Annotated in this window: 59 protein-coding genes, 1 tRNA gene and 1 other RNA gene (2 of these 61 running past the window's edge); 29 read left to right on the top strand and 32 right to left on the bottom strand. The window is 46.7% G+C overall.

Annotated features, from left to right (window positions below):
• The 6 genes from aspS to rnpB form a co-directional block, all read left to right on the top strand.
• Positions 1–626, top strand: partial view of an aspartate--tRNA ligase gene (aspS, locus tag QUE66_RS08285; protein ID WP_286223564.1) — the 3' end only. The gene continues 1,174 nt to the left of window position 1, outside the view; only the last 626 of its 1,800 coding nucleotides appear in the window; its start codon lies beyond the left edge, outside the window; the stop codon is at positions 624–626.
• A gap of 1 nt (position 627) precedes the next feature.
• Positions 628–1,086, top strand: coding sequence for a dihydroneopterin triphosphate diphosphatase (gene nudB, locus QUE66_RS08280; protein ID WP_286223563.1), 459 nt, complete (start codon positions 628–630; stop codon positions 1,084–1,086).
• Positions 1,083–2,933: an ABCB family ABC transporter ATP-binding protein/permease gene (locus QUE66_RS08275; protein WP_286223562.1), complete on the top strand. Its 1,851-nt coding sequence runs from the start codon at positions 1,083–1,085 to the stop codon at positions 2,931–2,933. The genes nudB and QUE66_RS08275 overlap by 4 nt, the downstream gene beginning before the upstream one ends.
• Positions 2,934–2,948: 15 nt before the next feature.
• Positions 2,949–4,298 (top strand): glycerate kinase type-2 family protein, encoded by a 1,350-nt coding sequence (locus QUE66_RS08270; RefSeq protein WP_286223561.1) that lies wholly within the window; start codon positions 2,949–2,951, stop codon positions 4,296–4,298.
• A 2-nt stretch (positions 4,299–4,300) separates the two neighbouring features.
• Positions 4,301–5,353 carry a dihydroorotase gene (gene pyrC / locus QUE66_RS08265; protein WP_286223560.1) on the top strand — a complete coding sequence of 351 codons (1,053 nt, stop codon included), beginning with the start codon at positions 4,301–4,303 and terminating at the stop codon, positions 5,351–5,353.
• A 42-nt stretch (positions 5,354–5,395) separates the two neighbouring features.
• Positions 5,396–5,702: RNase P RNA component class A (gene rnpB / locus QUE66_RS08260), an RNA gene on the top strand.
• Here the strand turns inward: rnpB and QUE66_RS08255 are convergent.
• Positions 5,691–6,113, bottom strand: coding sequence for an OsmC family protein (locus QUE66_RS08255; protein WP_286223559.1), 423 nt, complete (start codon positions 6,111–6,113; stop codon positions 5,691–5,693). The two genes, rnpB and QUE66_RS08255, sit on opposite strands and share 12 nt — an antisense overlap.
• Positions 6,114–6,532: 419 nt before the next feature.
• On the opposite strand from QUE66_RS08255, the gene rplM reads away from it, so the two are divergent.
• The 4 genes from rplM (at position 6,533) to erpA (ending at position 8,959) form a co-directional block, all read left to right on the top strand.
• Positions 6,533–6,961 (top strand): 50S ribosomal protein L13, encoded by a 429-nt coding sequence (gene rplM, locus QUE66_RS08250; RefSeq protein ID WP_286223558.1) that lies wholly within the window; start codon positions 6,533–6,535, stop codon positions 6,959–6,961.
• 9 nt (positions 6,962–6,970) lie between these two features.
• Positions 6,971–7,363: a 30S ribosomal protein S9 gene (gene rpsI / locus QUE66_RS08245; protein WP_108509102.1), complete on the top strand. Its 393-nt coding sequence runs from the start codon at positions 6,971–6,973 to the stop codon at positions 7,361–7,363.
• Between the two features lie 88 nt (positions 7,364–7,451).
• Positions 7,452–8,510, top strand: a complete 1,059-nt coding sequence (argC, locus tag QUE66_RS08240) for an N-acetyl-gamma-glutamyl-phosphate reductase (RefSeq protein ID WP_286223557.1) — start codon at positions 7,452–7,454, stop codon at positions 8,508–8,510.
• A 68-nt stretch (positions 8,511–8,578) separates the two neighbouring features.
• Positions 8,579–8,959 (top strand): iron-sulfur cluster insertion protein ErpA, encoded by a 381-nt coding sequence (gene erpA / locus QUE66_RS08235; RefSeq protein WP_286223556.1) that lies wholly within the window; start codon positions 8,579–8,581, stop codon positions 8,957–8,959.
• Between the two features lie 6 nt (positions 8,960–8,965).
• On the opposite strand, the gene QUE66_RS08230 is transcribed toward erpA, so the two are convergent.
• Positions 8,966–10,111: an anhydro-N-acetylmuramic acid kinase gene (locus QUE66_RS08230; RefSeq protein WP_286223555.1), complete on the bottom strand. Its 1,146-nt coding sequence runs from the start codon at positions 10,109–10,111 to the stop codon at positions 8,966–8,968.
• 80 nt (positions 10,112–10,191) lie between these two features.
• Between QUE66_RS08230 and tyrS the strand changes: the two genes are divergently transcribed.
• Positions 10,192–11,418 (top strand): tyrosine--tRNA ligase, encoded by a 1,227-nt coding sequence (tyrS, locus tag QUE66_RS08225; protein WP_286223554.1) that lies wholly within the window; start codon positions 10,192–10,194, stop codon positions 11,416–11,418.
• A 6-nt stretch (positions 11,419–11,424) separates the two neighbouring features.
• On the opposite strand, the gene ruvB is transcribed toward tyrS, so the two are convergent.
• The 10 genes from ruvB to QUE66_RS08175 all read right to left on the bottom strand — a co-directional run bounded on the left by ruvB (position 11,425) and on the right by QUE66_RS08175 (position 20,779).
• Entirely contained in the window at positions 11,425–12,486 is a 1,062-nt protein-coding gene (gene ruvB, locus QUE66_RS08220) for a Holliday junction branch migration DNA helicase RuvB (RefSeq protein WP_458574826.1), read from the bottom strand.
• A gap of 3 nt (positions 12,487–12,489) precedes the next feature.
• The gene (gene ruvA, locus QUE66_RS08215; RefSeq protein WP_286223553.1) at positions 12,490–13,071 is read right to left on the bottom strand and encodes a Holliday junction branch migration protein RuvA; all 582 of its coding nucleotides are present in this window, start codon (positions 13,069–13,071) and stop codon (positions 12,490–12,492) included.
• A gap of 9 nt (positions 13,072–13,080) precedes the next feature.
• Complete coding sequence (ruvC, locus tag QUE66_RS08210; RefSeq protein WP_286223552.1) at positions 13,081–13,575, bottom strand: crossover junction endodeoxyribonuclease RuvC; 495 nt, start codon at positions 13,573–13,575, stop codon at positions 13,081–13,083.
• Between the two features lie 2 nt (positions 13,576–13,577).
• The gene (gene purH, locus QUE66_RS08205; RefSeq protein WP_286223551.1) at positions 13,578–15,161 is read right to left on the bottom strand and encodes a bifunctional phosphoribosylaminoimidazolecarboxamide formyltransferase/IMP cyclohydrolase; all 1,584 of its coding nucleotides are present in this window, start codon (positions 15,159–15,161) and stop codon (positions 13,578–13,580) included.
• 2 nt (positions 15,162–15,163) lie between these two features.
• Entirely contained in the window at positions 15,164–15,403 is a 240-nt protein-coding gene (locus tag QUE66_RS08200; protein WP_108509095.1) for a helix-turn-helix domain-containing protein, read from the bottom strand.
• A gap of 10 nt (positions 15,404–15,413) precedes the next feature.
• The gene (gene dusB / locus QUE66_RS08195) at positions 15,414–16,430 is read right to left on the bottom strand and encodes a tRNA dihydrouridine synthase DusB (RefSeq protein ID WP_286223550.1); all 1,017 of its coding nucleotides are present in this window, start codon (positions 16,428–16,430) and stop codon (positions 15,414–15,416) included.
• A gap of 75 nt (positions 16,431–16,505) precedes the next feature.
• Entirely contained in the window at positions 16,506–17,654 is a 1,149-nt protein-coding gene (locus QUE66_RS08190) for an FAD-dependent monooxygenase (protein ID WP_286223549.1), read from the bottom strand.
• Between the two features lie 11 nt (positions 17,655–17,665).
• Positions 17,666–19,042 (bottom strand): aminopeptidase P N-terminal domain-containing protein, encoded by a 1,377-nt coding sequence (locus QUE66_RS08185; RefSeq protein WP_286223548.1) that lies wholly within the window; start codon positions 19,040–19,042, stop codon positions 17,666–17,668.
• Positions 19,043–19,052: 10 nt separating this feature from the next.
• Positions 19,053–19,763 carry an N-acetylmuramate alpha-1-phosphate uridylyltransferase MurU gene (murU, locus tag QUE66_RS08180; protein WP_286223547.1) on the bottom strand — a complete coding sequence of 237 codons (711 nt, stop codon included), beginning with the start codon at positions 19,761–19,763 and terminating at the stop codon, positions 19,053–19,055.
• A gap of 14 nt (positions 19,764–19,777) precedes the next feature.
• Positions 19,778–20,779: an aminoglycoside phosphotransferase family protein gene (locus tag QUE66_RS08175; protein WP_286223546.1), complete on the bottom strand. Its 1,002-nt coding sequence runs from the start codon at positions 20,777–20,779 to the stop codon at positions 19,778–19,780.
• A gap of 33 nt (positions 20,780–20,812) precedes the next feature.
• On the opposite strand from QUE66_RS08175, the gene QUE66_RS08170 reads away from it, so the two are divergent.
• From QUE66_RS08170 to rsmA, 4 genes are read left to right on the top strand one after another with little or no spacing between them, the layout of a single operon-like run.
• Positions 20,813–23,410, top strand: a complete 2,598-nt coding sequence (locus QUE66_RS08170) for an LPS-assembly protein LptD (RefSeq protein WP_286223545.1) — start codon at positions 20,813–20,815, stop codon at positions 23,408–23,410.
• A gap of 35 nt (positions 23,411–23,445) precedes the next feature.
• Positions 23,446–24,855 (top strand): peptidylprolyl isomerase, encoded by a 1,410-nt coding sequence (locus tag QUE66_RS08165; RefSeq protein ID WP_286223544.1) that lies wholly within the window; start codon positions 23,446–23,448, stop codon positions 24,853–24,855.
• Positions 24,839–25,834 (top strand): 4-hydroxythreonine-4-phosphate dehydrogenase PdxA, encoded by a 996-nt coding sequence (gene pdxA, locus QUE66_RS08160; protein WP_286223543.1) that lies wholly within the window; start codon positions 24,839–24,841, stop codon positions 25,832–25,834. The genes QUE66_RS08165 and pdxA overlap by 17 nt, the downstream gene beginning before the upstream one ends.
• Positions 25,818–26,609 carry a 16S rRNA (adenine(1518)-N(6)/adenine(1519)-N(6))-dimethyltransferase RsmA gene (rsmA, locus tag QUE66_RS08155; RefSeq protein WP_286223542.1) on the top strand — a complete coding sequence of 264 codons (792 nt, stop codon included), beginning with the start codon at positions 25,818–25,820 and terminating at the stop codon, positions 26,607–26,609. The genes pdxA and rsmA overlap by 17 nt, the downstream gene beginning before the upstream one ends.
• Here rsmA and QUE66_RS08150 read toward each other — a convergent pair whose 3' ends face one another.
• The 8 genes from QUE66_RS08150 to miaB form a co-directional block, all read right to left on the bottom strand.
• Positions 26,610–27,350, bottom strand: a complete 741-nt coding sequence (locus QUE66_RS08150; protein WP_286223541.1) for a lysophospholipid acyltransferase family protein — start codon at positions 27,348–27,350, stop codon at positions 26,610–26,612.
• A complete protein-coding gene (gmhB, locus tag QUE66_RS08145) occupies positions 27,347–27,919 on the bottom strand; it encodes a D-glycero-beta-D-manno-heptose 1,7-bisphosphate 7-phosphatase (RefSeq protein ID WP_286223540.1) in 573 nt (190 codons plus the stop codon). The genes QUE66_RS08150 and gmhB overlap by 4 nt, the downstream gene beginning before the upstream one ends.
• Positions 27,916–30,045, bottom strand: coding sequence for a glycine--tRNA ligase subunit beta (gene glyS / locus QUE66_RS08140; protein WP_286223539.1), 2,130 nt, complete (start codon positions 30,043–30,045; stop codon positions 27,916–27,918). The genes gmhB and glyS overlap by 4 nt, the downstream gene beginning before the upstream one ends.
• A gap of 15 nt (positions 30,046–30,060) precedes the next feature.
• Positions 30,061–30,942: a glycine--tRNA ligase subunit alpha gene (glyQ, locus tag QUE66_RS08135; RefSeq protein ID WP_286223538.1), complete on the bottom strand. Its 882-nt coding sequence runs from the start codon at positions 30,940–30,942 to the stop codon at positions 30,061–30,063.
• Positions 30,943–31,007: 65 nt separating this feature from the next.
• Complete coding sequence (gene lnt / locus QUE66_RS08130; protein ID WP_286223537.1) at positions 31,008–32,531, bottom strand: apolipoprotein N-acyltransferase; 1,524 nt, start codon at positions 32,529–32,531, stop codon at positions 31,008–31,010.
• Positions 32,532–33,377, bottom strand: coding sequence for an HlyC/CorC family transporter (locus tag QUE66_RS08125; RefSeq protein ID WP_286223536.1), 846 nt, complete (start codon positions 33,375–33,377; stop codon positions 32,532–32,534).
• Between the two features lie 53 nt (positions 33,378–33,430).
• Positions 33,431–33,880, bottom strand: a complete 450-nt coding sequence (gene ybeY / locus QUE66_RS08120) for an rRNA maturation RNase YbeY (protein WP_286223535.1) — start codon at positions 33,878–33,880, stop codon at positions 33,431–33,433.
• A 13-nt stretch (positions 33,881–33,893) separates the two neighbouring features.
• Complete coding sequence (miaB, locus tag QUE66_RS08115; RefSeq protein WP_286223534.1) at positions 33,894–35,246, bottom strand: tRNA (N6-isopentenyl adenosine(37)-C2)-methylthiotransferase MiaB; 1,353 nt, start codon at positions 35,244–35,246, stop codon at positions 33,894–33,896.
• A 136-nt stretch (positions 35,247–35,382) separates the two neighbouring features.
• Between miaB and htpG the strand changes: the two genes are divergently transcribed.
• Positions 35,383–37,281 (top strand): molecular chaperone HtpG, encoded by a 1,899-nt coding sequence (htpG, locus tag QUE66_RS08110; RefSeq protein ID WP_286223533.1) that lies wholly within the window; start codon positions 35,383–35,385, stop codon positions 37,279–37,281.
• A gap of 10 nt (positions 37,282–37,291) precedes the next feature.
• Positions 37,292–37,678: an OsmC family protein gene (locus QUE66_RS08105; protein WP_286223532.1), complete on the top strand. Its 387-nt coding sequence runs from the start codon at positions 37,292–37,294 to the stop codon at positions 37,676–37,678.
• Here QUE66_RS08105 and QUE66_RS08100 read toward each other — a convergent pair.
• Positions 37,670–37,975: a glycine zipper domain-containing protein gene (locus tag QUE66_RS08100; protein ID WP_286223531.1), complete on the bottom strand. Its 306-nt coding sequence runs from the start codon at positions 37,973–37,975 to the stop codon at positions 37,670–37,672. The genes QUE66_RS08105 and QUE66_RS08100 overlap by 9 nt on opposite strands.
• Positions 37,976–38,000: 25 nt before the next feature.
• The gene (locus tag QUE66_RS08095; protein WP_108509406.1) at positions 38,001–38,357 is read right to left on the bottom strand and encodes a Rap1a/Tai family immunity protein; all 357 of its coding nucleotides are present in this window, start codon (positions 38,355–38,357) and stop codon (positions 38,001–38,003) included.
• A gap of 111 nt (positions 38,358–38,468) precedes the next feature.
• Here QUE66_RS08095 and QUE66_RS08090 point away from each other — a divergent pair, with 111 nt between their 5' ends.
• From QUE66_RS08090 to QUE66_RS08080, 3 genes are read left to right on the top strand one after another with little or no spacing between them, the layout of a single operon-like run.
• Positions 38,469–39,671 carry an ammonium transporter gene (locus tag QUE66_RS08090; RefSeq protein ID WP_286223530.1) on the top strand — a complete coding sequence of 401 codons (1,203 nt, stop codon included), beginning with the start codon at positions 38,469–38,471 and terminating at the stop codon, positions 39,669–39,671.
• 23 nt (positions 39,672–39,694) lie between these two features.
• Positions 39,695–40,219, top strand: a complete 525-nt coding sequence (locus QUE66_RS08085; RefSeq protein WP_286223529.1) for a gamma carbonic anhydrase family protein — start codon at positions 39,695–39,697, stop codon at positions 40,217–40,219.
• Between the two features lie 7 nt (positions 40,220–40,226).
• Complete coding sequence (locus QUE66_RS08080) at positions 40,227–41,159, top strand: AEC family transporter (RefSeq protein ID WP_286223528.1); 933 nt, start codon at positions 40,227–40,229, stop codon at positions 41,157–41,159.
• Here QUE66_RS08080 and maiA read toward each other — a convergent pair.
• The gene (maiA, locus tag QUE66_RS08075; protein WP_286223527.1) at positions 41,152–41,823 is read right to left on the bottom strand and encodes a maleylacetoacetate isomerase; all 672 of its coding nucleotides are present in this window, start codon (positions 41,821–41,823) and stop codon (positions 41,152–41,154) included. The genes QUE66_RS08080 and maiA overlap by 8 nt on opposite strands.
• On the bottom strand, positions 41,823–43,421 hold the full coding sequence (locus QUE66_RS08070; RefSeq protein WP_286223526.1) for a gamma-glutamyltransferase family protein: 1,599 nt from the start codon (positions 43,419–43,421) through the stop codon (positions 41,823–41,825). Before QUE66_RS08070 ends, maiA begins: the two co-directional genes overlap by 1 nt.
• Before the next feature lie 212 nt (positions 43,422–43,633).
• Between QUE66_RS08070 and QUE66_RS08065 the strand changes: the two genes are divergently transcribed.
• From QUE66_RS08065 to QUE66_RS08050, 4 genes are read left to right on the top strand one after another with little or no spacing between them, the layout of a single operon-like run.
• Entirely contained in the window at positions 43,634–44,734 is a 1,101-nt protein-coding gene (locus tag QUE66_RS08065; protein WP_286223525.1) for a TRAP transporter substrate-binding protein, read from the top strand.
• A 20-nt stretch (positions 44,735–44,754) separates the two neighbouring features.
• Positions 44,755–45,279 carry a TRAP transporter small permease subunit gene (locus QUE66_RS08060; RefSeq protein WP_286223524.1) on the top strand — a complete coding sequence of 175 codons (525 nt, stop codon included), beginning with the start codon at positions 44,755–44,757 and terminating at the stop codon, positions 45,277–45,279.
• Positions 45,272–46,597 (top strand): TRAP transporter large permease, encoded by a 1,326-nt coding sequence (locus QUE66_RS08055; RefSeq protein ID WP_286223523.1) that lies wholly within the window; start codon positions 45,272–45,274, stop codon positions 46,595–46,597. Before QUE66_RS08060 ends, QUE66_RS08055 begins: the two co-directional genes overlap by 8 nt.
• Positions 46,587–47,840 (top strand): Coenzyme F420 hydrogenase/dehydrogenase, beta subunit C-terminal domain, encoded by a 1,254-nt coding sequence (locus QUE66_RS08050; protein WP_286223522.1) that lies wholly within the window; start codon positions 46,587–46,589, stop codon positions 47,838–47,840. The genes QUE66_RS08055 and QUE66_RS08050 overlap by 11 nt, the downstream gene beginning before the upstream one ends.
• Positions 47,841–47,957: 117 nt before the next feature.
• On the opposite strand, the gene QUE66_RS08045 is transcribed toward QUE66_RS08050, so the two are convergent.
• Positions 47,958–48,104: a hypothetical protein gene (locus QUE66_RS08045; protein ID WP_286223521.1), complete on the bottom strand. Its 147-nt coding sequence runs from the start codon at positions 48,102–48,104 to the stop codon at positions 47,958–47,960.
• Between the two features lie 62 nt (positions 48,105–48,166).
• Positions 48,167–48,243: transfer RNA gene (locus tag QUE66_RS08040), tRNA-Met, on the bottom strand.
• 294 nt (positions 48,244–48,537) lie between these two features.
• On the opposite strand from QUE66_RS08040, the gene QUE66_RS08035 reads away from it, so the two are divergent.
• Positions 48,538–48,870, top strand: a complete 333-nt coding sequence (locus QUE66_RS08035) for a hypothetical protein (RefSeq protein WP_286223520.1) — start codon at positions 48,538–48,540, stop codon at positions 48,868–48,870.
• Between the two features lie 148 nt (positions 48,871–49,018).
• Positions 49,019–49,864, top strand: coding sequence for a class I SAM-dependent methyltransferase (locus tag QUE66_RS08030; RefSeq protein WP_286223519.1), 846 nt, complete (start codon positions 49,019–49,021; stop codon positions 49,862–49,864).
• Positions 49,865–50,127: 263 nt separating this feature from the next.
• Here QUE66_RS08030 and QUE66_RS08025 read toward each other — a convergent pair whose 3' ends face one another.
• Positions 50,128–50,904, bottom strand: coding sequence for an AraC family transcriptional regulator (locus QUE66_RS08025; RefSeq protein ID WP_286223518.1), 777 nt, complete (start codon positions 50,902–50,904; stop codon positions 50,128–50,130).
• Positions 50,905–50,952: 48 nt separating this feature from the next.
• On the opposite strand from QUE66_RS08025, the gene QUE66_RS08020 reads away from it, so the two are divergent.
• Positions 50,953–52,113: an MFS transporter gene (locus QUE66_RS08020; protein WP_286223517.1), complete on the top strand. Its 1,161-nt coding sequence runs from the start codon at positions 50,953–50,955 to the stop codon at positions 52,111–52,113.
• 226 nt (positions 52,114–52,339) lie between these two features.
• Here QUE66_RS08020 and QUE66_RS08015 read toward each other — a convergent pair whose 3' ends face one another.
• Genes QUE66_RS08015 through QUE66_RS07995 form a run of 5 tightly spaced genes read right to left on the bottom strand, consistent with a single transcriptional unit; the run spans position 52,340 to position 55,300 of the window.
• Entirely contained in the window at positions 52,340–53,263 is a 924-nt protein-coding gene (locus QUE66_RS08015) for a DUF6268 family outer membrane beta-barrel protein (RefSeq protein ID WP_286223516.1), read from the bottom strand.
• Between the two features lie 11 nt (positions 53,264–53,274).
• Positions 53,275–53,871 (bottom strand): lipid IV(A) palmitoyltransferase PagP, encoded by a 597-nt coding sequence (pagP, locus tag QUE66_RS08010; protein ID WP_286223515.1) that lies wholly within the window; start codon positions 53,869–53,871, stop codon positions 53,275–53,277.
• 34 nt (positions 53,872–53,905) lie between these two features.
• Positions 53,906–54,655, bottom strand: coding sequence for a molybdate ABC transporter substrate-binding protein (gene modA / locus QUE66_RS08005; RefSeq protein ID WP_286223514.1), 750 nt, complete (start codon positions 54,653–54,655; stop codon positions 53,906–53,908).
• A complete protein-coding gene (locus tag QUE66_RS08000; protein ID WP_286223513.1) occupies positions 54,652–55,128 on the bottom strand; it encodes a hypothetical protein in 477 nt (158 codons plus the stop codon). Before QUE66_RS08000 ends, modA begins: the two co-directional genes overlap by 4 nt.
• Positions 55,100–55,300: a hypothetical protein gene (locus QUE66_RS07995; RefSeq protein ID WP_286223512.1), complete on the bottom strand. Its 201-nt coding sequence runs from the start codon at positions 55,298–55,300 to the stop codon at positions 55,100–55,102. The genes QUE66_RS08000 and QUE66_RS07995 overlap by 29 nt, the downstream gene beginning before the upstream one ends.
• Before the next feature lie 63 nt (positions 55,301–55,363).
• Here QUE66_RS07995 and QUE66_RS07990 point away from each other — a divergent pair, with 63 nt between their 5' ends.
• Together QUE66_RS07990 and QUE66_RS07985 are read left to right on the top strand one after the other, a co-directional pair.
• Positions 55,364–56,452: an alkene reductase gene (locus QUE66_RS07990; RefSeq protein ID WP_286223511.1), complete on the top strand. Its 1,089-nt coding sequence runs from the start codon at positions 55,364–55,366 to the stop codon at positions 56,450–56,452.
• 54 nt (positions 56,453–56,506) lie between these two features.
• Positions 56,507–56,783 carry the start of a ferredoxin--NADP reductase gene (locus QUE66_RS07985; protein ID WP_108509052.1) on the top strand. 500 nt of this gene lie beyond the right edge of the window, so only the first 277 of its 777 coding nucleotides appear in the window; the start codon lies at positions 56,507–56,509; the stop codon falls past the right edge of the window.

The following is a 56,783-nucleotide window of genomic DNA, read 5'->3' as shown; positions in this document are numbered from 1 at the left end:
ATGGCGACCTGATTTTCTTTGGTGCAGATAAAACCAAGATCGTTAATGATGCGATTGGAAATCTTCGTCTGCGAATTGGTCATTCGGATTGGGGTAAGAAACAGGGACTCTTTACAGAAGGTTGGAAGCCATTATGGGTGGTTGATTTCCCAATGTTTGATTACGATGAAGATGATGCCCGTTGGGTTGCCTGTCATCATCCTTTCACTAGCCCCAAAGATGAACACCTGAAGCTATTAGAAACTGATCCCGGTAAATGCCTGGCAAAAGCCTATGACATGGTATTGAATGGTAGCGAAATCGGTGGTGGATCGGTTCGTATTCATCAAGAGGTTGTCCAAAGTCAGGTATTTCGTGCACTGAAGATTGGGCCAGACGAAGCGAAAGCAAAATTCGGTTTCTTATTGGATGCCCTGCAATACGGCGCACCTCCCCACGGAGGAATTGCGTTTGGATTGGATCGCATTGTGACCATGATGACGGGTGCAGAGTCGATTCGCGATGTGATTGCCTTCCCCAAGACTCAGCGCGCACAATGTTTATTGACGCAAGCTCCAAGTCCTGTCGATGAGCGTCAATTGCGTGAACTACATATCCGGTTACGCAATACCAATCCGGTGGGTTGATTTGAAAATCCCGATTTCGGTTTTAGTCCTTATTCACAACAGAAATCGGGAAGTCCTTCTGCTCGAGCGGGCAGATCGGCCAGGATTTTGGCAATCGGTCACTGGTAGTCTTGATTTTATTGATGAGCCACTCGAGAGCGCGGCGATTCGAGAGGTGGCCGAAGAGACCGGTATCAACATCCAAGCCCTGCCTTTGGATGCTCTTCAAAATCTTCATCATGCCGTGCAGTATGAGATTTATCCAGGTTGGCGTCATCGCTACCCCCCGGGGGTCGAGCGCAATACGGAGCACTGGTTTGCTCTGGAGGTTCCCACAAATACTACGATTCGGTTAGCGCCTCGGGAGCATTTGCAGTATGTTTGGCTGCCTTATCAAGAGGCTGCACAAAAGTGTTTTTCTCATACCAATCGAGATGCCATTTTGCAGTTTTACAACGATTCCTCTCAGTTGACACGATGAGAGGCGCTCAGAACCAGCCATCGGGTGGCATGCTGCCCATCAAGCGAGCCGCTAATCGTTCGGATTGGCAAGTCATTAAAGATCTTTTGCCATATCTGTTTGAGCATCGCTTTCGGGTTCTCTTTGCTATGTTGTGCTTAGTGGCTGCCAAATTTGCTAACTTGGGTGTCCCGATTGTTTTAAAGGACCTGATTGATGCCATGAACATCAAGCCCGGTTCTTTGCAAAGTTATTTAATCGTTCCTGCGGGCCTGATTGTGGGTTACGGCGCATTGCGCTTACTTGCATCACTGTTTTCCGAGTTACGTGAATTACTTTTTGCAAAAGTGACCCAAAGTGCTGTGCGCAAGATTGCGTTACAAGTATTTGAGCATTTGCATGCCTTGAGCTTACAGTTTCATTTAGGTCGTCAGACCGGTGGAGTGAGTCGCGATATTGAACGAGGGACGCGTGGTATTCAAACTCTGGTCTCATTCTCGCTCTACAGTATTTTGCCAACCATGATTGAATTCGCTTTGGTGTTGGCATATTTCGCTTATAACTACGATATTTGGTTTGCAATTATTACCTTTGTTGCATTAGTCATCTATATTTTTTATACGATCAAAGTAACCGAATGGCGCACTCATTATCGGCGAACGATGAATGAAATGGATTCAAAAGCCAATCAACGCGCGATTGATTCCTTGATTAACTTTGAGACTGTTAAGTATTTTGGAAATGAGCATTTTGAAGCGCGTCGCTACGACGAAAATCTTAAGCATTATCAGTCTGCTGCAATCCTCTCACAACAATCTTTAGCGATTCTGAATCTAGGTCAGCAGGCAATTATTGCAGTCGGCTTGGTTTTAATTCTATGGCGAGCCACTCAGGGCGTGGTCGATGGATCGATGACCTTAGGTGATTTAGTGCTTGTGAATACGCTCATGATTCAGTTATACATCCCCTTAAATTTCTTGGGGGTGATTTATCGTGAAATGAAGCAGTCGATCACCGATATGGATCACATGTTCACGCTTTTGAATGAAGACCAAGAAATCAAAGATTCCAAAAATGCCAAGCCTTTGCTTATTCGGGATTTTGCTAAGGGCCCCGAGGTTCGGTTTGAGCATGTCTACTTTTCGTATAACGAGAAGCGTGAGATTTTGAAGGATTTGAGTTTTACGATTCCAGCCGGGACGATTACCGCGGTAGTTGGGCAAAGTGGGGCTGGCAAAAGTACCTTAGCGAGATTACTCTTTCGCTTTTACGATGTGCAATCTGGTGCGATCCTATTGGATGGCCAAAATATTCAAGATGTGGAGCAAGCTAGTCTACGCAAAGTGATTGGCATTGTTCCTCAAGACACCGTCTTGTTCAATGACACGATTGCCTACAACATTGCCTATGGAAGCCCGCAGGCAAGTCGTGAGGCGATTGTAGAGGCAGCGCGTGCCGCACAGATGAGCCAGTTTATTGAACATCTGCCAGAGGGGTACGACACCCCTGTGGGCGAACGCGGTCTCAAGCTTTCTGGTGGTGAGAAGCAACGGGTTGCGATTGCACGCACCCTCTTAAAGAAGCCTGCCCTATTAATTTTTGATGAAGCTACTTCGGCGCTTGATTCAAAGACCGAGCGCGCCTTTCAGGAAGAATTGTTCAATTTGGCAAAAAATCGGACCACCTTAATCATTGCCCATCGATTGTCAACGGTAGTACATGCCGACCAAATCTTAGTCATGGAGCACGGGCAAATCATCGAACGCGGTACGCATTATGAGCTTTTAGAGTCCAATGGCCGCTATGCTTCCATGTGGCAGTTACAAGAAAACGCACCGATTGACCCTGATCAAGCCATTGATAATTAGGCTTAAAATGGGCAAATGCAAACCTCACAGCCCTCCTCAAGTCGTCAGCTGCATTTAGAGGGCGCGTTTGCGGCGGCACTAGCCGTTGCCGATCCTAAAAAAATCGTTCCAGAGTATCTTGCCAAAATTTTTCCAAAGGGTAAGGCTCCGCAAGGTCGATGTCTCGTGGTTGGCGCAGGTAAAGCAAGCGCTGCGATGGCAAGTGCTCTAGAGAGCTATGCCAAAAGCCATTGGCCGGATACATCAATCGATGGTTTAGTAATTACTCGTTATGGTCATGCATCGCTAACGCAACAGATCAAGATCGTTGAAGCCGGCCATCCGGTACCCGATCAGGCTGGAATGGATGGTGCTGCGGAAGTATTGCGCTTGGTCAGTACCTTACAGCCTGGGGATACCCTTATTGCGCTTGTTTCTGGTGGTGGCTCGAGTTTATTAACCTTGCCGCAGCCAGGAATCACGATCGATGACATGCGTAAGACCACCGAAGCTTTACTCAATAGCGGTGCACCGATTGAAGAAATGAATATTGTCCGCAAACATTTGTCGGCCATCTTGGGCGGTAATTTGGCGCGCGCTGCTCTGTCGCGCGGTGCTCAAGTCGAGGCTTTACTCATTTCTGACGTGACTGGCGATCATCCGGCTGACATTGCGAGTGGACCATGTGCAGCAGATTACTCAAGTTATGGTGATGCATTACAAATTTTCGCGAAATACCATTTAGATGAACGAAGTATTCCGGGTTCTGTATTAACCCATTTGCAAAAAGGATTGGCGGGTGAGATCCCAGAAACCTTAAAGCAAGCGGACATTGATCAACATTGCTATCCCCTACGCAACCATGTGATTGCAACGGCACATCGCAGTCTTGAGGCTGCTGCGCAATATTGCAAAGGCCTTGGATACACTGCCATTATTCTGGGGGATACGATTACCGGTGAAGCTAAAGACGTTGGTCTTGTGCACGCGGGTATCGCACGTGAGTTAGCCCATCATGCCAGCTGGGGGAAGCTCCCCGTGGCGCTGATTTCTGGTGGGGAGTGCACAGTCACTTTGCCTCCTGGAACGCAAGGGCGCGGCGGTCGTTGCTCCGAGTTTCTCCTATCTTTATTTGCAGCGACTTCTGACCTAAAGACTTTATCTGCCATTGCTGCCGATACTGATGGCATCGATGGCAGTGAAAAAAATGCAGGTGCTTGGTTTACTCCCGAGCTACGCTTGCATGCCCAAGAGAAAGACTTGCGTGCCAGTCGCTATCAACAAGCGCATGATTGTTACGGCTTCTTTGCTGAACTCAATGCCCTAGTTCATACAGGCCCGACCCTAACCAATGTGAATGATTTTCGGATGATTTTGATCGACTGACCATGAACAGAACGCTTACCATCACGCGCCCAGACGATTGGCATTTGCATGTTCGAGATGGCGCTGTCTTAAATGATGTCTTAGCGCATACTGCTGCCCAATTTGGACGCGCAATCATCATGCCTAACTTGAAGCCACCAGTTACAACGGTTGATTTAGCCAAAGCCTATGAGGCTCGGATTCAGAAGGCATTAAAACAACTGGGAATCAGTCATTTCTCCCCGCTCATGACCTTGTATCTCACTGACAATACGTCAGCGAACGAGGTTAAAAAAGCCAGCGAGAATGGCATTATTGGATTTAAGTTGTATCCCGCGGGCGCAACAACGAATAGCGATGGTGGTGTCACAGATATTAAAAAGGCATACCCTGCCCTAGAGGCGATGCAGCGTTATTCGGTACCCCTATTAATTCATGGTGAAGTTACTGAGCAGGCGATTGATATCTTTGATCGTGAAGCGGTATTTATTGATCGGATCTTGGACCCTATTCGTAAGCATTTCCCAGAACTCCGTATCGTGTTTGAGCACATTACGACGAAGCAGGCGGCCCACTATGTGCGTGATGCAAATACCAATGGCAAGAACATCTTGGCTGCAACGATTACCGCTCACCATTTACTCATGAACCGAAATAGTTTGTTTACTGGCGGTATTCGTCCTCACCACTATTGCTTGCCCGTTCTAAAGCGTGAGGAGCATCGAGTTGCATTAGTGGACATGGCAACCAGCGGTAACCCTCGTTTCTTCTTAGGAACCGATAGTGCTCCTCATCCAAAAGGGGAAAAGGAGAGTAGCTGTGGGTGTGCGGGGTGCTATACCGCGCATAATGCACTGGGTCTCTACGCAGAGGCTTTTGATAGTGTTGGGAAACTTGATCGACTCGAGGGATTTGCCAGTCATTTTGGTGCTGACTATTACGGCTTACCACGACATACAGAAACAATTACTCTGATTAATCAACCGCAGACTGTACCATTTGAGTACCCTATGGGCGCTTCGATCCTGGTGCCTTTGCGCGCGGGTGAAACCATCGGCTGGTCCATCGCCCATTAATTTAGCAGTGCAAATTCGTTTCCTCGTTTAGACTGTCATCGCAGAGTTAACCAGGCAATCGCTGCTTTCGTAAGAGGGGAGAGGAAAGTCCGGACTCCATAGGGCAGGGTGTTGGCTAACAGCCATCCACGGTGACGTGCGGAATAGGGCCACAGAGACGAGCGTATTGAGTTACGGTGAAACGCGGCAACCTCCACTCGGAGCAATCCCAAGTAAGCAAATGTTGACATGGCCCGTCGAGTTTGCGGGTAGGGAGCTTGAGCCTGTAGGTAACTGCAGGCCTAGAGGAATGATTGCCCCCTAATGCAAATTAGGGCGACAGAATCCGGCTTATCGGTTAACTCTGCACTACCTCAAAGCTATATGTAATTTCAGCTGTTTTGCCAAGCATTGCAGTGGCTGAGCAATACTTGTCGTGAGACAGCCCAATCGCCCGTTCAACCTTACTGGGGTCTAAGTTCGAGCCCTTCACCAAAAAATGTAGATTTATTTTGGTGAATACCTTCGGATCGGATTCTGCGCGCTCAGCTTTTACAGACACCTCACAGCCGCTCACGGCTTGACGGGAGCGCTGTAGGATTAAAACCACATCAAAGGCTGTACAACCCCCGGCGCCTGCCAGTAAGAGCTCCATCGGGCGAGGCGCTAAGTTATTTCCACCAGCTTCAGGGGCACCATCCATATTGAGGATATGACCTGTACCCGTCTGTGCCATAAACGCCATCCCAGCATCAGGCAACCAGTTTATTTTGCATTCCATCATATAAAAATCCTCAAATAATAATATTTCTATTTAAATCAATACGTTATATCTAAAAGTCGCCCTGTAAGTCTTATATAAAAGATAGGGTAAACCCAAATTTTTTCTTGCAATGCACAAGATTTAGTCCTAAAATTTCTTCATTGATGTCAACCTTGATTTACTTAAAGTCGTTTTTTGAATATCAAGTTTGCATTCTACTGATGTCTCCTCCACCCAAACATTGGTGGATTTCAACCCGGGATTGATTCCCGGGTTTTTTTTGATATATAATTCAAGGCTTTACTGAATTACCGATTCGGTCAGCGGTAATTTGTTGGACCAATTGAGAAGTTTGATCTGCGAGCCTGCAAACATAAGCGGAGCCAAAGTGCGATTTTTGAGTTGGAGTGTGTTGACCAAACAATTTGAAAGTAATCATGAAAACCTTTTCCGCAAAACCGCATGAGGTAAAGCGCGAGTGGTTCGTGATTGACGCTACGGACAAAGTCCTCGGTCGTGTCGCCAGTGAAGTGGCACTCCGTCTACGCGGCAAGCACAAACCCGAATTTACCCCTCACGTCGATACTGGCGATTTCATTGTCGTTATTAACTCATCCAAACTTCGCGTCACTGGAAGTAAGGGACTCAATAAGATTTATTACCGTCATAGTGGCTATCCTGGTGGTATTAGCTCGACCAACTTTGACAAGATGCAGGCACGCTTTCCAGCGCGCGCTCTTGAGAAGGCCGTGAAAGGCATGTTGCCTAAAGGCCCCCTTGGCTACGCCATGATCAAGAAGCTCAAAGTCTATGGCGATGCTACGCATCCCCACGCGGCTCAACAGCCTAAACCTTTAGAGATTTAAGGAAGCGATATGTACGGAAATTGGAACTACGGAACAGGACGTCGCAAGAGCTCAGTGGCTCGCGTCTTCATTAAATCAGGTAAGGGCGAGATTACCGTGAATGGCAAGCCCATTGACGCTTATTTTGCTCGTGAAACCTCACGCATGATTGCACGTCAGCCTTTAGCGCTGACTAGCAATCTAACCACGTTTGATATTCAAGTGAACGTTAGTGGTGGCGGCGAGACCGGCCAAGCTGGCGCAGTGCGTCATGGCGTAACCCGTGCGCTGATTGATTATGATGCGGCTCTCAAGCCAACCCTGTCAAAAGCTGGATTGGTGACTCGTGATGCCCGTGAGGTTGAGCGTAAAAAAGTTGGTTTACATGGCGCTCGCCGTCGTAAGCAATTTAGTAAGCGTTAAGCGACACCGAAATGTCTGGAAGGGGCCGCTAATGCGGCCCTTTATTTTTATACAATTTGCTTATTGATGAGTGGCAACGGAGAAGAGCATGATTAAAGTCGGTATTGTGGGTGGCACGGGGTATACAGGCGTTGAATTGCTTCGTCTTTTGGCCCAGCATCCTCAGGTTCAACTGCATTCGATCACATCTCGATCTGAAGCCGGCATGGCCGTTGCCGAAATGTTTCCATCCTTACGCAATCGCGTGGATTTGAAATTTACGACACCAGAGAATGCCAAGCTTACTGAGTGTGACGCTGTATTTTTTGCGACTCCTCACGGTGTGGCAATGGCGCAAGCTAAAGAATTACTCGCAGCCAACGTGAAGATATTGGATCTTGCCGCAGACTTTCGTCTTCAAGACACCAAGGTCTTTGAGCAATGGTATGGAATGCCGCACGCATGCCCAGACATCTTGAAGGAGGCTGTTTATGGTTTGCCTGAAATCAATCGGGAGAAAATCAAAGAGGCTCGGGTTGTTGGCTTAGCGGGTTGCTATCCAACATCCGTACAGTTAGGGCTCGCTCCATTGTTATCGCCAAAGAACGGGTTCCCAAAGCCGCTCATTGATGCCCAACGAATCATTGCCGACTGTAAATCTGGAACTTCTGGTGCGGGCCGTAAAGCTGAAATTGCTACCTTGCTATCTGAAGCGAGCGATAACTTCAAAGCGTATGCCGTTAAGGGCCATCGCCATCTACCTGAGATTACGCAAGGCTTAAAGGCCATTGCAGGGCATGATCAGGTAGCGTTGACCTTTGTGCCTCATCTAACCCCGATGATTCGGGGGATCCACTCGACCCTATACGTTCAATTAACCGCAGAGGGTAGATCGGTTGACTTTCAGGCCCTATATGAAAGTTTTTATGCCAATGAGCCCTTCGTGGATGTCATGCCAGCGGGTAGCCATCCAGAAACCCGCTCAGTGCGGGGTAGTAATGGCATGAAGATTGCGGTTCATCGTCCTGGCGGTGGCGATATCCTCGTCATTTTGGTGGTTGAAGATAATTTGGTGAAGGGTGCCTCGGGCCAAGGAGTCCAGTGCCTAAACATCATGTTTGGCTTTCCTGAATCCATGGGCCTAGAGCAGATCGCCCTCATGCCATGATTCACCCTGTGCAAATAGGGGAATTAGAGCCTACAATCAATCGTATAGATGCTTAAAAAGGAGTAATCATGACCGCTACCAATACCGCTGTTGATCAAGCTTCAGCCATGGCTGAGCCACCAGTGCCATTGATATTTACCGATAGTGCAGCCGCTAAGGTTGCTGACTTAATTGCCGAAGAAGGAAATCCTGAGTTAAAGCTTCGTGTCTTTGTTCAGGGCGGTGGATGTTCAGGATTTCAGTATGGGTTTACTTTTGATGACGCTGTTAATGAAGATGACACCAGTTTTGAAAAAAACGGGGTGACCTTGTTGGTCGATTCGATGAGCTTTCAATATCTTGTTGGCGCAGAGATTGACTACAAAGAAGATATCAACGGTTCGCAGTTTGTGATCAAAAATCCAAATGCAACTACCACCTGTGGTTGCGGATCATCTTTTTCAGCCTAATTGATTTCAGACGGGGTAGAGCGTCCCAAGGATTCGTAAACCTTTTGCTCCAGTGACGGCCGGCACATTTGCTGGCCGTTTTTGCATGAAGGCCCAGGCTAGCCAGGCAAACGCGAGACCTTCGACCAACTGGGGATCAATCCCAAATTGGGCTGATGACGCAATCCTTAGGTTCGGTAGTTGATGACGTGCCTGAATTTTAAGAAGCTCAAGTAAGGCAATATTCTTAACACCGCCCCCGCACACGATTAGGGTCTGAGTATTGCTTGCAAACGATCGCAATGCACCAAGGGTGCTATCAATCGTGAGCTGCAAGAGGGTAGCTTGAACATCTTCAGGGGCAATCGAGAGCCCTGTCATCAAACTGTTTAGCCATTGCAAATTAAAGTGGTCACGTCCCGTACTCTTTGGAGGATGCTTTGCAAAGTAAGGATCTTGTAACATCCGTGCTAAGAGTTCTGAATTGGGTTTGCCCGTACTGGCCCACCGCCCGTCATCGTCAAACGCTCTTCCAAGATGATGATGCACCCAGGCATCGAGTAATAAATTACCTGGCCCACAATCAAAACCAGTTACTTCACCGGATGCTGGAAGAATCGTTAAATTAGCAATCCCACCAATGTTCAAAATGGCGCGATTTTCAAGGGGATCATAAAATTGCTCACGATGAAAGGCGGGTACTAGAGGCGCACCTTGGCCACCAGCGGCCATATCGCGCGCACGAAAATTAGCAATGACCTTGATTCCGGTGAGTTCAGCCAATAAGGCTGCATTTAGGCTCTGATGGGTATAGCTTTTAAGCGGATCAGAAGCGGGTTGATGACGCAGTGTTTGCCCATGGGCACCAATTGCACTGACTGCACTTGGCTGGATATTTTGAATCCGCAACAGCTCTTGACATACCTGTGCATAGGCATTGGCAAGCGCGTTGGCTGCAAGGTGTTCGCGGTGAAGCTCGTTGCTGCAAGCAAATTGCAATTCGGCAAGCTCCGATCTCAGGTCCGCATCAAAACCAACACTATGCGACTGAATCAGTCGGGCTTTGCCAGTAGCATCGATTTCGGCCAAGACTGCATCGATACCATCGAGGCTGGTTCCCGACATGAGCCCAATCCATAGAGAGCTCGAGGCGTTTGCTTGATTAGAATTCAAGGGTGTGGCGAACTTTCTTGAGAATGCGACAATATCACGTTAACGATATTAAACCCTTAATTTAACTGAAAAAATTAGGCATGAGCACAAAACCCTATCCGGTAACCCCACGCGTTCTTGAGGCTATGGAAGTTACCAAGCGTGGCTGTGAGGAGTTATTGGTCGAGGTAGATTGGTTGCAAAAATTAGCGCGCAGCGAAGCAACCCACAAACCCTTACGAATTAAATTGGGCTTGGATCCAACTGCACCGGATATTCATTTGGGGCATACGGTTGTTCTAAACAAGCTACGTCAGCTACAAGATCTAGGTCATACCGTCATTTTCTTGATTGGCGACTTTACCAGCATGATTGGCGATCCGTCTGGGCGCAATAGCACCCGTCCGCCATTAACCCCAGAAGAGATTGCAGTCAATGCAAAAACGTATTATCAGCAAGCTAGCATCATCTTAGATCCCAGTAAAACGGAAGTACGTTACAACAGCGAGTGGTGTGACGCGTTGGGCGCGCGCGGCATGATTACCTTAGCGGCTAAATACACGGTCGCCCGGATGTTGGAACGCGATGACTTTACCAAGCGCTATCGGGGTGGTGTGCCGATTTCGGTACACGAGTTTTTATATCCACTCATGCAGGGTTATGACTCAGTGGCCTTACAAAGTGATTTAGAGCTTGGGGGCACCGATCAAAAATTTAATCTTCTCGTCGGTCGTGAACTACAAAAAGAGTATGGCCAAGAGCCCCAATGCATCTTGACCATGCCTCTTTTGGTAGGTCTTGATGGGGTTGAGAAGATGAGTAAGTCCAAGGGCAATTACATCGGTATTAACGAGCCCGCCAATGAGATGTTTGGCAAGGTGATGAGTATTTCCGATGAGCTCATGTGGAGCTACTTCACATTATTGTCATTTAGACCGATGGCCGAAATCGATCTCATGAGGCAAGAGGTGGCGGCGGGACGAAATCCGCGGGATTGCAAAGTGTTATTGGGTCAAGAGATTGTGGCCCGTTTTCATTCGCAGGTAGCTGCAGAGAAGGCGCTGGAAGACTTTAATCATCGCGCCAAAGGCGGAATACCCGACGATATTCCTACGCTTGAGTTAACGGGGGCTCCGCTAGGTATTGCTGCTCTTTTGAAGGCTGCTAATTTGGTGCCATCGACCTCGGAGGCCAATCGCAATATTGAGCAACATGGTGTACGGATTGATGGATCAGTTGTGGGTGATAAGACCCTGAAATTGGAGCCCGGCACTTATGTGGTTCAAGTTGGTAAGCGCCGCTTTGTTAAAGTCACGCTCTTAAAATAACGTCACTCAATCGAGTAAATCGAGGTTTGCAGAGCTACTTGGCGCCTTGAGGCCAAAATGCTCATAACACTGACGAGTCGCAATGCGGCCACGCGAGGTGCGTTGTAAATATCCCTGTTGAATCAGAAAGGGTTCTAATACGTCTTCAATAGTGTCGCGTTCTTCGCCAATGGCTGCAGCCAAGTTATCAATACCGACTGGACCTCCATTGAATTTATGCAAGATCGCCTCAAGTAGTTTGCGATCCATCACATCAAAGCCCATTGGATCAACGTCTAACATAGCTAAGGCGGCGTCAGCCATTGATTTTGTGATTACTCCGCTACCCTTCACCTCAGCATAGTCCCGAACCCGACGAAGTAAGCGGTTCGCAATCCGAGGAGTGCCGCGGGCGCGACGCGCGATCTCGCTTGCACCCTGGGGATCAATCTGGGCATTCAGTAAGGTGGCCGAACGTTCAATAATTTTAGTAAGCTCAGCGGATGAATAAAACTCAAGTCTTGCCACAATCCCAAAGCGATCGCGCAAGGGATTGGTTAGCATACCAGCACGCGTCGTTGCTCCAATTAATGTGAAGGGCTTGAGGTCCAACTTCACACTGCGGGCTGCAGGACCCTCACCAATCATGATATCGAGCGAATAATCCTCAAGAGCTGGATAAAGAATCTCTTCAACGACTGGTGAGAGCCGATGAATCTCATCAATAAAAAGGACATCGTTTTCTTCGAGGTTGGTAAGAAGTGCGGCAAGATCACCGGGGCGATCCAATACTGGACCACTAGTTTGTCGAAGATTAACCCCAAGTTCTCGGGCAATGATGTGCGCTAGGGTCGTTTTGCCTAAACCGGGTGGGCCGAATAATAAAACATGATCTAAGGCTTCTTTGCGCTTACGGGTCGCATTGATAAAAATTTCAAGTTGTGAGCGTGCTTTGCTTTGACCAACATATTCATCGAGCTGCTTTGGTCGAAGGGCGCGCTCAAATACAGCTTCAGCTTGCCCAGCCCCGGGGCTAACAATCCGCTCATCACCATCATCAGCATCTAAGTTATCAGTATGAATTACCACGACTTAACCTTTTGAAAGAGATTTCAAGGCGATCTTAATCCCGTCGGAGACACTGGTATCGGCAGGGATTTGGCGAACTGCCAGATGCGCCTCTTTATCCGAGTATCCCAAGGAAACCAATGCTTGAATCACCTCGGAAGTGGTATCGGGCTTGCCAGATGGATTCTGGGAAATTCCTAAATCGGGGGCTAATTTACCTTTGAGTTCTAACAAAAGGCGTTCTGCCGTCTTTTTGCCAATACCAGGAACCCGAACTAAGGCGCCTGGGTCTTGGGTAGCAATTGCTTGAATCAACTCGCCTACGCTCAAACCTGATAGTACCGCTAGGGCAGTACGTGCCCCAACCCCGCTGATCTTGATAAGCGCTCGGAAGGCGTTACGTTCGGTTTCGGTGGCAAAACCAAACAATTGTTGTTGATCCTCGCGCACATGGAAATGCGTGAGGAGGGTAATCATTTGACCCACAGGTGGTAATTGATACAAGGTGCTCATCGGCACGTCGACTTCGTAGCCGACCCCATGGCAATCAATCAGCAATTTAGGAGCTGAAATCGTAATAAGCGTGCCATGGATACGTCCAATCATGCCTCTATCTTAACGCTTTGCTTTACTCATTTGAACCTGATGATGGTGAGCTGCACAAATGGCGACCCCAAGCGCATCGGCTGCATCGGGTGATGGACTTTTTTTGAGCTTGAGTAAGCGCTTTACCATTTCTTGCATTTGTGTTTTGTTGGCCCGGCCAGTACCGACGATCGCCTGCTTGACGCCACGGGCGCTGTATTCAGAGACCGAAAGACCAGTCGATACAAGGGCAGCAATCACGGCACCTCGCGCTTGACCCAGCATCAGGGTAGACCGTGGATTCACGTTTAAAAAGATTTCTTCAATGGCAGCGGCATCGGGCTGATAGCAAAGGAGTACCTCTTGGACCCCTTGATACAAGGTTCCAAGACGATGAGGTAAGCCTAAAGCAACCTCGCCACTCTCAATCGTGCCCGAACTAACGTAGCGTAATTGTTGGCCTTCAAGTTCAATGACTCCAAAGCCAGTAGTTCGTAAGCCAGGATCGATACCTAACCAGCGCATGATTAATGTCTAAAGTGTCGCGTACTTGTGAACACCATTGCAATGCCATGCTCATTAGCCGCCTCAATCACTTCAGGATCCCGCATGCTGCCCCCGGGCTGAATGACACTAGTCGCGCCTGCAGCCACCACCACATCCAGACCATCACGAAACGGGAAGAAGGCATCACTCGCAACCGCAGAACCCTTGAGACTTAGGCCAGCATGCTCAGCCTTAATGCTTGCAATTCGGGCAGAGTCAATCCGACTCATTTGACCAGCACCGATTCCTAAAGTCATGCCATTGGCGCAATACACAATTGCATTGGACTTCACAAATTTGGCGACTCGCCAAGCAAACATCAGGTCTGCTAATTCAGTGGGACTCGGCTGACGCTTGGTTACCACCTGTAATTCCTGGGGGAGAACATTTTTTGAATCGCTCGATTGCACTAACAAGCCGCCCCCAACGCGTTTGAAGTCAAATTGATTTAGAGGATTAGCCCCTTCCTTAGGAAGCGGAATTTCGAGAAGACGTACATTTTGTTTAGCAGCAAAGATTGCCTTGGCAGACTCGCTAAAAGAGGGCGCGATCATCACTTCAACAAATTGCTTTGCAATTGCTATAGCGCACGCCTCATCACAGGGACGATTGAGTGCAATGATTCCGCCAAAAGCAGAAGTTGGATCGGTTTGTAATGCTTTTAGGTAGGCTTTTTCTGCGGTATCCGCTATTGCTACACCACAAGGGTTGGCATGTTTAATAATGACACACGCCGCTTGATCCTGACCAATGGATTTAACGCATTCCCAAGCAGCATCCGAGTCAGCAATATTGTTAAATGACAACTCTTTGCCTTGAAGCTGTTGGTAATGAGCGAGACTGCCAACCGGTGGTACGAGGTCCTTATAAAACGCTGCCGATTGGTGAGGGTTCTCACCATAGCGCATTTCTTGAACGCGCTCAAATGCTAAATGCAGAGTCTGTGGATAGGGATGGCGCTTTTGATGATCTTGCGTATCGTCTAAAGAACTTAAGTAGTTCGCAATCGCTCCATCATATTGAGCGGTATGGGCAAACACTTTTTTTGCAAGTGCCAAGTTGGTTGCAAACGACACTGTATTCTGATTACGGCGCATCTCATCCAAAACCATTGTGTAATCCGCTGGGGAAATGAGTACGGTGACATCTTGATGATTTTTAGCAGCAGCACGTAACATGGCTGGTCCACCAATATCAATATTCTCAACCGCCTCTTCAAAGCTGCACTTGTCTTGACTCACTGTTTGTGTAAAGGGGTAAAGATTAATTACCAATAGATCAATTGGTTCAATCCCATGCTCGGCAATGGCGGCCATATGTTCTTTGGAGTCGCGCCGAGCCAATAAGCCGCCATGAACCTTTGGATGTAAGGTTTTGACCCGACCATCCAACATTTCGGGGAACTTGGTGAGGCTTGCCACTTCAGTAACCGGTAAGCCTTCTTGGGCCAATAGTTTGGCGGTGCCGCCAGTTGAGATCAGTTTTATACCTAGGCCATGCAGCGCTTGTGCAAACTGAACAATGCCACTTTTATCGGATACGGAGAGGAGGGCTGTACGAATCATGATTAGATTAAGCGATGCTCTAAAAGTTTTTTGCGTAAGGTATTGCGATTAATCCCTAAATAGGACGCTGCTAAAGATTGGTTTTGCTTGGCATGCGCCATGACCAGCTCTAACATCGGTTTTTCAACCACACTCAAGACCATTTGATAAATATCATTGGGCGGCGTGCCTTTGAGGTCATCGAGGTAGCGTTGCAAATTGATTTCAATGCATTCTGTGACAGGATGTTTATTGCTTTTCATGATGGTTCAATTAGGCTGCTTCTAAAAATAAAAGATGATCGGAGTGGAGCTTCATTTCGTCAAAATAATCATTGACGAGTTGCAATTGGGCTTTGCAATCCTCAGCACTATTCATTTGGTGACGAAACGCATGCGAGTTGCGTAAGCCTTTGCAGTACCAGGCAATATGCTTACGTGCAGTTCGCAGACCTGTGTACTCGCCATAGAATGCGTAGTGATCGAGCAAATGCTCATTAAGAATCGCTTGAATTTCATGAACCCGTGGGGGAGGCAGGAGTTCACCCGTTTTTAGATAGTGCTCAATTTCCCGAAAAATCCAGGGTCTACCTTGTGCAGCTCGTCCAATCATGAGCGCATCCGCCCTAGTAATGCGCAAAACCTGCTTGGCTTTCTCGGGGCTGTTGATATCGCCATTCGCAACCACCGGAATTGAAATGCGACTCTTTACAGCCGCAATCGTTTCGTACTCAGCGTCACCGTGGTACAAGTCCGCTCTGGTACGTCCATGAATCGTGAGCATCGAAATTCCAGCCTCTTGCGCAATTTTTGCAATTTCTTGCGCATTCTTATGATCACGATCCCAGCCGGTTCTAATTTTGAGCGTCACGGGCACCGCATCAGGGCCAGTGCCAACGGCTTGAACCACCGACTCCACAATTTGCTGAACTAAAGGTTGATCTTTTAGGAGGGCAGAACCAGCTGCGACATTGCAAACTTTTTTTGCTGGGCAGCCCATATTGATATCAATGATTTGGGCGCCTCGATCCACATTCAAGCGAGCTGCTTGCGCCATCATCTTTGGATCTGCTCCTGCAATTTGGACTGCAATGGGTTTGAACTCGCCAACATGGTTAGCGCGCCTCAAGGTTTTTTCACTATTCCATAGCATGGCATTGGAGGCGATCATTTCCGAGACCGCATAACCTGCCCCTAATTTTTTACATAATTGTCGAAAGGGGCGATCGGTAACACCAGCCATCGGCGCAACAAATAGAGCATTGGCTAGTGAGTAAGGACCGATTTGCATACCGAGGGAAATGGATCTGAATTGGAGGCATCACTGTACCACACCCGTTCCTTAACTGCCTAATTTTTAGGCAAACTAGCGCCGGCCAAACATCATTTGCTTGGCAAGAGTTATTTTTACAGGCGGTAGCCAGGCGAGAGCACTGAGTGCTAGGCCACGCGAGACCTGAATGGGGAGTAAGGGCGACGTGAACACGCGTGCTAAGAAGTCGGTAATGCCAATCGTTGCGCGCCGATCAATTTGGCGGCTTTTTGCATACTCAAGCAGTTGGGCTTTTACGGCATTGGGCGTTACCGCCTGTCTTTGCTTAAAGAGATCGGCGAGTTTCTCAGCAAGTAGGTAAGCGTCGCGTAAGCCAAGATTAAGACCTTGGCCAGCCACTGGATGCAAGGTTTGTGCTGCATTGCCAATCCATACCTCATGATCAATACAAACCTCTTTGCGGTAGTTCAAGCCAAGGTCATACAAACGACGATTAGCGATGTTAGTAAATCGACCCTGGCGCCGACCAAAACTATGCTCCAGTTCATTGAGAAACTCATCATCACTAAGAGCTAGTCGGCGTTGACTCGATTCTGGGGAGGCGCACCAGACTAGATTATGTGTATTGGGCCCTAGATGCGAGGGCAGCAGCGCAAGCGGACCTTCGTCGGTAAAACGCTCCCACGCTTGATGGGCAATTGGATGTTCCACATCCACAGTGCCCACGAGGGCCGCTTGACGGTAATCGCGGCCTGACTCGACCCAATCCTGTTGCTTAAATAACCCACCCTCGGCATGTACGATGCATGCAGCTGGTGGTGTATTGAAGCTTTCATCCGCATTGTGATGCCACACAAAATTCGGTGAATGGGCCCCCAGAGCCCGCAGTGCTTTTCTGAGGGTTAGATGAATATCGCGATAGCGACTAATATGACCCAAGGCATCCTGCCCGAGTTCTTCACGCGTCATTAGGGCTCGACCAAAGTGGCCAACCTGAGAGACGTGAATTCGATGAATCGCAGGACAATTGGATGGCCAAGCATTGATCGTATCAAGTAATAATTTACTGCCATGCGATAGCGCGATACCACGTTGATCGCCCGACTGAATTTGCTCGTCATCTGCAGGATTACGATCAATCAAGGTCAGACTAATGTGTGGATTTTTTTGTAAAAGCCAAGCTGCGCAGGCAAGACCGACAGGACCCCCGCCTTGAATGACAACTGTATGAAATGTGTTCATACACTCATTCATTAAGAGCGGATGATGGACTCAATTTCAACTGGATCAACTGGGACCCCACGGGAAATGAGTTCGCAACCATTGGCAGTCACTAGAGCGTCATCCTCAATCCGAATTCCAATATTCCAATAGGCCTTCGGAATATCCTCAGCTGGGCGTAAATAAAGACCGGGTTCGATGGTAAGCACCATGTTCTCTTCAAGCGTGCGCCAAGGTCTTTCGGTATCAGCTTGAGTCACAGTATGAAGTTCGCGATAGGATCCGACGTCATGGACATCCATGCCCAACCAATGGCTAGTGCGGTGCATATAAAAGCGCTTATAGGCTCCTGTCTCAATGGCATTGTCGAGAGAGCCAACTTCGCCAATCCGAATCAGCTTTTCATCGATTAAGCCTTGCGTCAGAACTTTTACTGCGGCTTGGTGTGGATCGATAAACGAATGCCCAGGGCGGGTCGCATCAACCGCTGCTTGTTGGGCAGCAAGTGTAATGTCATAGAGGGTGCGCTGGGCACTGCTAAATCGTCCATTAATTGGAAAGGTTCGGGTGATGTCGGAGGCATAGCCATGAAGCTCGCACCCGGCATCAATTAAACACAGATCGCCATCTATGAGTTCAGCCGATCCTGCACGGTGATGCAATACGCAGGCATTCGCACCGGCGGCCACGATGCTGTTATAGGCAACGCTCTCGGCCCCGTGATAACGAAACTCATAGAGCAACTCGGCTTCTAATTGATATTCACGCTTTCCGGGTTTGCAAGAGCGCATGGCGCGAATGTGAGCTTGGGCAGAAATCGCTGCGGCTTGCCGCATGATGGCGATTTCCTCAGGACCTTTAAACAAACGCATTTCATGCAAAATAGTTTCAATGTCATGAAATACCTCCGGGGCATTGATTCCCATGCGGGCGCGCTGGCGCACCGTGTTCATCCATTGCCGCATCGATGCATCATCATGTGAGGCTGCGGCAAGTTTGATATATACCGCGTTTTGATCTGCTAAAAAATCAGGGAGTTTTTGGTCTAGTTCAGAGTTTGGGTATGCAGCGTTTATCAGTAAGTGGGCGGGTGCCTCTTGGGGGCCCAAGCGGTATCCATCCCAAATCTCGCGTTCGAGATCTTTGGGTCGACAGAAGAGGTGGGTCTCATAGCTGGATTTTGTAACCACCATCACTAGGGTAGCCGCAGGCTCTTCGAAACCGGTGAGATAAAAGAAGTCACTGTCATGCCGATAAGGAAAATCGCTATCTCGATTGCGTGCCTTTTCGGGGGCAGTTCCTAGAATGACTACGCCACCACCTGTTTTGGCTTGAATGATGGATGCCAAGTGATCACGACGCTGTTGGCAGGCATTCATGAGCGGATTGTGCGAGTTAAGACGATTCATCTTGATGATTTTAGGATCGATTTAGTTCAGCTAAGCGTTCGGGACTACCTACATCCTGCCATGAACCTGAATATTTTTCACCGGAGATCTGATGATTAAGCATTGCCCTGCGTAAGATGGGGGCTAATTTAGCACTTTCTCCCCGATTTAAGCCATCAAATAAGCTCCGGTGATAGATACCAATCCCTGAAAAAGTCAGTTTTGGACTATTGGCATTCGAATGCTCCTCCCCGCGCACGATGCTGCCATCAAGATAAAAGTCGCCTGTCGGATGATGGGGTGGGTTGGGAACCAAAATTAGATGAGCCAAAAACTGATTTTGGTTACGGAGTTGATTAGCACGTTGGATCAATTCATGAATGGGAAAATTAGGACTAAAAACATCCCCATTAATCACCAGAAAAAAGTCAGCAGGCTTGAGAATGGGCAATGCTTGGCAGATTCCCCCGGCTGTTTCCAGGGCACTTACCTCCGGAGAGTATTGAATCGACAGGCCATATTCATGGCCATTCCCTAGGGCCGCCTCGATCTGTTTACCAAGCCAGGCATGGTTGATCACCACATGTTGAATCCCAGCCCGCTGTAGGGATTCTAGATGCCAGCTGAGCAATGATTTACCACGAACGTTTAATAAGGGTTTCGGGGTATGGTCGCTTAATGGACGCATGCGCTCCCCTCGACCAGCGGCCAATAAAAGACAAGGTAAATTCTGTGCAGTCATCGATAGTGAACAGTTTAAGACGACTGTTTTGCAACTTGATCCAAAATCTGCAAAAGAGGCTTAAAGCAACCGTAACGACTTGCAACCGCACGCGTATATTTGAGAACCAAGGGAATGTCGTTTAAGTAATTGGCTTTGCCATCGCGGTGATATAAGCGCGCAAAGATACCTAGGACTTTTAGATGACGCTGTAAGCCCATCCATTCAAAGTCCCGATAAAAATCCGCAAAATCAGATGGAACTTTCAAGCCAGAAGCGCGAGCTATATCCCAATACTCAATCAAGAAATCAAGTACTTCTTCCTCGGTCCACTCAATATAAGCATCGCGCAATAAAGAGACAATGTCATATGTAATCGGTCCATATAAAGCATCCTGAAAATCCAAAACTCCGGGGTTGTTAGATGAGCAATGCATTAAATTGCGCGAATGAAAATCGCGATGGACATACACCTGCGATTGGGCAAGATTATTTTCTTTGATCAACCGAAAAATAGTATGCAGTTGATTTCTCTCATCATCACTTAGAGTGTATTGATGATGACGTTTTAAATACCACTCATCCAATAGATCGAGTTCGCGCTGCAAGGTTGCATCATCATAAGGTGGCAAAACACCCTCACGACTGGCATATTGCATTTTTACTAAGGCTTGGCTGGCATCTCGGTAAAGTGCTTTTGCATTACTTGGTGATAAGACGCTCAGATAAGTTTGACTTCCTAAATCGCTGAGTAGTAAAAATCCTTTTTCCTGGTTTTCTGCGAGGATGATGGGTACATGAAGCCCTGCATCTTTTAAAAGATTAGCAACCTGAATAAAGGGTAAAACGGTCTCTTTATCGGGTGGAGCATCCATCACAATCAGGCTGGGGTATTGGGGGTGAGCGCTAGCGATTCGGAAGTAGCGTCTAAAGCTGGCATCTGCGGAAGCAGGGGCCAAGCTGGTGGGCTCTAGCCCCCAACGGCCCACTAGGCTATCAAGCCATTGATTCAGTTGAATTAAGCGATTGTCAGGCATGATCGATTCGTATAATAAGGGCTGTCTGGATCCATGAGTCATTATCGCCTTCGCGCCGGCATCAGCGCCTATCTTGCATCTTTAAAGACCCCGTTCGTGATCCTGGGCAGGGGGCTATTGGTCGCCGCACTCTTTGTGTCGCTGCCACTGATGGCACAAAACTTAGGCCCAGTCACCAATGCGATTTCACCATTATTACCATCGCCCCAACAAAATCAAGCGCAACAGGAGCTTCAAAGACAAGCGCCAGTTCCGATTGGCGAGCCACCCCGACCATTGCCGGTTGGATCGCTCCCAACCACAACCCTAGTTCCTAGTCGCGCCGAAGTCACGGTCTTAAAGTTAGATGATCAATTACGGGTTGGTAAACCGATTCCAGATAGTGAGGCCTTGACCTTCACCTTTAGCGATGAAATTGATGGGGTGGTTGATCGTCAAATGAACTTGAAGGGGCGTGCTCAAATTCGTCGGAACAATACCATCATTAAGGCCGATGAAATTAATTACGATCCTGATACAGATATTGCAAATTTAATTGGTAATGTCGAGCTCATTAAAGGAAATACTCAGTTCTCAGGGCCCCGCGCACGCTTTAAGGTTGATGCGCGTGAGGGAGAGATGGATAAACCGAACTATGAGCTTCGGGATGTTCGCGGACGTGGTAAAGCGAACAAGCTAACGATTGAGTCGGCCGATGTATTTATCTTTGATAAGGCCACCTATACCACTTGCAGTCCAGATAATTTAGATTGGTATTTCACGGCTACTCAGATTGAGGTTGATCAAGAACAAAAACAAATGACCGGGCGCAATGGCGTGATGCGTTTTTTTGATGTACCGATTGCATACGCACCTTACTTTAGTTTGCCTACGTCCAATCAACGTCGCTCTGGATTGTTGGCGCCTGTGATTGGTTATAACTCGAATAATGGTTTAGATATTGCACAACCGTACTACGTCAATATTGCGCCGAATCGCGATCTCACCATTACACCTCGGTTCATGAATCATCGCGGAACATTACTAGGCGGCGATTTTCGTTACATTGATCCCAAGTATTCAGGAACGTTGAGCGGTCAGTTCATGAACTACGACAAAATTTTAGGACGCGATCGTTGGAAGTACGACTGGCAACAGCGACAAATGCTAGGTCGAGCGTGGAATGGTTACGCGAATGTGAGCAAGGTATCGGACAATCTATATCCAATCGATTTTTCCTACGGCATTGGTGGTGCAGTGACGAATCAGTTTCGGCAAGAAGTGGGTACCAATTATGGCGGTATCAAAAACTGGAATTTCACTGCACGCGCACTGACCTTTCAGACCCTACAACCAGATCCAACAGCACCCGTCACTTCTCCCTACAACATCTTGCCCCAAGTCACCGCCAATTATCGAAATCAGCGTGCCTTGGGCGCCCCTGGAGCATTCTCGGGTGGGTTTAATCGAGCCCCCGACATTACATTCAGCGCAGACTTCACTCGCTTTTCATATAACACCAATAATCTGTATGCACCAGCCTCTGGCATGCCACAGGGAGGGTCATTTAGTCAGGCGGATCGAACCGTGATTCGCGGTAGTATCGCTTTGCCACAAGTTACTCCGGGATATTTCTTGAGACCCAAGTTGAGTTTTCAGGCCAATCAATATTCTGGGATGCTCACAAATAGCCCATCAACTTCGATTAATCAATCCCTAAATCAACCGATTCAAGGATTTGCCTTACCAACCTTTAGTTTGGATTCTGGTTTGGCGTTTGAGCGTGACGCAAGAGAGATGAAGGGCTTCTTTGGGCGCGACATGATTGTGACCATGGAGCCACGCGCCTTTTATGTGTATACACCATTCCAAAGTCAGGCACAGACCCCGCTCTTTGATACTGCTGACGCTGGCTTTGGTATTACTCAAATATTTAGTGAGAACACTTTCGTGGGTAATGACCGGGTGGCTGATAACAATAAATTAACCATGGGCTTGACGAGTCGTGTTCTAGAAACGAACACTGGCGCAGAGCGAGCTACGGTAACGTTGGCTCAACGACAAGATTTCACAGGTCAACGGGTTGGCTTGAACGGTACGATCCAAAACCCAACGCGTTACTCTGATACCTTGGGTGCCAGTACGATCCGTTTACTAGGAAACTTTAACGTCGATTTATTTGGACAATACAACACCCAATTGAATCGTTTTGTACAAAGCAGTGTTGGCGCGGGGTGGCGACCGACTCCGGGCCGTAGCCTTAATTTTGCCTACCGGAATGTTTGGAATCCACCAACCGATGGCACGAACTCTGGCGTGACTCAGACCGATCAATACAATGCCTTTGGCGAGTGGCCAATATTTAAAAAGTATCGTGTATTAGGCCGTTGGGGGTATGACGCCTTAACAGCAAAGACCTTAAATACCCTCGTGGGATTGCAGTATGACGCAGATTGTTGGACCGCACGCTTTGCTTACTCGCAAGCCCGTAACACCTCCCAAATCACTACTACCCAGGTCCTTTTTCAATTAGAATTTAGAGGCTTTGCTAGTGTTGGAAATAATCCAGTCGATGTGATGCGTCTAAACGTTCCTGGATACCAGCCGGTAGCCAAGCCTTTGCCACCCTCACCCTACGAAAATTATCAATAATGATTTTGTGTCGTAATTCATTCCTAAAGTTCACCATGTTTCCTTATTTGATGGCATGTGGATTCTTGGGCGTGTTGTTTAGTCAGCCCTCAGGCGCACAAAATAATCCGTCTGCCAATGAGCCTAAGATCGTCAACATTGATGGCGTAGTGGCGGTTGTGAACACTGGGGTTGTAACGCGTAAGGAAATTGATGATCGGATTGCCTCGATTCAAAAGCAAGCACCAGCTGGCGGAAAAAAATTACCAGAGGGTAGCGAGTTACGTAAGCAAGTGCTCGAAAACTTGATCTTAGAGAAGATTCAAATTCAGGAAGCTGAGCAAACTGGTTTAGCCGTTAACGATAAAGAGCTCAATAAGATTATTGAAGACATTGCAACTCGGAATAAGTTGACCTTCAATGAATTTCGGGAGACAGTCACCAAATCAGGCATGAATTTTCAGCGCTATCGTGAGTTATTGCGCGAAGATGTTCTAAAAGCGCGTTTACGAGAGCGGGAGGTTGATTCACAAATTAAGATCTCGGATGCTGAAATCGATAACTTTATTGTTGAGCAGATGCAGCGTCGCGGAGCAGAGCCTGCCGCAGCAGGCTCAGGTCCTGAAGAGATTGCGGTTGCTCAAATTTTTATCCCGGTGGAAGAGGGAGCAGGTCCCAGCGCTCAAGCTGATGCTAGAAAGCGTGCAGAAGCCATATTAAAAGAAGCACGTGGTGACGCAGATTTTATGCAGTTGGGCGCACAAGCCAATAAAGAAAACTCTCGTATTAAGTTCCAGGATCTTGGCTATCGCACCCAAGATCGTTTACCCCAAATCTTTGTTGAGGCTGTAAGAAATCTTGGTCCTGGTCAAGTGGCGCCATCGGTGGTTCGAAGCCCGGCCGGCTTTCATGTATTAAAAGTAATGGATCGACGTTCCAGTGGTACAGGGGCACGCGCAGCTGCTACCAGTAATGCCAATCCAGCGGATCTCACCCCGCAGAATATGATTGTTACGCAAACGTTAGCGCGACATATCTTGATTCGTCATCGCCAAGGATTGCAAGACGCGGATGTCGAGCGACGCCTGCAAGGTTATCGTGATCAGATTCGTGCCAAGACCGCTGATTTTGAGTCTTTAGCGAAGAAATTCTCAGAGGATGGCTCAGCCCAGAATGGCGGCATATTGGGTTGGATGGGTCCTGGCGAATTGGTGCCCCCATTCGAGATTGCGATGAATCGCTTGCAAATTGGCGAGGTGAGCGATCCAGTCAAGACGGAATTTGGTTGGCATTTAATTCAAGTGCTGGAGCGGCGCGATGCGCAATTAACGGTTGAGAAGCAACGTGAGTTTGCTAGAGCAGCCATTCGAGAGCGTAAGTTCGAGCAAGCCTACCAAGACTGGTTGCGCCAATTACGCGATACCGCGACTGTCAAGATTTTGAATCTGGATGAGCAAGTCCGTTAAGCTCGCACTGAGCACTGGGGAGCCGGCTGGCATTGGCCCTGAAGTTTCATTAGCAGCTGCCAAGGCCTTCATAGCAGCCCATGCTGATGCAGAGATTAGCTTATTTGGTGATCGGCAGTTATTTACGCGCGAGGTATTGCCGCCCCAAATCAAAGTTGTGCATATCCCTCTAAATCATCCACCACAATCTGGTGTTCTTAATTTAGCTAATGCGCAGTACGTGCTTTCAGTCATTCGAGCAGCCAGCGATTCTTGTCGAGTTGGTCAACATCACGCCTTAATTACTGCTCCGGTCCAAAAAAGTATTTTGGATACCCCGCAACATCCATTTACAGGACACACTGAGTTTTTGGCTGAGCTTGATCAGCAACGCCAGGTCGTGATGATGTTGTGCGGCGAAATCCCCCAAGCGCTCAGTGGTAAAGGGCAAGCAATCCCCTTACGAGTCGCTCTTGCCACCACCCATTTGCCTATTCGTCAGGTTGCCGATGCGATTCAGTTTGAGTCTTTATTCAATACTCTGAGAATCATCCAAGCGGATTTAAAGACACGCTTTGGTATCGCAAAGCCTCGCATTGCGGTGACTGGCTTAAATCCCCATGCTGGAGAGAATGGTCATCTTGGTCGCGAGGAGCTTGAAGTAATTATTCCTGTGATTGAGGCTGCTAAACATGAAGGGATCTTGGCCTCTGGGCCCTATCCAGCCGATAGCTTATTTCATGCGGATCGCCTGCATTCATTTGATGCGGTCTTGGCGATGTACCATGATCAAGGCTTGGCTCCCTTTAAGTTAGCAAGTTTCACGGAGGGAGTGAATGTCACTTTGGGCCTCTCGTATATCCGTACTTCTGTTGATCATGGTACAGCCTTAGATATTGCTGGGCAGGGTAAGGCAGATTGGCGCAGTATGTTTGCAGCTTTACAACTCGCAAGAGAGTTGGCTCTTACAAAATTGAATCACGATGCATCGAGCACGTAAGCGCTTTGGACAGAACTTCCTGATCGATCAGGGAGTAATTGCTGCGATTGTGAATGCCTTAAATCCGACGCCTGGCATGCACGTTCTTGAAATTGGTCCTGGACTTGGCGCCTTAACTCGACCTTTACTTGAGCGACTTGAAAAACTCGAAGTTCTTGAGATCGATCGTGACATTGTTTATACATGGCAAAAAGCAAAACAGCGAGAGCAGTTAGGTGGCCTGATTATTCACGAAGGGGACGCTCTTCAATTTGATTTTGCGAGCTGGGCTAAGCAAGCTAAGCTATCGAAAGAGCGCTGCGCCTTGATCGGTAACTTGCCATATAACATTTCATCGCCTTTGCTATTCCATCTGATTGCAGCCGCCCCATGGGTTGATGAACAAGTCTTTATGTTGCAGGCTGAAGTGGTAGAACGTATTACTGCATCAGCGGGTGATTCGGAGTACAGCCGCTTATCGGTCATGCTGCAAGCAAGGTACCACGTGGATTACTTATTGGATGTGCCGCCGACTGCGTTCGAACCTCAACCCAAAGTAGATTCTGCAGTGATTCGGATGATTCCACGTGCTGATTTTGCTTTAACACCAGCTCAATGGGATGCGCTTAGTCAGATTGTGGCCTTGGCCTTTGCTCAGCGTCGCAAAATGTTACGCAGTAATTTACAAAGTATTGCTGAGCAACTAAATCTTACCGATACGGAGCTAAAAGCACGCGCCCAAGATATTTCAGTGGAACGTTATATTCAGTGGGCGTTGATGCTATCAGGGAAGTGATTATTTGGATTGATAGGCTGTTGGGTCAATTCGTCGCATCTCACCCTCGATCCAGGTTTCCACAGCCCCATGTAAATCGTCACCCGATTTGCCCTGCGAGGGGATTGATGGCCCAATCGAGACTGTAATGAGACCAGGGTACTTCAAAAAGCTATTTCGTGGCCAGCAACGTCCAGCATTATGGGCGACTGGCAATACAGTTGCTCCCGTGAGTCCGGCTAAGCGGGCCCCACCTTTGCGATAGGGCTTATGGGATCCAACAGGTGTTCGGGTGCCCTCAGGGAACAAAATCATCCACTTGCCCGCCTTTAAACGCTCTTTACCTTGATTGGCAACCGATATTGCGGAGCCGCCTGCATCAGAGCGATTGATATGAATCATGTTCAGTAAGCCAATCACCCAACCAAAAAATGGAATCCAAAGTAGTTCACGTTTAAATACATAGCAGAGCTCTTTGGGAAAAATTTGTAAGAACGCGATGGTCTCCCAAGCCGATTGATGCTTACTGAGTATCACCACAGGCTGATCAATCACTGCTTGTATATTTTCTCTTCCCAGAACTTCAAACCGAACCCCACAAAAGAATTGCAAGAAAAAGATAATGCTTTGACCCCAGAACTGAATGATGCGATAGCGTGTATGTTCGCTCAGAAAGGGAAATGTCATTAAGCAGAAAACGGCATACAGCGGCGTGTACGTTACAAGACTAATAAAAAAAAGAAGAGAACGAAGCCAAATCATGACTGCGCCAAAATTGATCGCGCAAAACCCATCAAATCCTCATGAATTTGTGTATTGCTAGGTAACTCAGCCCTCTTAACACCACGACCTTTCCCTGTTAGGACCAAGTGCGGACTGGCGCCCAGAGCCGTTCCTGCCAAAAGATCACGTAATGAATCGCCCACGATCGGAACATTGCTTAATGGCAAAGCAGGATTTGCAGGACTTTTTAAATATCGATTTGCAATTTGCTGCATTAAGCCCGGTTTAGGCTTACGGCAATCGCATTGATCGGCATCGGTATGAGGACAAAAGAAAATACTATCAATCTTGCCGCTCAATGGTTTAAGCAAATCCATCATTTTTTGGTGCATCGCATGCAATTCACTTAAGGTGTAATAACCGCGTGCAATGCCCGATTGGTTGGTTGCAATGGTCAGGGTATAGCCAGCCTGAGAGAGTAATGCAATCGCTTCTAAGCTATTAGGAATCGGGATCCACTCATCGCATGACTTCACATAATCGTCGCGATCTTGGTTAATCACCCCATCGCGATCCAAAATGATGAGCTTATCGACTTTAATGGTCATGCAAGTTTGCCAATATCAGCAACTAAATTCATTTGTTGGTGGAGGCGCTGCAGTAGAGCAAGACGATTATTTCGAAGCTCGATGTTCTCATCCATTACCATAACATCTGCAAAGAATTGATCTACCGGATCACTGAGTGAGACCAAATCTTGCAATAGATCAATTAATTGTTGGGCTTGGAGATTCTGATCGAGGCGCGGTTGCAGTTGAGTAAGAGCCGTGTATAAATTCTTTTCTGCTGCAATCGTGAGCAAACTTGGATTGATCTCTGCACTCACTTTGCCATCGACCTTCTTCAGGATGTTACTAATTCGCTTATTGGCTCCAGCGAGCGCGGCCGCTTGCGGTAATTGATTGAAACTCCGAATGGCCAGTAAACGTGTAATTAGATCGTTGAGTTTTTGCGGATGGATGCTCAGGACCGCATCAATCTCTAAGGGGCTAAATGTGGCGCCATCAACGGCTTGATCTTTTAAATATGCTTTTAATCGATCCAGAATAAACTGATAGATAACTTCTTCATCAACCTCGACCTTCAAAACTAGATTTGAAAACTGCTGCTTCGCAAGACCAATGAGTTGCTTGAGATTGAGCGGCAGATTCTTTTCTAGTAGCAGCCGGCAAATGCCCAAGGCATGGCGTCGCAATGCATAGGGGTCCTTATCACCTGTGGGAGCAAGACCGACACCCCAAATTCCAACAATCGTTTCTAATTTATCAGCAATCGCCAATACGGTTCCCACCAAGGTTTGTGGCAGAAAATCCCCAGCAAATCGAGGAAGATAGTGCTCATAACACGCGGCAGCAACATCGGGTGCTTCATGATTAACCAAGGCGTAGTAACGCCCCATGACCCCTTGTAGTTCGGGGAACTCGCCAACCATATCCGTTAATAAATCAGCTTTAGCAAGTTGTGATGCACGGTCAACCTCTTGAAGCTTAAGCTCAAATCCAGCTTGATTGAGGCTACTAGCAATTTTATTGGCTAATGCTCGGACTCGTTCTGAGCGTTGCAGCTGATTTCCCAATTGATTGTGATAAATCACCTTAGCTAAATCAGGAACGCGTGATTCAAGAGTACGCTTTTGATCTTGCAGATAAAAGAAGCGAGCGTCGGCCAAACGGGGACGAATAACGCGCTCATTCCCAGAAATAATTGACTCTGGTTGATCGGTTTGGATGTTTGAGACGATGAGGAAACGATTGCTTAGCTTGCCATCCTGATTGATCAAGGCAAAGTATTTCTGATTGGTTTGCATCGTCAGAATCAAGCATTCTTGAGGAACTTCCAAAAACTCAGGATCAAATTCGCAGGTATAGATCGCCGGATACTCCACCAAGGCGGTCACTTCATCCAAAAGAGCATCTGGCATTAAAACTCGTAGGCCGTTGGCAGCCTTTTGTAGCTCCGATTCAATATAAGCGCGGCGTTTGGCAAATGACGGGATTACTTTTGCAGCCTCAAGTCGGGACTCGTACTGCTGCGCGTCACTAATGGTAATGATTCCAGGTGATAAAAAACGATGCCCTTCGGTTTGATTGCTTGCATCAATTCCCAAAGCATGAATTGCAAGCGTCTTCGATCCGTGCAGTGCGATGATGCGGTGTACGGGTCTTGCAAATTGAACTTCCTCAATTGCACCTGATTGCGTTTGAATCTGGTAATGCATCATCTTTGCGATCGGCAAATGATGAATTGCATCCATAAGAGCCTGTTGTAATGTCGATTCCAGGCGCGCACCTTTGGCAATGGTATTTAAATATAGCGCTTCATTTTTACCTTCACCACTGCGTTCCAGTTGATTCAGTGGAGTATCAGAGTGACCTAAGCTTGCCAATTTTTTGGTAAGCGCTTGACTGGGCTTGCCTTGTTCGTCAAAGGCAATTGAGAGTGGCAAGAGTTTCTCGCGCACCGGATAATCAGAAGCTTGATCCAAAACATCGCTAATCAGGACTGCTAGACGTCTTGGGCTGGCAAAAGACTGACAGGTGCTACTGGCACTTAGCAACTGTGCTCTCTTTAAACCTTCGTAGATTGACTGCGATAGGGATTCACCTAAACGTTTGAGTGATTTTGGGGGAAGCTCTTCGGTAAATAGCTCGAGCAGCAAGGGGAGACTGTTCATATGAAAATTAATGCCTTAATGCGCTTTAGTTTGCAACATGGGAAAGCCTAGTTGTTCACGTGATTCGTAATAGGCTTGCGCGACTAAGCGCGACAAATTACGAATACGACCAATATAAGCAGCACGCTCTGTTACCGAAATCGCCCCACGCGCATCAAGCAGATTAAATGTATGGGCTGCCTTAAGAACCATCTCATATGCAGGTAGTGCAAGCGATTGCTCCATGAGGCGCTTTGCTTCGCTTTCGTACTGATTAAAGTTTGCGAACAGGAAGTCTGTATTGGAGTGTTCAAAGTTATAGCGTGATTGCTCCACTTCGTTTTGGTGATAGACGTCACCATAGGTCACACCGTCCGTCCAGACGAGATCAAAGACGTTTGAGCAGTTTTGCAAGTACATCGCCAAACGTTCAATTCCGTAGGTAATCTCACCCAATACAGGTTTGCAATCTAAGCCACCCACTTGCTGAAAATACGTAAATTGAGTCACTTCCATTCCATTGAGCCAAACTTCCCAGCCAAGGCCCCATGCTCCTAAGGTCGGGTTCTCCCAGTCATCTTCTACGAAACGAATATCGTTTTGCTGCAGATCAAGCCCCAAAGCCTTTAAGGAGCCCAGATACAAATCCAAGATGTTGGCAGGTGCTGGTTTTAAAACAACTTGGTATTGGTAGTAGTGTTGTAAGCGATTTGGGTTTTCACCATAACGACCATCCTTGGGACGGCGTGAAGGTTGAACATAGGCTGCTTTCCAGGGTTCAGGACCAATGGCTCGCAAAAAAGTGGCTGTATGCGAGGTACCAGCCCCAACTTCAAGATCGATGGGTTGCAACAGCGCACAACCCTGTTGGTCCCAATAATCTTGAAGTTTGAGAATAATTTGTTGAAACGTTAGCATGCGACACAATGATTTTTTAGATAAGACCTTGATTTTACTCGGCAAACCAAGGACTCGTTAAAAAATCAATTCGGTCGTGTTCTTCCCCAATAGCCAATCCCCAAGGCAAAAAGTACCCAGATCAAAATCGGCCAATTACCCCAAATCACATAGGGCGTTCGTCCCTCAAAGGCTTGTACTCGCAGCTCAAGCTCACCCTGCACAAATTGCTCAAGATCTGCCATGACACGTCCGCGTTCATCAATGAGTGCAGTGATTCCGGTATTAGTGGCACGTAAACTAGGTAGGCCGGTTTCGAGAGAACGCAATTGAGAGAGGCGCAATTGTTGCATCGGGGCTTGCGATTGGCCAAACCAAGCCAAGTTGGTCACATTCACTAAAAGATTAACTGGCTCTCTACTATTGCGAATTCGGGTAGCGATTTCGTTACCAAAAATATCTTCGTAGCAAATTGAGATGGCGGCATAAAGGGGGTGATCTGGATTAGAGCGGGGACGAATTGAAAATGGCGCCTGATCAATCGATCCTCTGGCAAAGTCACTCATCGGTACTTTAAAAGCATCCACAAACCACTGAAAACCCGGAGGAATAAATTCGCCAAAGGGAACTAAGTGATGTTTATCGTAGTGGTAGATTGACTGTTCTTTGGAAAAGCCACTGACTCGATTGGAATATTGAACCGCAGTATCGCCCTTAGTAATTTTGCCAATTAAGCCGAGTAATACGTGACTATTTGTTTCATTCACAAATGCTTGAATACGTTCAATCGACTGATCAGGAATATCGGTCTCAGGCCAAGGAAACGCGGTCTCAGGGACAATGATTAAATCGGCTGGAGCTTTAATAATTTGATCCCGATAAAAATGAATTTGTTTGAGAATTTCAGCGGGATTAAATTTGAGGCTTTGTTCAAAATTTCCCTGAATCAGGCGCACCGAGATGGGTGAGTCTTTGGGGCTGGTGAATGACCACATTCCTAAGACCTGGACAATCGCAACCGCTCCCACTACGCCAGCGATATTTCGTAATCGAGGCTGGCTCAATTGCAAGGCGGCCCAGATGCATAAAAAGGTACAAGCTAAACCGCCAAAATAGGGCGCAATATTGGCAAAGGGGCCATTTACTTGCGACTCGGCAAAGCCCATCCACGGAAAGCCAGTAAAAATCTGACCCCGTAAATATTCGGTGAGTACCCAGGCCGAAGGTATCGCAAGAGATCGCCACGTAGAATGAGCAACTTGCTTTGCAATCAGATTAGCCAATCCAAAATAGACTGCCATGAGGCTAGCTAAAGCCAATACCGCGAAGCTCGATAGCCAAATTGCCATACCGCCCACCTCATGAAGGCTGATAAAAATCCACCAAAGAGCGATTACAAAATAGCCAAGACCGAGTAAGAATCCATCCCGAAATGCCTGACTAGATTTTGCCTCGCTACTTCTACTTAGTATGAATAAAGTGTAAGCAAATAAGATTATTTGAATGTAGCCGCTAAAAGGAAGCTCACTCGCGACCGCTAAGAGAACTCCTAAAAAAATAAGTAAGGCGCTATGAATAACGGTATTGGCCTGAAGACGACTACTTTGCAATTAAGAATCAGTGGCAGAAACGTTGGGGGTTGATATGCGGCGCATTAGAAGTATGTGGACCTGACGGGGATCGGCACGTTGGACCTCGAATTCATAACCATCGATGCGAACCCGCTCGCCAAATTTTGGCACTCGACCCAGATGTTGAATGACCAGCCCGGCAACAGTTTCTACGTCTTCTGCCAAAAAAACCGTTTTTAACTCATCGTTGAGCTGTTCTAATTCGGTCATGCCCTTGATACGATAGTCGCCATTTTTTAAGACGGTGATATTGTCAGCATCCTCATCGATGTCATGCTCATCTTCAATATCACCAACAATTTGTTCGATGACATCCTCAATCGTAATCATTCCAGCCACGCCACTGTATTCATCGACCACAATGGCTAAATGATTACGGTTATTACGAAAGTCCTTGAGCAGGACGCTTAAACGCTTTGATTCAGGAATAAATACAGCCGGCCGAAGCCAGTCGCGAACCTGAAAATCCTTTTCTGTGAAATGGCGCAAAAGATCTTTGGCTAAAAGAATTCCGATAACTTGATCGCGATTCCCTTCATAGACTGGGAAGCGCGAGTGGCCAGTTTTGACTACATCTGCAATGATTTGAGATAAGGGGGCATTGATGTCAATCCAGTCAATTTGGGCCCGAGGCAGCAATATATCGCGAGCAGATAATTCGCCAACCTGAAAAACGCCCTCGATCATCGAAAGCGCATCGGCATCCATGAGCCCATCGGCTTGGGCTTCACGAAGAGTCTCAATCAACTCCCTGCGCTGCGCTTTGGGATCAGAGGACTGGTCCGAAAAAAACGCGCTTAGACGATCAATCAGGCTATTAGACATAAATTAATAGACAGCATAAAACATTTTGATGACAGTCCGACAAACGAATCTTTTTAGTAAGGGTTTGCAAAGCCAAGCGATTGCAATATCTTGATCTCTAAGGCTTCCATTTTTTTAGCATCTTTTGGCTTTAAATGGTCATAGCCTTTGGCGTGCAAGCAGCCATGAATTAAAAGATGGGCGAGGTGAGCCGCGAGTGGCTTTTGTTGTTCTTTGGCTTCTTTGCGCAGAATTGGTAAACATAAAACAATGTCTGCTTCAATTGATTTTCCCTGTGTTGGGTAGGAAAAAGTAAGGACATTGGTAGGCTTATCAAAGCCGCGAAAAAATAGGTTGAGATCATGGGCCTCGGCTCGATTCACAAAGCGAATCGTGAGGATTACTTTACTTTGAAAACAGGCTCCAGCCCATTTACGAATTTGCGCCAAACTCGCTATCCTCAAAACTTGGCTTTGGAGGGCTTGGGTAGCAAACTGAAGATCAAGATTGAGGGTTTGGCTCATGAATCAATTAGACCTAAGAATGAACAATTTCACCCCGTAGGGTGTGCTTGAGAACTTCAGTCACTTTAACGTCTTGCATCTGTCCAATCCATTGATCAACTGAGCGTTGATCAGAATCACCCTCGGGAATAATGATATTGACCACGCGATTATTCTCGGTGCGCCCCAGCAAATGAGCCTTATCACGAGTCAAGCCTTCAATCAAGACTCGCTCATGATTGTCTAGCATTGCTTGACTAACTGTCAGCGCTTGAGAATCAATTTGCGCAATCAAACGTTGTAAGCGCTTTAACTTGACCTCATAGGGCGTGTCGTCTTCTAGATTGGCTGCAGGAGTACCGGGCCGAGAACTAAAGATAAATGAATAACTGTTATCAAACTGCAGTTCGGTCACCATATCCATTAGCTTCTCAAAGTCAGCTTCGGTTTCTCCAGGAAAGCCTACGATGAAGTCACTGGAAAGCGAGAGCTTGGGGCGAACCATACGCATTTTGCGAATAATGCTTTTGAACTCTAAGCTCGTATAACCTCGTTTCATGGCTGACAAAATTTTGTCAGAGGCGTGCTGTACGGGAAGGTGTAAATGACTGACTAATTGTGGAACTCGGTCATAAACATCAATTAGGCGTTGGGTAAATTCTTTTGGATGGCTGGTGGTAAATCGAATCCGCTCCAGCCCCGGTATCTCTGACATGTATTCGAGGAGCAGGGCAAAATCAGCAATCTCTGATGTTTGGCCCATAAGCCCGCGATAGGCATTGACGTTTTGGCCTAATAGAGTGATCTCCTTGACGCCTTGCTCGGTTAGGCCCACTATTTCAGTGAGCACATCTTCAAAGGGGCGAGATACTTCTTCACCGCGCGTGTACGGTACCACGCAGTAGCTGCAGTACTTGGAGCAACCCTCCATAATGGAGACAAAGGCTGAACCTTTGGTCTGACGTGAGCGCGGGAGATGATCAAACTTCTCAATTTCGGGAAACGAGATATCTACTTGCGATTGACCAGTGGCGAGTCGCTCATCAATTAGTTTTGGCAAGCGGTGTAAGGTTTGTGGGCCAAAAACAAAATCCACATGCGGGGCACGATTAATAATTTGTTTACCTTCTTGGCTCGCAACGCAGCCGCCGACGCCAATTAACAGATCGGGCTTTAATTGCTTTAGTTCCCGTAGGCGCCCTAGGTCTGAGAATACCTTTTCTTGGGCTTTTTCTCGGATAGAGCAGGTATTGAGCAAGATGACATCAGCATCTTCAATTTGATCCGTTTGGTCCATGCCTTGTGCTGAATGAAGTATGTCGGCCATTTTGTCCGAATCATACTCATTCATTTGGCAGCCAAATGTTTTGATATAAAGCTTTTTCATACGCCGATCTCAGGTTTATAGCTGGGGGCAAGACCCCTATTGTAGGCGATTATCGCTACGATTTAGGCTCTTGAAATCGCTTAAGGTGCCCCAATATAAAAGCAATCGAAATCAAGACCAAAGAGGACGCTTTCTAATGAGTGCAGTTAAAGAAACCCTTGGCTTTCAAGCCGAAGTAAAACAACTTTTGCAGTTAATGATCCATTCCTTGTATTCCAACAAGGAAATCTTTTTGCGAGAGCTCATTTCAAACGCTTCAGATGCTGCTGACAAGCTACGCTTTGAGGCGATGAATCATCCAGATTGGTATGAGTCTGATCCAGAGTTAAAGATCAAAATTAGCTTCAATAAAGAAGCCAGAACCATCACCATCAGTGATAACGGAATTGGTATGAGCCGGGATGAGGTAATCGCCAATCTCGGAACCATTGCCCGTTCGGGTACCAAGGAGTTCTTTACAAAACTCTCTGGCGATCAGCAAAAGGATGCCGCTCTGATTGGTCAGTTTGGTGTTGGCTTCTATTCGGCATTTATCGTGGCTGATAACATCATCGTGGAAACACGACGGGCTGGTTTGCCCGCATCCGAAGGTGTGCGTTGGGAATCCCAGGGCGCTGGGGAGTTCACGATTGAAACCATCAATCGTCCAGAGCGTGGTACCTCGATCACCTTACACTTGCGTGAAGGCGAAGATGAGTTACTTTCCTCTTGGAAATTGAAATCCATTATTCGCAAGTATTCGGATCACATTTCTTTACCGATTCAGATGCAGAAGGAGGAATGGGATGAAGAAAAGAAAGGGCAGGTTACAAAAGATGAGTTTGAGACCATCAATCAAGCGACCGCCTTGTGGGCCAGACCAAAGTCAGAAATTACGGACGAGCAGTACAAGGAGTTCTATAAACATATTTCCCATGATTTTGAAGACCCCCTAACATACTCGCACAATCGAGTTGAGGGACGCAGTGAGTTCACTCAACTCTTATTTATTCCCAAGAAAGCCAATTTTGACCTGTGGGATCGTAATAAGCGCAATGGCATCAAACTCTATGTCAAACGCGTCTTCATCATGGATGACGCTGAACAGCTAATGCCCATGTACCTTCGCTTTGTCACGGGTGTGATTGATTCGGCTGATTTGCCACTTAATGTTTCTCGTGAAATCTTACAAGAGTCACGTGATGTCAAAACCATCCGTGAGAGCTCAACCAAGCGAGTTTTAACGATGCTCGAGGAGTTGGCTAATAGTGAGGATACTGCTAAAAAAGAGCTATATGCTCAGTTTTGGCAAGAGTTTGGTCAGGTTCTCAAAGAAGGGATCGGAGAAGACGTCGGCAATCAAGAGCGAATTGCAAAATTAGCACGCTTTGCTAGCACCCACACTGATTCTGCCGAGCAAACAGTTGCGCTTGCTGACTATGTGAGTCGTATGAAGGAGGGGCAAGACAAGATTTATTACGTTACCGGTGAATCCTATACTGCTGCCAAGAACAGCCCTCACTTAGAGATTTTCAAGAAAAAAGGGGTTGAGGTTCTGCTGCTATCGGATCGAGTCGATGAGTGGATGCTGTCGTATTTCCATGAGTTTGACGGCAAGGCCTTGGTATCGGTTGCAAAAGGCGGGCTTGATCTGGGTGCCTTGGCCGATGAGGCCGAGAAAAAGGAGCAAAAGGAAACCGAAGAGCAGTACAAGGATTTGATTGAGCGTATGAAAAAATCCCTTGATGGCAAAGTGAAGGACGTACGTGTTACATTGCGCCTGACTGATTCGCCAGCGTGCTTAGTTGCTGATGAGCATGAGCTCTCCGCAAATTTATTACGAATGCTCAAAGCCGCAGGCCAACAGGCCCCGGATAGTAAACCGATTTTAGAAATCAATCCGCAGCACCCGCTAGTTCTCAAATTAAAATATGAAGATAAGCAATTTGATGATTGGGCAACCATTTTGTTTGATCAAGCATTGCTTGCAGAAGGGGGTCAATTACAGGACCCTGCTGGATTTGTAAAACGTATTAATCAAATGCTTTTGGCATAAAGGATTGGGTATGAGAGCGGTGGTATCTCGATTTGGTAGTGGTAATTTTCAGCAGACCCTAGAGGTAGGCAATGATCATTTTGTCTCGGATGTTGCAAAAGACAAGGGCGGTGATTCTGCAGGACCATCGCCACATGAATATTTAGGCGCTGCCTTAGCTGCCTGCACAGGCATGACCCTAAAAATGTATGCCCAGAGGAAATCCTGGGATCTACAAGATGCAATTGTGACGGTAGATATCGAGCGAGAAAACGAGATCGAGAAATTCAAGCGTTCAATCAAGCTTGTAGGCATCACTGATGCCGAGCAATCAGAGCGATTACTTGAGATTGCCAATAAATGCCCTGTTCACAAGGCACTTATTGGCACGATTGAAATTAATACTGAGTTACTTTGAGCTCGATGAGGAGCTATTCGAGTTGGTAGAGCTTGCCTTGCCGGCTTGATAGCCTTTGTTGTATTGGGCTTGCTTGTCTTTTTCGTACATGTCATACACGTAGCCAGAGGCTGCACCAACTGCAGCTCCACCGACTGCACCCCAAATGGGGTTGCCATGGAAGATTGCGGCACCAACCGCTCCAGCGGTAGCACCGATTGCGCCACCCGATAAGGTGCGCTGTTGGGTGGTATCCATATTGGAGCAACCTGTAATCAACAATGCGGAACCAAGAATGATGGGTAATGATTTTTTCATGATCAAGTTCTCCTAAATGAAATGATTATTTGCCACAAGGAAAGCGACCAGCAAGGTAACGCAATGCGCTATCGGCTGCAGGTGTATTAGCATATTGCTGATTTTGCTTTGCCCAATTGACGTAATCGGCAATCACTGCATCAATCGGGGGTGCCGGTTGCTTTAGGCAGATAAACGGTTTGGCATTCGTTGGATGGCGGGTTACGAGGTAGGTATCGTAAATCGCAGTTGAGTAGCCAACACAAAAGGATCGAAATTCTGAGCTAGCAGGAAGCTGACAGTACTTCACGAGCTCTTGGGTACTTAAGGCTTTGTTTTCAGCCATGGCTGGGGTGCTTAAAAAAGATACACCTAATCCAAGTAATAGAAACAGTTTTTTCATTGTTAGTCCCTTAAAAAACATAATTTGCACCGAAAGGGTGCAAAATTGCGATCATATTGCCCCACTTCAAAACATAATACCGAAAATTCACTTACAAAAATAGGGGTATCAATGGATGCGATGAAATCTGGGGCCGATGTCCTTTTCATTTTGATGGGCGCAATTATGGTTTTAGCAATGCATGCGGGGTTCGCTTTTTTGGAACTTGGAACTGTGCGTAAGAAAAATCAAGTCAATGCACTGATCAAAATCCTTATTGATTTTTCGATCTCCACCATTGCTTATTTTTTTATTGGCTACAGCATTGCTTACGGAGTCAACTTTTTTTCAAGTGCAGAGTTACTCTCTCAAAAAAACGGCTTTGAGCTTGTAAAATTTTTCTTCTTATTAACTTTTGCCGCAGCGATTCCAGCAATTATTTCTGGCGGCATTGCCGAGCGTGCCAAGTTTAATCCGCAATTGATTGCTACCTTTGTGATTGTTGGTTTTATATATCCTTTCTTTGAGGGCATTGTTTGGAACCAACATTATGGAATACAAGGTTGGATTAAAAATCTCACAGGTGATGAGTTTCATGATTTTGCCGGCTCGATTGTGGTTCATGCAGTTGGTGGTTGGCTCGCTTTACCAGCAGTCATTTTGCTGGGTGCTCGACGTGGGCGATATTCTAAGGAAGGTCAAATTGCAGCGCATCCACCTTCAAGCATCCCATTTTTAGCTCTTGGGGCATGGATTTTGACAGTGGGATGGTTTGGGTTTAACGTCATGAGCGCACAGACGATTGATAAGGTCAGTGGTTTAGTTGCTCTTAATTCTCTAATGGCTATGGTTGGTGGAACCATTGCAGCGTGGTTTGTAGGGCGCAATGATCCAGGGTTCTCTTATAACGGGCCTTTAGCTGGTTTAGTGGCAGTGTGTGCTGGCTCTGATTTGATGCATCCTCTAGGGGCACTTATCGTGGGATTGGTTGCAGGCGCTCTGTTTGTCTATATGTTTACCAAAGTACAGAATCGTTGGAAGATCGACGACGTACTTGGTGTTTGGCCATTACACGGCTTATGCGGCTTGTGGGGCGGTATCGCTGCAGGTATATTTGGTCTCACAGCCTTAGGTGGACTTGGTGGAGTTAATGTTATTGCTCAGTTAATCGGTAGCTTATTAGGGGTAGCGGTTGCTCTAATCGGTGGTTTTATAGTTTATGGAATTCTTAAAGCATCGGTTGGGATTCGAATGTCTCAAGAGGATGAATTTGATGGGGCCGACCTTAGTATTCATAAAATTTCCGCCACTCCAGATCGGGAGTCAAACTGGTAATTTGGCCTCACTATAATGAAAGCATGGCGATATATGAATTGGATGGTATTTCCCCGGAGCTAGCAGAAGGGGCATGGGTTGCAGACTCGGCTGAGGTCATTGGCCGAGTTCATCTTGGAAAAAATGCCAATGTCTGGCCACGCGTGGTGATCCGGGGCGATAACGAGCCGATTCGGATTGGAGCTGGTACCAATATTCAAGATTCTGCGGTTTTGCACTCTGACTATGGTTGGCCACTCACCTTAGGTGAGAATGTGTCCATTGGTCATCAGGCGATGGTGCATGGCTGCACGATTGGTGATGGTAGTCTCATTGGAATTAACGCTATCGTCCTTAATGGCGCCAATATTGGTAAAAATTGCTTAGTCGGTGCGGGAGCCTTAGTTACCGAAGGTAAAGAATTTCCAGATGGCTCTCTGATTATTGGAACGCCAGCGAAAGCGGTGAAAACGCTGAGTCCGGAGCAGATTGCTGAGATGAATCGCATCTCCTCTCATTACGTCGAGAACGCTGCCCGTTATCGCAAAACCCTCAAGAAAATTTCCTAGGTTTTCATTGCTGCACGTTCTTAACGTCATTATTCCCATCTTCGCCTTAATTTTGGCGGGATACATTTGTGGCAAAACCGGTAAGTTAAGTCCAAACGCATCAACCGAAATCAATCGCTTTGTAGTGTGGCTCGCCTTGCCAGCCCAAATGTTTGACTTCACTGCCCATAGTAATTGGCAGGAGTTGTGGCAACCAGGGTTCATTATTGCGTTTAGCTCGGGCGCTATTTTGGTTTATCTGGCCCTCTTAATTTATTACCGGATTCAGACTAAGGATTGGACCGTTGCTAGTTTTCAAAGCCTGAGCGGCTCGTATGCGAACACTGGCTATATGGGCATTCCGCTGCTACTCCTCGCATTTGGTGAAAGCGGCCTCGGGCCTGCCGTGATTGCCACCTTGATTGTGGTGTGCGCACTGTTTGCAGTAGCGATTATCTTTATAGAGCTCGGGGTGCATGCTAAAAAGCCGTTTGGTGAAATTATTCAAACGGTTGGAAAATCCTTAGCCACCAATCCTTTATTAGTTGCCCCATTTTGTGGAGCGCTTTGGGCGACTACCGGCTTAGAGCTTTATGCACCTCTGCGCCAGTTTGTCAGTTTTTTAGGGGCCGCAGCTAGCCCCTGTGCCTTAGTATCGATTGGATTATTTTTGGTTCAAAAAACTGCTGCGCCCGCAAAGACTACGTGGAGTCTTGTGTTTGTAAAACTGATCTTGCAGCCATTCGTCGTTTGGGTAGTAGCTGATCCGATCCTGGGATTGCCGACGTTTTGGGTTTATGCGGCAGTATTAGTCAGCGCTTTGCCAACGGGTACGGGCCCATTCATGTTGGCTCAGTATTACCGAGCCGATGGTTCTTTGATCTCGCGGGTCGTACTCATTACTACCCTAGGTTCTTTATTTACCCTATCAATCCTAGTGTGGTGGATGATGCCTAGCTAGGCTCTGGATTTTTTCCTTCCGCATCAATTTGATGTTCCCAAGAGGCATTCACAAATGCGGGGAGTTGCATGCAGTTATACGTAATACGCTGCAAAGTTGGATAGCTACTAAAACTTATCTTGGCATCATATGCATTAAACACTTGCGGAACTAAAAATGCATCAGCCATACCTGGCTGATCGCCATAGCAGAATTGACCAACGCGTGGATCATTCGAAAGACGTTTTTCTAGAGCAATGAGACCCTTTTCAAGCCAATGGTTGTACCAACCCAAGCGTGCTTCATCGCTAACCCCAAGTTTGCCCACTAGATAGCGCAGAACCCGAAGATTATTCAGCGGATGAATGTCAGCGGCGATATCCTGTGCCAAACCTCGTACCCAGGCTCGATCTTCGACCTTAGTTGGTAACAAAGTTGGAGTGGGGTACTTTTCTTCAAGAAATTCAATGATGGCTGCTGATTGATGCAAGGTAACGCTCGCATCGATATACAGTGGCACTAAGCCATTTGGATTGAGGGATTGGTAGGATTCTTTGAGTTGCTCCCCACCGCCCTTGCGAAGGTGGACTGGAATCACATTGCACTCAATCCCTTTTAGATTGAGTGCAATGCGGACCCGAAAGGCAGCAGAGCTGCGCCAGAAGCTATATAGAGTTGGTTTCATCAGAACGATGCTACCGCACCATCACTTCTTGGATCCCAGCCACCTTTGAGGATGCCCGATGGCTCACGAATAATGCAACCTGCGTGTCCAACTGTTTCATCAAGCTCAGCCAAGATCTCAATGTCATGCCCCATGTCGCGAAGCTGTTGAACTAGAGCTGGATCAAAACGGGATTCCAATTTCAGCGTATCACTGGTTTGCCCCCACGTGCGTCCTAATAGCCAGCGAGGACGGCTAATCGCATCCTGTGGATCCAGCCCATAAATGGCAGTTCGCGTAAAGACTGCACACTGGGTTTGTGGTTGGCCATCACCCCCCATGGTTCCGTAAACCATAGACCGACCATCTCTAAATAATGCTAGGGCAGGATTCAAAGTATGAAATGGTTTGCGGTAAGGCTCTAGGGTATTGAGCGCTTTAGGGTCTAGTGAAAAGCTGCAACCACGGTTTTGCCAGTTAATGCCTGTTTTCGGTAAAACAATTCCGGAACCAAACTCATGATAGATACTTTGGATAAACGAAACGCAACGGCCCTCACCATCAATCACACCCATCCAAATCGTGTCCGCGGGTCCACGACCGGCACCCCAGGGTAGGGCGCGTTGACGATCAACTTTATTAGCCAGTGTTTTTAAAAAGCTAGGCGATAAAAATTCTTGGGCATGCTTTTGCATATATGCAGGATCCGTAATGTGTTGATCACGAATCTTGAAGGCTTGTTTAGTGGCCTCTACACAGTGATGTACATACTCTGGACTATCGACTGCAAATTGTTTGAGTTTGAGTTGATCCAAAATACCCAGAATCATCAGCGATACCACCCCTTGAGTTGGGGGCGTCATGTTGTATACATCTGCCAAACTATGAGCTAGGTGCAAGGGGTTGATCAATTTTGCATGGTGGCACTGTAGATCATCGAGGCGCAGTGGACTACCCAATTGTTTGAGTTCTTTTGCAATCAACTCAGCGAGTTCACCGCGGTAATAATCATTCGTACCTTTTTTGGCGATCTGACGCAAAGTATTTGCAAGGCGCTTTTGATAAAACACACTGCCAGTTGCTGGAGACTTACCTTTTACTAAAAACGTCTCTGAGAATCCAGGCTGCGGACTAAGCTCAAGCCGTTTTTTCTCAGTGAGGGCAGACTGACTATGCGTTACTGGAACACCGTGCTCGGCATAGTGAATCGCATCTTCGAGCAATCGAGATAAGGGTAATCTGCCGCCTAAACTTTTTTTAGAGAGTTCAAAAGCCGCCCCCCATCCTGAAATGGTGCCTGCAACCGTATTGGCTGCAACAGGCCCACGAAATGGAATTGCACCTGTGATTCCTCGCTCCTGATACCACGAGCGAGTTGCTAAACCAGCAGCACCTCCGCAAGCATCAATGCCTCCCATGGCCTTACCAGGCGCATGAATCACCCAAAAAGAATCTCCGCCAATCGAATTCATATGCGGATAAACCACTGCAATGGTGGCGGCTGCCGAAATCATGGCCTCTAAAGCATTGCCGCCCTCCCTAAGAACTGCAAGCGCTGATTGAGAAGCGAGTGAGTGAGGCGCAACGGCCATTCCACGGATACCCCATTTTGGTTGCATAGCAATACTTTCCTTTGAACTAAAACGAGGAATAGATTCCCCAAATTAAAGAATTAACGCACTACTTTAGGGAATAGGTCTAGTGCACACCTAATTTTTCTCGATACATTTTACTTTGCAAGGGATTACTAAATTCTGGTGTCTTGCTTGAATTAAGTACTTCATGTCATCGCAACACATTATTTGGAATTTTATAACTAAGGAGAAAATAAATGAGTTCAAGCCGTCGTAAGTTTTTAACCAAAAGTTTAGGTGCCGGTGTTGCTGGCGCCGCACTTGCTGCGCCTGCCATTGTAAAGGCTCAGTCTGCACAAACCTTTAATTGGAAGATGACCAGCGCCTATCCAAAAGGCGCACCCTTTTATATGGATGGTCCAGGTAGCGCTACTGATTTAGCGAAGCGCATTCTGGAAATGTCTGGTGGTCGTTTACGTATTCAGGTATTCGGTGCAGGCGAGCTGATCCCAGCGTTTGAGGGTTTTGATGCAGTGCGTGCGGGTACAGTTGAGATGAATCACGCAAATGCATATTTTTGGACTGGTAAAACAGCAGCTGCGCAATATTTCACGGCAGTGCCATTTGGTCTTAACTTTCAGGGTATGAATGGCTGGCTCTATGACGGCGGTGGCAATGACCTGTGGAACGAAGTCTACGCACCGTTTGGAATGGTGGCCATGGCTTGTGGTAATACTGGTGTTCAAATGACGGGTTGGTTTAAGAAAAAAATTAATTCTGTAGCCGATCTCAAAGGTTTGAAGATGCGTATTCCTGGATTAGCTGGCAAAGTCTATGCCAAATTAGGTGTTGATGTGAAGGTGCTACCCGCCGGTGAAATCTTCCCCGCACTTGAGCGCGGCGTAATTGATGCTGCTGAATTTGTAGGACCATTCCAAGATCGTCGCTTAGGTTTGCAAAAAGCCGCCAAGTTTTACTACACCACTGGCTGGCATGAGCCCGCAACTACGTCTGAGCTACTCATCAATAAAGCAGCTTGGATGAAGCTACCAAAAGATCTGCAGGAAGTTGTTACCAATGCTGCAGCGGCCTGTAATGTGATTGGTGAAGCATGGTGTCAGAAAAATAACGCAGACGCTATGGAGGATTTGGTTAAGAAGCAAGGTGTTCAAGCCTTGCAATTACCAGACTCTGTCATCAAAGCGATGCGTGATGAAACCATGAAGATTCTGAACGAGGAAGCTGCAAAGGATCCGATGACCAAGAAGGTTCATGACTCCTATTTTGCCTACAAGAAAAAATATGATGCCTGGGCAGTCTATAGTGAAGCAGCCTATCACAGCAAGGTTCGTGGTTAATTAACAAATCGGGAGATTCAGTGCAAAAAGCATCGGCAGTAATTGCGTCGCGCATTGAGGCCTTGATTGATCTATTTGGCAAGGTGGCCTCCTGGCTCACCTTGTCAATTGTTCTATTGATCGTTATCAATGTGGTCTTACGTTATTCAATGAGTCTTGGAAGTGTTTGGGCTCAGGAATTGGAGTGGCATCTATTAGCGGCTATGATTTTGTTTGGTATGAGTTTTGCCCTATTACGTGGTGAGAATGTACGGGTTGATTTGTTCTATGCAAATTATTCTCCCCAAAAGAAATACATTATCGACCTGGTTTCAGCAATACTGACAGTACTGATCGCTTTGATTTTTATTAAAGTATCATTTAATTACGTCGGACAATCGTTCTCAATTGGCGAGAAGTCGCCCGACCCTGGCGGTATACCGGCGCGTTGGGTAGTTAAAGGCCTGATACCAGTCGGCTTTGCCTTACTTGCACTTCAGGGAGCAGCAGAAGCAATACGGGTTTATCTCAACCGTCCTGGAAATAAGGGGGCGGATCATGTTTAACCCCGAGATCATTGCATTTTTGATGTTGGGCGGGTTTTTTGTCATGCTCATGATTGGCATACCCGTTGCGATCTCACTGGCAACTGTTGGATTCGTATTTGGCTTTATTGGCTTTGGTGACACGCTCTTTAATTTGTTGCCAGCTCGCGTCTTTGGGGTGGTTGGTGGCTATCAATGGCTAGCGATTCCGCTCTTTATCTTTATGGGCATCATGTTAGAGAAATCAAGGCTTGCCGATGATTTGCTCGATGTGATTGGTCATTTAGCAGGGGGTGTGAAAGGAGGTATGGCCGTTGGCATCGTTCTCTTTGGCGCCTTAATGGGTGCGACCACCGGAATTGTGGGTGCAACCATTATTACCTTGGGACTCTTAACACTGCCAACCTTACTCAAACGAGGTTATGACAAAGGGATTGCGTGCGGCACAATTTGCGCATCTGGAACCTTGGGTCAAATTATTCCCCCAAGTTTGATCCTCATTCTGCTATCGGATATTTTGCAACTTTCGGTCGGCACCTTATTTGCCGCAGCAGTGATGCCAGGTCTATTACTTACAGCCGTGTATGTGGTTTACCTTTTAATTCGGGGTTGGCTGCAACCCGAACTCATGCCGCCCATCCCAATTGAGGAGCGTAGTAAGGTATCCGGCAAAGAGTTGTGGGTTCGATTCTGGAAAGTGGTTGTACCACCCATTATGTTGGTGGTCGCCGTCTTGGGATCGATTGTGGGCGGTGTTGCCGCACCTACGGAAGCCGCTGCAATGGGTTCATTTGGCGCTATTTTGGTGACCGCGTTTTCGGGTCGTCTGACCTGGGAGCGTTTAAAGGCTACGATGATTGATACCACCAAAATCAGCGCTCTGATGATGTTCATCTTGATTTGTGCCCAGGTATTTTCATTGGCCTTTAGAGGGCTCAATGGTGAGGAGCTGATTGCCAAGCTATTTAATGCAGTGCCCGGTGGACTTAATAGTGATATTTGGCTTATGTTGCTTCTTATTTTCGTGCTGGGATTTTTCTTGGAATGGATTGAGATTAGCTATATTGCCGTTCCACTCTTTATGCCTATTTTGTTATCCCAAGGTGCAGATCCAGTTTGGGTTGCCATGATGGTCACGGTTTGCTTGCAATCCTCATTCTTGACTCCACCATTTGGTTGGGCTCTCTTTTATCTCAAAGGAGTTGCTCCGCCAGAAGTATTAATTAAGCATCTTTACAAGGGCGTTGTACCATTCATCGTTATGCAGGGCGTGACACTATACTTAGTGTTCCAGTTCCCTCAAATCTCGCTATGGTTGCCTAAGTTAATTGGATGGTAAAAAAGTAATTAGTATTGAATCACTCTCGTACTCGGGCCCTGTGCCCGAGCGAGGGCTTTGTACTGACTGCGGGATTTCTAGATCTTCAGATCCCAAACGCTGTGGTCGAGCTTGCCAGTTTATTGACCCCCAATACGAGTCTCTTGAGCAATCAATCCACGGAAAAGCCCGAGCACTGAGTGGCGATCAACTCTTCTTTGGGGTTTATCGCAAGATGTATCGAGCCAGTATGCGTGAGCCGATCGTGGGTGCCCAGTGGACCGGAATTACCACCTCGATTGCTAGCCAACTTCTCAATAACAATTTAGTAGATGCCGTATTAACGATGGCGCCAGATCCAGATGATCGTTGGCGACCCATGCCTGTCTTGATCACCGATCCTCAAGAGCTTCATCGGGCACGCGGTATGCGGATGGGCTACGCTCCGCTCCTGGCTCTTCTAGATGTTGCAAAAGAGAGAAATTACCAACGGCTTGGAGTGATTGGCATTCCTTGCCAGGTTTATGCATTACGAGCTTTAGAAAAAGAGTTGGATCTAAAAAAACTCTATGTGATTGGTACGCCTTGCTCGGATAACACTAGTACCGAGAACTTTCATGAGTTTTTGCAACTGATTGATGAGAGTCCAGAAGAGATTACCTATTTAGAGTTTAGGGCCGACTACCATGTGGAAGTTCGTTATCAAGACGGAAAACAACGAACAATCCCATTTTTGATGCTGCCATTATCAAAACTTAGACCCGATTTTTTCCCATTGACGTGCAGAACTTGCGTGGATTACACCAATGCTCTCTCCGATATCACGGTTGGCTATATGGGTGGCTCTGGCGAGCAATGGTTAATTGTGCGCAATCAACAGGGAGAGGAACTACTGAATCTATTAGGTAATCAAATCAAACTAAGCGAACCAGAGAGCGCTGGTAATCGTGTGGGTCCGGTCAAGGGATTCATGAAAAACGTGGAGTTAGCTGCTGGTGGTTTACCACTGCGTCAGATGCCCAATTGGTTACGACCGATCGTCGGGTGGCTCATGCCAAAGATTGGACCCAGGGGATTAGAGTTTGCAAGAGCACGAGTGGAGATGAAAGCCATCGAAACGATATTGCATCTTCGTAGAGAGCTACCAAAGAAGATGAAAAACATGGTGCCCAATCATGTTTGGCAACTAGTCAAACCTTACGGGCTAGTTGCAAATACCAGTGAAATCAAAGATGAAGTGAAGAGTACAGCTAAAGAGAAATAACAAACAGGGCAATGATTAAGAGATTCAGGATGCCGAAAATAATGAAGACGGGTTTATAAATATATTTACGCTTAACCGCTTCATCCCGCTCTCGTTGCGTTTTTGGATCCATAAAAACTATTTTCTTGGTTTTGCTGAGAAGGCGCCAAACAAAATTAAGACGGCAATCACAATGCCAATGAGGTCTTTATCCCGTATGTACATGTAAAACCCTAAACCAAGGGCAATAAACCCAAAGATCATCCACCACGTTCTAGAAATCATCGATATACCTTACCAATAAACGATCCAAAAACAAAGCCCCCAGACAGGCTGAGGGCAGAATTTGGTGGCGAATCAGGGATTTGAACCCCGGACCTGCGGATTATGATTCCGTCGCTCTAACCAGCTGAGCTAATTCGCCGAACTGTGAATTGTAGCAAATTGACTGTGGTGCTGTGTGAATGTGCTCGCTGTGGCTGACTCTGCCTGACGGCTTAAACCGTTGTGACTACGGGATGCCCTAACTAAAATATTGTCGTTTAAAAAGACAATGCCTCGGTATCTCTAAAGCCATAAATTAATTGATCAAATCAAAACCCATTATTTACAGTGGTTATTGAAAATTTTCAGATCCACTTAGAATGTAAGCATGCGCTTTAAATTCAATCGATCTTTTTTGATAGCTTTCTTGTTCTTGGGAATTTTTCTCAAGTGCATGTCTCCGTTCTTACATGCGCATATCGCTGGAGATAACGATTATGGATTTCATGTATCGGGTTTGAGCGCATTTGATAGTGCGCGACTCTTAGATGATGGCAGTCCTGAGCCAATCCCGGATTCGTATGCAGTGACCGTTCCCGATGCTCGTAAGCATTTTCTCGACACTACTTTTGTTGTTGCCTTTGTTGCAGTTGTCCTTTTAGTCTTAAAAGATCGACCCTTTATTCGGCGTGTTTCGTTTGCCAAGACCTTATTGGTCCCGTTTTCATTTCTTAACCCCAAGTTCCCACCCCCGGCCTTAGCGCCACCCCATCGCCACTTCATCTAAGCGCTTATCACATCAGGTAAGCCAATGGTTGGTGGCAACCTCTAAAAAATACATTTCATTGCTTTAAACCCTTAGCGGGTTGTTCGCCTCCATTCTGGGCGGTTTCTCACGAAACCAAGTGCTGTAGCCGATCGGCTACGAAATCGGTATGGGGATGTTTATGTATTACCAAGATAGCGATGGCATTTATGTGCCACAAAAACCAGTAACGCACCGCAATGATGAATTTGTTGAAGATCAGTTTGCTCATTTATTTGAAATGCAATCCAAGCATTTTTGGTATCTAGGGCGCCATCGTTTTTTATTAGAGTCATTAAAGCGTCATCAAGCATCAGAAAACTTCTCAGCCATTGATTTGGGTGGGGGATGTGGCGGCTGGGTGCAATACCTTACTCAAACAATCCCTAATCGATTAACCGATTTGGCGCTGGCGGATTCTTCCCGGGTAGCGCTCCTCAATGCCAAAGGGGTATTAGATGAGGATGTGGACCTGTATCACGTTGACCTGATGGATTTACAAATGCAGGAGCAGTGGAATACGGCTTACTTATTGGATGTAATTGAGCATTGCCCAGATGATGTCACTGTGATGCGGGAAGCGGCTAAAGCACTAAAGCCTGGTGGCAAGCTATTTGTGGCGACCCCAGCGCTTGACTTCTTTTGGTCGTACAACGATGAGTTTGTAAAGCACGTGCGTCGCTATGACAAACGAAAGTATCAGGAACTCGCAAAGAATAGTGGGTTAATCCTCAAAGATACCCGCTACTTTATGTTCTTCCTCAGTCCGCTGTACTGGCTATCACGTAAAACCCGCCCCAAAGAGCTTAATGAGGAGCAAATGGCAAAACTCTATAAAGAAGAATACAAAACACCCCATCCAATCATCAACAATGCCCTCAAAGCTGTGTTTTATGCAGAAACTCCATTGGGTCATCACTTATCGTTTCCGTGGGGGACATCGATATTGGGAGTGTTTGAAAAGCCAAAAAACTAATATTTACCCATAAAACCCAATGAGCATGCCTGAAGAGTCGTTTAAAAAGACAGTCTAGAGTTGGAGTCAGGCATCCTCTGCCATGGTCGCTTCCATCCTGTGCCACCAAGAAGTTCTAAAACCACCTTCGGGTGCTTTTTTCATTTCTGCTTTAGCAAGTCACAGTATTCGACGCTATTGGACTTTATATATCGCTAGTTGTTTTTGTTCGGTAATGCCAATCATCTAGGGTGGCTATTTTTAATGTCGTTTAAAACGACAAATTACGTTGGGCTGGAAAACTCGGTTGGAGTAACGCCAATAACCTCCTTAAACGCATGAGTAAAAGAGGCCGTGCTTGAAAAGCCTAGCTTACTTGCTATTTGCTTTATGGATTTATTGCGATCTTCCAGAAGCTCCAACGCATTCATGATTCTTGCTCTTTGTCGCCACTCTCTAAAGCTAAGCTTCACTTCTTTATTAAAGAGCCTGGTGATGGTTCTGGAAGACGCATTGGCTTCATAGCAAATCTGTTCAAAGTCCCTGGATGATTGAATGTCATCAAGCGCCAACTGCGCAACTTTCTTTGCTCGAGCATCTATTGGCATCGGCAAAAATGTGGTGGCATCTTTTGCTTGGGATAACTCATTTAATGCGAGATTGACAGTAAGGTGGATTCTTTCTTGACTAGCCCTCTCGTTATAAGTTGCCAGTATCAGCTCTCTAAGTAAGCTGTTTACTTCGATTACATACACATCCTTTAGCCGTGAGTAGTTTGAGTGTTGCTTCAGCCAAGATGGCTCTATATAAATGCTTCGCATCTCAATATCAGTTAAAGCATCCACGCTATGTTCAATCATGGGCGGAATCCAAACTGCTCTTTGGGGTGGCACTAAGAATCTGCCAATGGGTGTGGTGACATTGACTAGTCCAGTAGCTACATACAAAAGCTGAGCTTGTGCGTGAGCATGAAGGCCAAGTTGATGCCCGCGCTTATATGAGCGCGGGTGGGTAATGATGTCATTACCCAATTTTGGCGGTTTGGCGATGTCTTTTGGCATTTTATCGATATGTTGCCACATTATGATGAGCAAAACAAGGAGCTACTCATGAGCCATTCCAAAATCATTTTGTATATGAACATCGCCCATTTCATAGATCACTATGCGATGTTGATCTTTGCCGCCGCTGTGATTGTGATTGCGCCGACTTTTGGAATGACTTATGGAGAGTTGCTCCCTTACGCAACTCCTGGCTTTATTGCTTTTGGCGCAGGCTCATTATTTTCAGGATGGCTTGGCGATAAGTGGAGTCGTCGCAATATGATGGCCATCTTCTTTGTGGGTATGGGTTTGGCATTGGCTGGCATTTCACTCGTTCAAACACCCATCCAATTAGGTGCGTTGTTATTGGCTGTTGGCGTTGTTGCTTCGATTTATCACCCTGTTGGAACTGCGATGCTGATATCGAATGTTGATAAGCTCGGTAAAGAAATGGGCATCAATGGAATGTGGGGGAATTTCGGTGTTGCCTCATCAGCATTGGTGACGGGAGTTATCAACGAATACTTTGGATGGCGTGCCGCCTTTTGGGTTCCTGGAATTGTTTGTTTAATTATTGGATTTTTGTTTATGCGCGATGTTCCAAGGTCGGCTGATGGTATCTCCAAGAAGTCAGCGGCAGGTACAGCCCGCGTACCTAAATCAGTCATGATCTGGGTGGTAGCCTCTTTAATCATTACGATTATTGCCAGCTCAATTACCTTTAATTCCGTCACCGTTGCTTTACCTAAAATATTTCAAGAAAGACTGTCGAACCTTACTAGTAACACTGCCGCACTGGGAACCATTACATTCTTGGTCTACTTGTTTGGCGCTTTATCGCAATACATCATTGGCCATCTACTTGATAGACATTCATTAAAGAATGTGTTCTTGCCACTAGCCTTGATGATTGTTCCCGCATTATTCCTAGCTTCTACAATGACCGACTATGGACTAATACTTTTGGCGATTGTGATTATTGCCGCAGTCTTTGGTCAGGTCACAGTCAATGACACGATGCTTGGAAAGTACACTGTGGATGAGTGGCGAGGTAGAGCGTACTCCGCGAGATACTTCTTGGGCTTTACTGCGGCAGGATTATCTGTTGGTTTGGTATCCATTTTGTACAACCAGGGTGGATTTGATTTAATGCTCAAATCAATTGCGGCATTAAGTTTGTTTACCATTCTTGGTGCGGTGATTTTTCCTCAAGAAAAGCGGGCATAAGGCAGGCTTAGGCATCCTTGGCCCTGGTTCGATTCCGCCCCAGCCAAGCTCAAACTGGGGAATATCCCATCCGTGAGGTTTGGGATATGTCGTTTAAAACGACTGAGAATTTTCCCGAAACTTCGAGCTGATGATTCCGTCGCTCTAAATAGCTGAGCTAATTCCCAGAATTGTGAACCCTACAACATAATATAAGTACGACATTAACTGGTGGCCATTCCCGGGATTAGAAGCGTTTTACTAGACTCAAGGCAATCGCAGGAGCTGTTTTGTAATTAGTTGTTAGAACGGTATTACCACTTTGATCAATCGCTGAAACGCTGCCCCCAACGTTCGCAATTGTATAAAGATCCAGCAAAGTGGTTCGATCAAATGCGTACGAGAATCGCGCAAAGATGGGAACAAATTTATTTTGTCCGACGCCGCCAGCATAGGCGCTTGAGTTACTCAGACGAAAGCGATAACTGCGATAAGCTGCACCGCCTGATATCTTAAATTGTGGCGTGACCGCATAACTCAATTCTAGACCTGCACCACCAGCAGGGCCGCCAGGAAAAGGATTATTAAGATTCCAGCGGTCGGTAATTTTCCAATCAATCACAACGAAAGGAAAAATACGATTGGTATCAATTTGCCGAAAGACTCCAGTACCCAAACCAAGATTGAGAGTGGGCGATAGTTGCTTGGAGGCATTCACAATCGTGCCATAGGTTAAAGAGTTACCGAGCTCAGCACCTTGTTCGGCATTCGACTCAATAGTAGGAATTAAATTAAGTTTCCAGTCCGAGTCAAATTTATGGGAGTAAATAAAACTGACCCCAGGGCTTTGGATAGTCCCCCAAGGATTCTTGCCGCCTAAGTTATAGGCTTGCATATTGCTCCAGTTCCAAAACTCGGTTTCATAGCGCAATGACATGCCAACCGTAGTGACTGGAGAAACATTATTTAGAAGTCCAAGTGATGCACTGGCATAAGACCAGCCAAAGCTACCCCCAGAATTTAGATTGGTATTAAATTGATTAATGCCAACCACACTGACAGATGCTTTGAGTCCAGGACTTTGAGCAATCCCAACAGGCTGGGCTAAGGAGAGAGGGGCATATCCACCAAAGAGGGCAAAGCTAGCAAAGAGGGCTAGGTATCTGAGCATTTATAGCTATCTTATTTAAATGTCCATTTGGCCCATGTAAAAAGAACATTCCCAAAACCATCACCACCGGGTACAAATGAGGTTTGAAGGCTGAGATTTTTATAGCCCAATGAACCAACGGGGAGCAAGCCAGGGAAAGGGATGTAATTAAAAATATCTTGCCGCGACATCATAAATACCGTTGCTCCTGCGCCCACTCTCCAATTTCCATTGGTAGATAAGTTCCAGGTTGGGATCCAACCATAACCAGCCATGTATTGATAAACGCCATGAGAGTCTCTGAAGGTCATGGCATAGAGCCCCTCCCAATTGCCGCGATTGTTATATAAACCTTTACCAATTCCAAGCCCCAGCGGAATATCGGTGTATTGATCTAGCTTTTCTGGAGGATAAGCGTAGGGCATATGGTAGGTATACAAAGGCAAATACCCGACCACATCACCTTGAGTCCAAATGGTTTCAACCTTGGATTTGACCGAATCTTTGAAAGATGTGTTCGCATGCACCAAAGTGATCATGCCAAACTGAAGAAATAAGAACAAAAGAAATCGCATTCGGAATTTGCCTTTATCGCCAACGCTCACCACGCTAGTTAAGCATGAATTCATAGTTAGGGTAGCCCTAATGATGTAGGGGCTTTAGTTATGGGGTTTGATAGCCAAAGGAGCGCAGTATCTCTTTGGCTTTAGGGGATTGCATAAAATCATAGAGCCGTATTGCATCAGGGGTGGGATTTTTAATGAGCACCATCCGTTGTTTAATGGACTGATAGCCTTCGGTTAGTTCAGTAGAGGAGATCTGTTTAGCAACTGAGGGAGATTTCGCAATGGAGAGGGCGGTAAAGCCAATATCAGCAGAGCCAGTCGTTACAAACATCGCTGCCATCGCAATATTGTCGGCATACACAATCTTCGAGTTTGCCAACTCCCATAAATTACTAGCTTTTAAATACTCAACACTAGCGCGACCATAAGGGGCAAGTTCAGGCTTTGCTAGAGCAATCTTGTTGGCTTTTCTAATGGCATCTGCAATTTTGTCTTTAGAGTCATCCAGAGTAATTCCCTTGCCTTTATTAGCAACCAGCGCTAATTTTCCAATCGCATAAACAGTGCCCTCATTGACCGTTTTCCCCTTTTTAAAAAGCTCGAGAGGATATTGCTCGTCAGCAGAAATAAATAAGTGAAACGGGGCGCCGTTCATGATTTGTGAGGCAAAGTTTCCGGATGAGCCATAGATGACCTTTAATTCCCCCTTATTTTCCTTCTGGAACTGATTCTGGATCTCAATAAATGCGTCTTTCATATTGGCTGCCACGACGACAAAGCTTGCTTGAGCGTGTACAAGTCCTGCAAAGAATGAACAAAAAAGAACTAGTAGGAATTTTGGAATCATGAAGTCAGTTGCCGTATTTTGAAGAGCAGCGTGAGATTAGTCTCAATCGCTAAGATTTGTTCGATTAAAGCAGCTCGCATTTTCAGATCAGCATCGCCAATCAATTGATTACGGTGGCATTGATACAACTTGAAAAACATATCCTCTGTAAGCCCAAATTGTTCCCAATCGAACATCATATTGAGTTGTGCCTCGCGTAATGCCTTTTGGGCAGACCCAGAATCGGGATGTTTGGCTTGACTCAAGAGGTGGTCTGAGTTTTTAAAAAGAGTCACCTTGAGTTCTTCAAAGCGGCGCTTGATGGTTTCATGACGAGTTCGCTCAACCTCATTCATATCAGCAAATAGTAGACGCGTAAATGCTTCAATCTCTTGATACTTTGCTTCTAAGGCATCAATCTCGGTAGACGTTTGTAAATCATGCTCTTCTAAAAACATCGAATCGTTATCCAAGTTGCTTAACAAAGCGGCCATCTTCCATTTCAGCTTTAGGCCGAACCCATAGGGTCTGGTTGCGAAGCGCTTCATAGATGTATACATCTTCTAAGTTAGCCTCTATCTTCCCTAAGCCAATTATGCGATAGTGTCCACCTGACTTGAGATGAATTAATTGGTCGCCTGCCTGAAATTTTGCTGTTGATGTCATCAGAAATTTATATGGATAGCCTATAAAATCCAAACTTTACATGGAACTTAACAAAGGTTGGTAATGAATTTATTCACTCCCGTTACGCTTGGCTTACTCTCTCTTGAAAACCGAATCTTGATGGCACCACTAACCCGGATGCGTGCGGGTGATGATGGCGTCCCAGGACCATTGGCAGCCGAGTACTATGCACAGCGTGCTTCTGCTGGCCTCATCATTAGTGAAGCAACACAGATCTCACCATTGGGTAAAGGCTATCCAGCAACCCCCGGTATTTACAGTGACTCTCAAGTGGCTGCGTGGCGGACAGTGACCGATGCAGTGCATGCGCGGGGTGGCAAAATCGTTTTGCAGTTATGGCATGTTGGGCGCATTTCTCACTCCTCACTTCATCCAGATGAAGGCTTGCCAGTTGCTCCCTCAGCCATTCAACCCGCAGGCAAGGTATATACCGCATCTTGGTCCCTGGCCGAATACGAAACTCCAAGAGCACTAACCCTTGAAGAGATTGGGCAGTTGAAGGCTGATTATGTGCATGCTGCCCATCAGGCTAAAGCCGCTGGGTTTGATGGCGTCGAGTTGCACGCAGCTAATGGTTACTTGTTAGACCAGTTTTTACAAGATCGCACGAATCAGCGCACGGATGCATATGGCGGATCGATTGCTAATCGCTGCAAATTAGTCTTAGAAATACTAGAGGCGATTATTCCGGTATGGGGTAGTGGTCGTGTCGGAATCCGTTTATCACCTTATGGCACATTCAATGACATTGCCGATTCCGATCCGAAAGCTTTATTTGCCCATTTGATCAACGCACTCAATCGATTCAATCTTTCTTATCTGCATTTGATTGAGCCACGCGCAACCACAGCGGGCGGCAGTGATCAGCTGGTGGCTGATGCGCCGCGAACAGGCCAAATGTTTCGTTCTTTATTTACTGGGAAGGTGGTGTTAGCTGGTGGTTTTGACCAAGCCAGTGCTGAGAAAGCGATTGCTGATGGCGAGGCCGATGCGATTGCATTTGGCAGACTGTTTATTGCTAATCCCGATTTGCCAAAACGCTTTGAGTTAAAAGCCCCATTAAACCCCTATCAGCGCCCCACCTTTTATGGCGGCAATGAAAAGGGTTACACCGATTATCCAGCGCTATAAGTCCATTCATTACAATGGAGGGATTGATTCTTATATGCGAACCCCCGAATAGTTATGGCCACCTATCAAACAGAGCGCGTGCTCTCTGTCAAACACTGGAACGAAAGTTTATTTAGCTTTACAACGACCCGCAATCGTGGGCTACGTTTTCGGAACGGCCATTTTTTAATGATCGGCCTTGAGGTGGACGGTAAGCCATTAGCTCGTGCCTATAGTGTAGTGAGTCCGAACTATGAGGAGCATTTGGAGTTCTTTAGTATTAAAGTACCCAATGGCCCATTAACTTCGCGACTACAGCACATTCAGGTGGGTGACCCCATTCTTGTCAGCG

The organism is Polynucleobacter sp. HIN6 (assembly GCF_030297575.1).
Classification (GTDB): domain Bacteria; phylum Pseudomonadota; class Gammaproteobacteria; order Burkholderiales; family Burkholderiaceae; genus Polynucleobacter.
This window is presented reverse-complemented; position numbering and strand designations above follow the sequence as displayed.

Excerpts from the sequence above, each read along its gene's own strand:
- QUE66_RS08125 (WP_286223536.1), bottom strand. The coding sequence starts at position 33,377 with ATGTCTAATAGCCTGATTGATCGTCTAAGCGCGTTTTTTTCGGACCAG.
- QUE66_RS08105 (WP_286223532.1), top strand. The coding sequence starts at position 37,292 with ATGAGAGCGGTGGTATCTCGATTTGGTAGTGGTAATTTTCAGCAGACC.
- dusB (WP_286223550.1), bottom strand. The coding sequence starts at position 16,430 with ATGCAAATCGGTCCTTACTCACTAGCCAATGCTCTATTTGTTGCGCCG.
- QUE66_RS08185 (WP_286223548.1), bottom strand. The coding sequence starts at position 19,042 with ATGAATCGTCTTAACTCGCACAATCCGCTCATGAATGCCTGCCAACAG.
- purH (WP_286223551.1), bottom strand. The coding sequence starts at position 15,161 with ATGATTCGTACAGCCCTCCTCTCCGTATCCGATAAAAGTGGCATTGTT.
- QUE66_RS08000 (WP_286223513.1), bottom strand. The coding sequence starts at position 55,128 with ATGGCCGCTTTGTTAAGCAACTTGGATAACGATTCGATGTTTTTAGAA.
- QUE66_RS08015 (WP_286223516.1), bottom strand. The coding sequence starts at position 53,263 with ATGCTCAGATACCTAGCCCTCTTTGCTAGCTTTGCCCTCTTTGGTGGA.
- QUE66_RS07995 (WP_286223512.1), bottom strand. The coding sequence starts at position 55,300 with ATGACATCAACAGCAAAATTTCAGGCAGGCGACCAATTAATTCATCTC.
- QUE66_RS08255 (WP_286223559.1), bottom strand. The coding sequence starts at position 6,113 with ATGGAATGCAAAATAAACTGGTTGCCTGATGCTGGGATGGCGTTTATG.
- QUE66_RS08165 (WP_286223544.1), top strand. The coding sequence starts at position 23,446 with ATGTTTCCTTATTTGATGGCATGTGGATTCTTGGGCGTGTTGTTTAGT.
- rplM (WP_286223558.1), top strand. The coding sequence starts at position 6,533 with ATGAAAACCTTTTCCGCAAAACCGCATGAGGTAAAGCGCGAGTGGTTC.
- rpsI (WP_108509102.1), top strand. The coding sequence starts at position 6,971 with ATGTACGGAAATTGGAACTACGGAACAGGACGTCGCAAGAGCTCAGTG.
- glyQ (WP_286223538.1), bottom strand. The coding sequence starts at position 30,942 with ATGCTAACGTTTCAACAAATTATTCTCAAACTTCAAGATTATTGGGAC.
- QUE66_RS08065 (WP_286223525.1), top strand. The coding sequence starts at position 43,634 with ATGAGTTCAAGCCGTCGTAAGTTTTTAACCAAAAGTTTAGGTGCCGGT.
- QUE66_RS08270 (WP_286223561.1), top strand. The coding sequence starts at position 2,949 with ATGCAAACCTCACAGCCCTCCTCAAGTCGTCAGCTGCATTTAGAGGGC.
- tyrS (WP_286223554.1), top strand. The coding sequence starts at position 10,192 with ATGAGCACAAAACCCTATCCGGTAACCCCACGCGTTCTTGAGGCTATG.
- QUE66_RS08150 (WP_286223541.1), bottom strand. The coding sequence starts at position 27,350 with ATGATTTGGCTTCGTTCTCTTCTTTTTTTTATTAGTCTTGTAACGTAC.
- QUE66_RS08085 (WP_286223529.1), top strand. The coding sequence starts at position 39,695 with ATGGCGATATATGAATTGGATGGTATTTCCCCGGAGCTAGCAGAAGGG.
- glyS (WP_286223539.1), bottom strand. The coding sequence starts at position 30,045 with ATGAACAGTCTCCCCTTGCTGCTCGAGCTATTTACCGAAGAGCTTCCC.
- argC (WP_286223557.1), top strand. The coding sequence starts at position 7,452 with ATGATTAAAGTCGGTATTGTGGGTGGCACGGGGTATACAGGCGTTGAA.
- ruvC (WP_286223552.1), bottom strand. The coding sequence starts at position 13,575 with ATGCGCTGGTTAGGTATCGATCCTGGCTTACGAACTACTGGCTTTGGA.
- QUE66_RS08170 (WP_286223545.1), top strand. The coding sequence starts at position 20,813 with ATGAGTCATTATCGCCTTCGCGCCGGCATCAGCGCCTATCTTGCATCT.
- ybeY (WP_286223535.1), bottom strand. The coding sequence starts at position 33,880 with ATGAGCCAAACCCTCAATCTTGATCTTCAGTTTGCTACCCAAGCCCTC.
- QUE66_RS08055 (WP_286223523.1), top strand. The coding sequence starts at position 45,272 with ATGTTTAACCCCGAGATCATTGCATTTTTGATGTTGGGCGGGTTTTTT.
- QUE66_RS08045 (WP_286223521.1), bottom strand. The coding sequence starts at position 48,104 with ATGATTTCTAGAACGTGGTGGATGATCTTTGGGTTTATTGCCCTTGGT.
- QUE66_RS08095 (WP_108509406.1), bottom strand. The coding sequence starts at position 38,357 with ATGAAAAAACTGTTTCTATTACTTGGATTAGGTGTATCTTTTTTAAGC.
- murU (WP_286223547.1), bottom strand. The coding sequence starts at position 19,763 with ATGACTGCACAGAATTTACCTTGTCTTTTATTGGCCGCTGGTCGAGGG.
- QUE66_RS08090 (WP_286223530.1), top strand. The coding sequence starts at position 38,469 with ATGGATGCGATGAAATCTGGGGCCGATGTCCTTTTCATTTTGATGGGC.
- maiA (WP_286223527.1), bottom strand. The coding sequence starts at position 41,823 with ATGAAACCAACTCTATATAGCTTCTGGCGCAGCTCTGCTGCCTTTCGG.
- QUE66_RS07990 (WP_286223511.1), top strand. The coding sequence starts at position 55,364 with ATGAATTTATTCACTCCCGTTACGCTTGGCTTACTCTCTCTTGAAAAC.
- QUE66_RS08035 (WP_286223520.1), top strand. The coding sequence starts at position 48,538 with ATGTCTCCGTTCTTACATGCGCATATCGCTGGAGATAACGATTATGGA.
- QUE66_RS08200 (WP_108509095.1), bottom strand. The coding sequence starts at position 15,403 with ATGAAAAGCAATAAACATCCTGTCACAGAATGCATTGAAATCAATTTG.
- modA (WP_286223514.1), bottom strand. The coding sequence starts at position 54,655 with ATGATTCCAAAATTCCTACTAGTTCTTTTTTGTTCATTCTTTGCAGGA.
- QUE66_RS08030 (WP_286223519.1), top strand. The coding sequence starts at position 49,019 with ATGGGGATGTTTATGTATTACCAAGATAGCGATGGCATTTATGTGCCA.
- QUE66_RS08100 (WP_286223531.1), bottom strand. The coding sequence starts at position 37,975 with ATGAAAAAATCATTACCCATCATTCTTGGTTCCGCATTGTTGATTACA.
- pdxA (WP_286223543.1), top strand. The coding sequence starts at position 24,839 with ATGAGCAAGTCCGTTAAGCTCGCACTGAGCACTGGGGAGCCGGCTGGC.
- pagP (WP_286223515.1), bottom strand. The coding sequence starts at position 53,871 with ATGAATTCATGCTTAACTAGCGTGGTGAGCGTTGGCGATAAAGGCAAA.
- QUE66_RS08020 (WP_286223517.1), top strand. The coding sequence starts at position 50,953 with ATGAGCCATTCCAAAATCATTTTGTATATGAACATCGCCCATTTCATA.
- QUE66_RS08025 (WP_286223518.1), bottom strand. The coding sequence starts at position 50,904 with ATGCCAAAAGACATCGCCAAACCGCCAAAATTGGGTAATGACATCATT.
- QUE66_RS08190 (WP_286223549.1), bottom strand. The coding sequence starts at position 17,654 with ATGAACACATTTCATACAGTTGTCATTCAAGGCGGGGGTCCTGTCGGT.
- htpG (WP_286223533.1), top strand. The coding sequence starts at position 35,383 with ATGAGTGCAGTTAAAGAAACCCTTGGCTTTCAAGCCGAAGTAAAACAA.
- gmhB (WP_286223540.1), bottom strand. The coding sequence starts at position 27,919 with ATGACCATTAAAGTCGATAAGCTCATCATTTTGGATCGCGATGGGGTG.
- QUE66_RS08175 (WP_286223546.1), bottom strand. The coding sequence starts at position 20,779 with ATGCCTGACAATCGCTTAATTCAACTGAATCAATGGCTTGATAGCCTA.
- erpA (WP_286223556.1), top strand. The coding sequence starts at position 8,579 with ATGACCGCTACCAATACCGCTGTTGATCAAGCTTCAGCCATGGCTGAG.
- pyrC (WP_286223560.1), top strand. The coding sequence starts at position 4,301 with ATGAACAGAACGCTTACCATCACGCGCCCAGACGATTGGCATTTGCAT.
- rsmA (WP_286223542.1), top strand. The coding sequence starts at position 25,818 with ATGCATCGAGCACGTAAGCGCTTTGGACAGAACTTCCTGATCGATCAG.
- ruvA (WP_286223553.1), bottom strand. The coding sequence starts at position 13,071 with ATGATTGGACGTATCCATGGCACGCTTATTACGATTTCAGCTCCTAAA.
- QUE66_RS08070 (WP_286223526.1), bottom strand. The coding sequence starts at position 43,421 with ATGCAACCAAAATGGGGTATCCGTGGAATGGCCGTTGCGCCTCACTCA.
- miaB (WP_286223534.1), bottom strand. The coding sequence starts at position 35,246 with ATGAAAAAGCTTTATATCAAAACATTTGGCTGCCAAATGAATGAGTAT.
- QUE66_RS08275 (WP_286223562.1), top strand. The coding sequence starts at position 1,083 with ATGAGAGGCGCTCAGAACCAGCCATCGGGTGGCATGCTGCCCATCAAG.